Raw genomic sequence first — 55,265 nt, 5'->3', positions numbered from 1 at the left:
GCTGAAATCGAAGGCGGCATCGCCACGTTCGGCAAGAAAGCCCGTGACGGCAAACTGTCGATGGAAGAGATGACCGGCGGTACCTTCACCATCACCAACGGTGGTACCTTCGGTTCGATGATGTCGACCCCGATCGTCAACCCGCCGCAGGCAGCGATTCTGGGCATGCACAACATCATCCAGCGTCCTATGGCCATCAACGGTCAGGTCGTGATCCGTCCGATGATGTACCTGGCACTGTCCTACGATCACCGCCTGATCGATGGCAAAGAAGCTGTAACCTTCCTGGTGACCATCAAGAACCTGCTGGAAGATCCGGCTCGTCTGTTGCTGGATATCTGATAGAAGTAGCCATGCGCTGCGGGCCGTACCGTCGGCAACGGCGGTACGGCCCGCAGCGCGCGGCTTGAAGCTTTTCGCTAAAGAGGATTTTTTGAATGTCGCAGAAATTTGACGTAGTAGTGATCGGTGCCGGCCCTGGCGGCTATGTAGCTGCCATCAAGGCCGCGCAGCTGGGTCTCACCACTGCCTGCATCGAGAAGTACACCGACGCTGAAGGCAAACAGGCCCTCGGCGGTACTTGCCTGAACGTCGGCTGCATTCCGTCCAAGGCGCTGCTGGACAGCTCCTGGAAGTACAAGGAAGCCAAAGAGAGCTTCAACGTTCACGGTATCTCGACCGGCGAAGTCAAAATGGACGTCGCTGCGATGGTTGGCCGCAAGGCTGGCATCGTCAAGAACCTGACTGGCGGCGTTGCCACCCTGTTCAAGGCTAACGGCGTTACCTCGATCCAGGGCCACGGCAAGCTGCTGGCTGGCAAGAAAGTCGAAGTCACCAAGCCGGACGGTTCGGTTGAAGTCATCGAAGCCGAAAACGTCATCCTGGCACCAGGTTCGCGTCCGATCGACATTCCACCGGCTCCGGTCGATCAGAAAGTCATCGTCGATTCGACTGGTGCTCTGGAATTCCAATCCGTACCTAAGCGTCTGGGCGTGATCGGCGCTGGCGTGATCGGTCTGGAACTGGGTTCGGTGTGGTCGCGTCTGGGTTCCGAAGTGGTTGTCCTCGAAGCACTGGACACCTTCCTGATGGCAGCGGACACCGCTGTTTCCAAGGAAGCGCTGAAAACCCTGACCAAGCAAGGTCTGGACATCAAGCTGGGTGCTCGCGTAACCGGTTCGAAAGTGAACGGCGACGAAGTCGTGGTTAACTACACCGATGCCAACGGCGAACAGTCCATCACTTTCGACAAGCTGATCGTAGCCGTTGGTCGCCGTCCGGTGACCACTGATCTGCTGGCTGCCGACAGCGGCGTGACCCTGGACGAGCGCGGTTTCGTGCACGTTGACGATCACTGCGCCACCACCGTACCGGGCGTTTACGCCATCGGTGACGTGGTTCGCGGCATGATGCTGGCGCACAAGGCCTCGGAAGAGGGCATCATGGTTGTCGAGCGCATCAAGGGCCACAAAGCCCAGATGAACTATGACCTGATCCCTTCGGTTATTTATACTCACCCGGAAATCGCGTGGGTTGGCAAAACCGAGCAGGCCTTGAAAGCCGAAGGCGTTGAAGTTAACGTCGGCACCTTCCCGTTCGCCGCTTCCGGCCGTGCCATGGCCGCCAACGATACCGGTGGTTTCGTCAAGGTCATCGCTGATGCCAAGACCGACCGCGTATTGGGCGTGCACGTGATTGGCCCGAGCGCTGCAGAACTGGTTCAGCAGGGCGCGATCGGTATGGAATTCGGCACCAGCGCTGAAGACCTGGGCATGATGGTTTTCTCCCATCCGACCCTGTCTGAAGCCTTGCACGAAGCTGCTCTGGCTGTGAATGGCGGCGCCATCCACATTGCCAACCGCAAGAAGCGTTAAGACACACAATAAGAAACCACGGCGGTTGCGGCCCGTCGTGAGCCTTGCGAGCAAGTCTCACCGCGGAATGTCCGCTGGACGCAGTCTTGCGTAGCTGCACCGGGTATCCGGAAAGGCTACGCAAGCAGCAGTCACAGGTGGCGCGGCACTCATCAAGAGCGCAGCGCCGAATGCGCAGTACCTAACGAAGACGGTAAAAAGCATGAATCTTCACGAGTATCAGGGTAAGCAGCTGTTCGCTGAATACGGCCTGCCAGTTTCCACTGGTTACGCAGTAGACACCCCGGAAGCAGCAGCAGAAGCTTGCGACAAAATCGGCGGCAGCGAGTGGGTTGTCAAAGCCCAGGTCCACGCCGGTGGTCGCGGTAAAGCGGGCGGCGTCAAGCTGGTTCGCAACAAAGAAGACGCCAAGGCCTTCGCACAGCAGTGGCTGGGCAAGCGTCTGGTGACTTACCAGACTGACGCCAATGGTCAGCCAGTCACCAAGATCCTGGTTGAATCGTGCACTGATATCGCTAAAGAGCTGTACCTGGGCGCTGTCGTTGACCGTTCGAGCCGTCGCATCGTGTTCATGGCTTCCACCGAAGGTGGCGTGGACATCGAGAAAATCGCTCACGACACTCCAGAAAAAATTCTGAAGGCCACTATCGATCCACTGGTTGGCGCTCAGCCATTCCAGGGTCGCGAGCTGGCGTTCCAACTGGGTCTGGAAGGCAAGCAAGTTGCCCAGTTCGCCAAGATCTTCGTTGGTCTGGCCAAACTGTTCCAGGATCACGATCTGGCCCTGCTGGAAGTGAACCCGCTGGTGATCAAGGCTGACGGCGATCTGCACTGCCTGGACGCCAAGATCAACATCGACGCCAACGCCATGTATCGTCAGCCTAAGCTGAAGACTTTCCACGATCCGTCGCAAGACGATCCGCGCGAAGCGCACGCTGCCAAGTTCGAACTGAACTACGTAGCCCTGGAAGGCAACATCGGCTGCATGGTCAACGGTGCCGGCCTGGCCATGGGTACCATGGACATCGTCAACCTGCACGGCGGCAAGCCAGCCAACTTCCTCGACGTAGGTGGTGGTGCTACCAAAGAGCGCGTGACCGAAGCATTCAAAATCATTCTGTCCGACACCAACGTCGCTGCAGTACTGGTTAACATCTTCGGCGGCATCGTTCGTTGCGACATGATTGCCGAAGGCATCATCGGTGCAGTGAAAGAAGTCGGCGTGAAAATCCCGGTTGTTGTTCGCCTTGAAGGCAACAACGCTGAGCTGGGCGCTAAAGTACTGGCAGAAAGCGGTTTGAACATCATCGCTGCTACCAGCCTGACCGACGCTGCTCAACAAGTTGTCAAAGCTGCGGAGGGCAAATAATGAGCGTCCTGATCAATAAAGACACCAAAGTTATCTGCCAGGGTATTACCGGTTCGCAAGGTAGTTTCCACACCCAGCAAGCCATCGAATACGGCACCAAGATGGTTGGTGGCGTAACTCCGGGCAAAGGCGGCACCGAGCACCTGGGTCTGCCAGTGTTCAACACCGTTAAAGACGCAGTAGCTGCCACTGGCGCTACCGCCAGCGTGATCTACGTTCCGGCTCCTTTCTGCAAGGACTCGATCCTGGAAGCTGCTTTCGGCGGCATCAAGCTGATCGTCTGCATCACCGAAGGCATTCCTACCCTGGACATGCTGGACGCCAAAGTTAAGTGCGACGAGCTGGGTGTTACCCTGATCGGCCCTAACTGCCCAGGCGTGATCACCCCAGGCGAATGCAAGATCGGCATCATGCCAGGTCACATTCACTTGCCAGGCAAGGTCGGTATCGTTTCGCGTTCCGGCACCCTGACCTACGAAGCTGTGAAGCAGACCACTGACGCCGGTTTCGGTCAGTCGACTTGCGTCGGCATCGGTGGTGACCCGATCCCGGGTTCGAACTTCATCGACATCCTGAAGCTGTTCCAGGAAGACCCGAAGACCGAAGCGATCGTGATGATCGGCGAGATCGGCGGTTCGGCTGAAGAAGAAGCGGCTGCCTACATCAAGGCACACGTGACCAAGCCGGTTGTTTCCTACATCGCTGGTGTGACTGCTCCTCCGGGCAAGCGCATGGGCCATGCTGGCGCAATCATCTCTGGCGGCAAAGGCACTGCAGACGAGAAATTCGCTGCGCTGCAAGACGCAGGCGTAAAAACCGTGCGTTCGCTGGCGGACATCGGCAAGGCCCTGGCCGAGCTGACCGGTTGGGCTGTCAAGTAAGCCTCGTGCTTGACTGACGCTTCACCAGACAAAGGCCACCTTCGGGTGGCCTTTGTTGTTTCTGGCATCTGCGTTTTAGCGGGCATTTGTGGTGAGGGGATTTATCCCCGATGGGCTGCGAAGCAGTCCCCTAAGCAGGTGAGTGCGCTCAGTCTGAAAAAATCATACGGGCTCAATCGGGGCCGCTGCGCGCCCCATCGGGGATAAATCCCCTCGCTACATGTCCTGGGTCTTCCTGCAGAGTGCTCCGCAGGAAAAATAGATGCGTAAACGCGACACAGACACGTCGTGTATCGGATAGTTCGCCCTCAAACAGTGCGTTTGTCAGACAAATTCGTTAGGCTAGCAGCCATTTTTGCGTCTGCCGCCCACAAGGCATGCAACGCGCTAAACGGGTCAGTCTTATACGGACTGACAGCATTTCCCTAACCCCACAGGGAAATCCCCCTCTAAATTCCGATTCAGTAGTGTGGTATTTCCTTAATGAAAGTTTTGAAAGGTCAGGACATCCTGGCACTGGGCTTTATGACATTTGCCCTGTTCGTCGGGGCCGGCAACATCATTTTCCCGCCTATCGTCGGCCTGCAGTCCGGACCTAACGTCTGGATGGCGGCGTTGGGCTTCCTGATCACGGCTGTCGGTCTGCCGGTGGTCACCGTCGTCGCCCTGGCCAAGGTCGGTGGTGCGATGGATGCGCTGAGCAGCCCGATCGGCAAGATCGCCGGTGGTGTGCTCGCCGCGGCATGCTACCTGGCGGTCGGCCCGCTGTTCGCCACCCCGCGGACCGCGACCGTGTCGTTCGAAGTGGGTCTGGCGCCGCTGACCGGCGAAAGCCCGCTGGCGCTGTTCCTCTACAGCTCGGTGTACTTCCTGCTGGTGTTCTTCATCTCGCTGTATCCGGGCCGTCTGCTCGATACCGTGGGGCGTTTCCTCGCGCCGCTGAAAATCATCGCCCTGGCGGTACTCGGCATCGCCGCGTTCGCCCTGCCGGCCGGGGATATCGGTCAGGCCACGCCGGAATACGTCGCGGCACCGTTCTCCCAGGGCTTCATCAACGGTTACCTGACCATGGATACCCTCGGCGCGCTGGTGTTCGGCATCGTCATCGTCAACGCGATCCGCTCCCGTGGCGTCGAGTCGCCTGCGCTGATCACTCGTTACGCGATCATTGCCGGCCTTATCGCCGGTGTCGGTCTGGCGCTGGTGTACATCAGCTTGTTCCGCCTCGGTTCCGGCAGCCATGAAGTCGCGGTTGGTGCCACCAACGGTGCGGCGGTGCTGCATGCTTACGTGCAACACACCTTCGGTTCGCTGGGCAGCGGTTTCCTCGCGGTGCTGATCTCGCTGGCGTGCCTGGTGACGGCGGTCGGTCTGACCTGCGCCTGCGCCGAATACTTCAGCCGCGTGCTGCCACTGTCATACAAGACTCTGGTGATCATCCTCGCCGCGTTCTCGCTGCTGGTGTCCAACCTGGGCCTGACCAAGCTGATCGCGTTCTCGATCCCGGTGCTGACCGCGATCTACCCGCCGTGCATCGTTCTGGTGGCTCTGAGCTTCTGCAAGGACTTCTGGCATGAACACGGTCGGATCCTCGGCCCGGTCATGCTGGTATCTTTCCTGTTCGGCACCATCGACGCGCTCAAGGGCGCCGGTCTGGCTGACTGGATGCCGTCGCAGCTGTCGCACCTGCCGCTGAGCGAGCAGGGCCTGGCGTGGCTGGTGCCATGCGTGATGACCCTGGTGGTCGCCGTGGTCTGCGATCGCCTGCTGGGCAAGCGCAGCGAAGCCGTTGCCTGACGTTGTCTGACCCGCCACAAACGGGTCTTCAGCGCTTAAACAGAAATGCCCCGTATCAATCGATACGGGGCATTTTTTATGGGCGTCTGGCAGTGTCTTTTTCCGCGAGCTAACGTCGAAGCACTGCCGAAGTCTTAATGTGGGAGCGAGCCTGCTCGCGAAAGCGTTGTGTCAGCCGTCATCAATGTTGTGTGATACGCCGCTTTCGCGAGCAGGCTCGCTCCCACAGGTAGCATCCATACTCCACAGGGAATTGCATGTCGTTCATCCAAGCCAATCTGATCCACCTGCTGGCCGCGCTCTGGTTTGTCATCTGCTGGGGCGGCTACACCCGTTATGCGTCGTGGAAGGCCCGCGACACCGCGTGTCTGGCCAGCGTGCTGCACCTGTATCGCGAAGACTGGATGCGCCGCATGCTGCTGCGTGACAACCGTATCGCCGACGCCAGCGTGATCGGCAATCTTGAGCGCAACGCCTCGTTCTTCGCCTCCAGCACCCTGATCATCCTCGCCGGCATTCTCACCGTGCTCGGTGCGTCCGAACGCGCCGTGTCGCTGCTGGCGGATATCCCGATGGTGCAGCAGGCGTCGCAGGGCATGTCGGAGATCAAGTTGCTGTGTCTGGCGCTGGTGTTCGTCTATGCGTTCTTCACGTTCAGTTGGTGCATGCGTCAGTACAACTTTGCTGCGGTGCTGGTCGGTTCCGCGCCGATGATCGGTGAGCGTCAGGTGTCCGAGCAGGAGCGTAAAGCCTTCGCGCTGCGGGCGGCGCGGGTGATTTCGATGGCGGCGAACCAGTTCAACTTCGGTCTGCGTTCTTATTACTTCGGCATGAGCATGCTGGCGTGGTTTGTCAGCCCGTGGCTGTTCATGTTGATGAGTGCCGGGGTGGTCATCGTGTTGTACCGCCGCGAGTTTCATTCCGACGTGCTGGATGTGATGGTCTATACCCCTACAGAGGCACCATTGCCCGAAACCAATAAAGAGGCTGCTTGATGAGTATTCCGTTCTGGTGTGTGTTTATCAGTGCACTGTTGATTTACATCGCGCGCATGCCGGTGGGCAAGGCCATGAAAGAGCAGGGTGGTTACAACAACCATCTACCGCGCCAACAGCAGGCGCAACTCACTGGCTATGGCGCGCGGGCGCTGGCGGCGCACCAGAACTGCATCGAAGCGTTCATCCTGTTCGCCGTGGGTGTGCTGATGGCGCACACCACGCAAACCCAAGGCTGGTTGATCGATGCGCTGGCGATCATCTTTGTGATCGCGCGAATTCTTTACGTGTGGTTATACCTGGCGGATAAGCCATCCCTGCGCAGCCTGGTGTGGCTGGTCGGCCTGATCTGCAGTTTGTTGCTGATGATTAGTCCGACTTTTAGAACCGTATTGCTCTAAGAAAGCTTCTAAGCCAAGACTGACAAAAAATCACAGGCAAAAGAAAACCCGCACTTGGCGGGTTTTCTTTTTCTGCATCAAGTCGCAATTATTGCTTCTTGGCAGCTTCTTCCTGAGCAGCTTGATTCGATTCGGCCTGAGCTTTGGCAGCTTCGGCGTTTTCTTTTGCTGCGTCGTTCACTTTATCCTGAGCTTTGTTCATGTCTTGCTGAGCTTGCTCAGCATGTTGGTTTGCATCTTGAGCTTTGTCCTCGGATTTTTTATCGCAGGCAGCGAGACCGAGGGAAGCGGTCAACATCAAGGCAATAGCTAAAGTCTTACGCATGGGGTGTTTCTCCTTATGGAAAATAACTACTGGCCTTAAGAGCGCAGCGCCAAAGGTTAAGTTCCTCATTTCGTTCAGATATATAAGTTTGTTTTTTAGTGGAACTTTTGCAGCATTTCCTACTACTGGCAAAAGGCTCTAACGAGAGTAATTATCAAATGGCTGAAAACCCCGTTTTTGAGCGCGCGACACGATTTCTTTCGGCCCTGCGCCATTGTCAGGTGCTCGGTTTGACGGTACACAGCGCCAGCAGCGAAGGGCTGACGGTGAGGTTGCCGTACAGCGCGCAAATCGTCGGCAATCCACAGACCGGGGTCATCCACGGCGGTGCCATTACTTCGCTGATGGACACCGCGTGCGGCATGTCCACGTTGTGCGTGCTGGCGGAGTTCGAAGTCTGCCCGACCCTGGACCTGCGTATCGACTACATGCACGCCGCCGAGCCGAACAAGGACGTCTATGGCTTTGCCCAGTGTTACCGGGTCACCACCGATGTGATCTTCGCTCGCGGCTTTGCTTATCAGGATGACCCGAATCAGCCAATCGCCCATGTCGTCGGCACTTTCATGCGCATGGGCAAAAACCTGAAAGGCACCCAGGGATTTGGCGGCAAGGTCAAAGGAGAGAATCGATGAGCGATGACTGGAAGCAACAGCTGCTGCAGGCTCACGCTCAGGGCGATTACGCGCCGTTGCTGCAACTGATTCCTTATGCAGGGCTGATCGGCGTCGAATGTTCCCGGGTCGGCGATGAATTGCTGTTCAAGCTGCCGGCGAACAAGGACAACATTGGTAACCCTTTATTGCCGGCGATCCATGGCGGGGTGATTGCCGGGTTTATGGAGCTGGCGGCCGCGTTACATTTGCTGATCTTCACCGGTTCGCCCGGGGTGCCGAAGATCATCGACTTTTCTCTGGATTATCTGCGCGCCGGGCAGTTTCGCGACACTTGGGCCAAATGTCAGGTCTGTCGCCAGGGGCGGCGCGTGGCCAACGTCGCCATCACGGCCTGGCAAAGCACCGAGAGCGAACCGATTGCCACCGCTCGTGCACATTTCAAAATTGATGAGCCCTTGAAATCCTGAACGCTGCCCCCAACTCAGTGAACAACCCGCCGCCGACCCTCAAGGTCGCGGCCACTGCCATCTGATTGGAGTTTGATGACCATGAGTGTGGAAACTCAAAAGGAAACCCTGGGCTTCCAGACCGAGGTAAAGCAGCTGCTGCACCTCATGATCCATTCGCTGTATTCCAACAAGGAAATCTTCCTTCGCGAATTGATCTCGAACGCCTCTGACGCTGTCGACAAGCTGCGCTTCGAAGCCCTGGCCAAGCCTGAGTTGCTCGAAGGTGGCGCTGAACTGAAAATCCGTGTGAGCTTCGACAAGGACGCCAAGACCGTCACCCTCGAAGACAACGGTATCGGCATGAACCGTGACGATGTGATCACCCACCTGGGGACCATCGCCAAGTCGGGCACCGCCGATTTCATGAAGAATCTCTCGGGCGATCAGAAGAAAGATTCGCACCTGATCGGCCAATTCGGTGTCGGCTTCTATTCGGCGTTCATCGTTGCCGACCAGGTTGATGTGTATTCCCGTCGCGCCGGCACCCCTGCCAGCGAAGGCGTGCACTGGTCTTCGAAAGGCGAGGGCGAGTTCGAAGTCGCCACCATCGACAAGCCAGAACGCGGCACCCGCATCGTCCTGCACCTGAAATCCGCTGAAGACGAATTCGCCGACGGCTGGCGTCTGCGCAACATCATCAAGAAATACTCCGACCACATCGCGCTGCCGATCGAGCTGCCGAAAGAAGTCACTGCCGCTGAAGGCGAAGAGAAGCCTGCCGTTGAATGGGAAACCGTCAACCGCGCCAGCGCCCTGTGGACCCGTCCGCGCACTGAAGTGAAGGACGAGGAATACCAGGAGTTCTACAAGCACATCGCTCACGACTTCGAAAACCCGCTGGCCTGGAGCCACAACAAGGTCGAAGGCAAGCTCGAGTACAGCTCGCTGCTGTACGTGCCGGCCCGTGCGCCGTTCGACCTGTACCAGCGTGAAGCGCCGAAAGGCCTGAAGCTGTACGTGCAGCGCGTGTTCGTGATGGATCAGGCCGAGTCGTTCCTGCCGCTGTACCTGCGCTTCATCAAGGGCGTGGTCGATTCCAACGACCTGTCGCTGAACGTGTCGCGGGAAATCCTGCAGAAAGACCCGATCATCGACTCGATGAAGTCGGCGCTGACCAAGCGCGTGCTGGACATGCTGGAAAAACTGGCGAAGAACGAGCCTGAGCAATACAAGGGCTTCTGGAAAAACTTCGGTCAGGTCATGAAAGAAGGCCCGGCCGAAGATTTCGCCAACAAGGAAAAAATTGCCGGTCTGCTGCGTTTCGCATCGACTCAAGGCGACGACGGCGAGCAAGTTGTCGGTCTGGCTGACTACCTGGCGCGCGCCAAGGAAGGTCAGGACAAGATCTACTACCTCACCGGCGAAACCTACGCGCAGGTCAAGAACAGCCCGCACCTGGAAGTCTTCCGCAAGAAAGGCATCGAAGTGCTGCTGCTGACCGATCGCATCGACGAGTGGCTGATGAGCTACCTCAGCGAATTCGACGGCAAGACCTTTGTCGACGTGGCACGCGGTGACCTTGATCTGGGCAACCTGGACTCGGAAGAGGACAAGAAAGCTGCAGAAGAAGTCGCCAAGTCCAAAGAAGGTCTGGTCGAGCGCCTGAAAACCGCGCTGGGCGACTCCGTTGCCGAGGTTCGCGTCTCTCACCGTCTGACCGATTCGCCAGCCATTCTGGCCATCGGCGAACAGGACCTGGGCCTGCAAATGCGCCAGATCCTCGAAGCCAGCGGGCAGAAAGTGCCGGAGTCGAAGCCGATTTTCGAATTCAACCCGAGCCACCCGCTGATCGAGAAACTCGACGGCGAGCAGAACGAAGGGCGTTTTGGCGACCTGTCGCACATCCTCTTCGATCAGGCCGCTCTGGCGGCTGGCGAAAGCTTGAAAGACCCGGCCGCGTACGTGACCCGTCTGAACAAGCTGCTGGTTGAACTGTCAGCTTGATCACGTTGTAGAAAAACCCGCTTCGGCGGGTTTTTTCATTCTGGTGTTTAACTAATCAGGAGTCAGAAATGAGCCAAGTTACTGTACGTTCCGTGGTCTATCAGCTGGATGGCCAGCCCTATGAAGGTCGTCTGGCGTTCGACACCGAGCACAAGGGCGCGCGCCCGGGCCTGCTGATGGCGCCGAACTGGATGGGCGTCAGCGCCGGGGCGGAAGAAATCGCCAAATCGGTCGCGGCCAAGGGCTACGTGGTGTTGATTGCTGACGTGTATGGCCAGGCAGTACGTCCGCAGAACGCTGACGAGGCCGGCGCGGCGATGATGCCGCTGAAGAACGACCGCGCACTGCTGCGCAAGCGCATGCAGGCAGCGTTCGAGCAGTTGCAGAAGCAGGGTGAGGCGGCGGTTGATACCTCAAAACTGGCGGTGTTCGGGTTCTGCTTCGGTGGTTGCTGTGCGCTGGATCTGGCCCGTACCGGTGCGCCGGTGAAGGCTGCGGTGTCGTTCCATGGCACGCTGGATTCGCCGAACCCGGCGGATGCCAAGAACATCAAGGGTTCAGTGTTGGTATTGCACGGTGCTTCCGATCCATTGGTGCCGAAAGAGCAATTGCCGGCGTTCGAAGAAGAAATGAACGCGGCGAAGGTCGATTGGCAGTTGCTCAGCTATGGCGGTGCGGTGCATTCGTTCACCGATCCGCATGCCAATGTGCCGGGCAAGATGATGTACGACGCGAAGACTGCCAGGCGAGCGTTCAAGTCGATGCATGACTTGCTGGAAGAAGTGTTCAAGGGCTGAAGCCTGGAAAGCTAAAAGCCCCCTCACCCTAACCCTCTCCCGAAGGGAGAGGGGATCGATTGGGGCATATTTCAGAGCTACGCCGACCTGAACTTGCATTGTTGAATCCATAATCGACTCGGTGTTTCAGGTCGATGTATAATGCAAGACACCTCGGTCGGCTCCCTCTCCCCCTGGGAGAGGGCTGGGGTGAGGGCCGGCGGTTTAACGCGGTAATTCAATCCGCTCGACTTCCCCCGGCACCGTCGGCCAATCCCCGGCCGCCCACTTACGCCGCGCCTCATCGATCGCTGCCGGATCGCTCGCGACAAAATTCCAGTTGATCCGCCGTGGCCCGTCCAGCGCAGCGCCGCCAAACACCACTGCGTGCACATCGCTTTCGGCAAACAGGCTCATCTCTTCCCCGGCCGGCAATACCGCCAACGCATGGGGTTCGAGGGGTTCGCCATTCAACTGCGCATCGCCACTCAGCACATAAATCGCGCGTTCCGCGTGCTCGGTCGGGATCAGCAAAGTGGTCGCGGTCTGCATCTTCACTTCGGCGTAGAGCGTAGGAGAAAGCACCGGCACCGGTGATTCCAGGCAAAAGCCTGACCCGGCGATCATCCGAATCTGCACACCAAGGTTATCGCTGACCGGCAAGGTTGCCGCCGGGTGATGGCTGTAATGTCCCGGACCTTGCTCGTGATCCTTGGGCGAAGCCAGCCAGATCTGCAAACCGTGCATCGTGAAGCTTTGCGCCCACAACGGCTCGGGCGTGCGCTCGACATGGGCAATCGCACTGCCGGCGGTCATCCAGCTGACATCGCCGGCGCTGACCACTTGATCGGAGCCAAGGCTGTCCTTGTGCTGGATCTGCCCTTCGAAGAGGTAGGTCAGGGTCGACAGACCAATGTGCGGATGCTGTCGGATGTTCATGCCTTTGCCCGTCGGATAAACCGTTTCGAGCATGTGGTCGAAAAACACGAAAGGCCCGACGCTACGGCATTTGGCTGACGGCAGCGGGCGCAGGATCGGCTGGCCTTCGACGTCTTCGGCGCGCGGGCGGATGATCAGTGGTTGCGTATCCATGGTGCATTCCAGGCTGAGCGGGTGATGCCAGAAGCATAACCCGCCGCTGGCAAGAGGGTGATTACTGGCTGTCGAAGCCTTGTGGGGCGTGGGTTTCGATGCTGACGTCGGTGGTGGTCATCAGTTTGTGGATCGGGCAGCGATCGGCGACGCGCAGCAGTTCTTCACGCTGGGCATCGGTGAGGACGCCCTTGAGGGTAAGCGTCACGTGCAGGGCGTATTTGCCTTTTTGCTCTTCGCTGTTGTCGCGTTTGACCTCGACACCCACGCCGGTCAGCGGGATGTCTTTCTTCTTTGCGTACATCTTCAGGGTCAGTGCCTTGCAGGCACCGAGCGCGGCGTCGAAGTAGTCGTGTGGCTCGGGGGCCGAGCCCTCGCCGCCGGCAGACTTCGGCACGTCGGCAAACAATTCGTGGTCATCGATCTGTACGGTGTGACGAAAACCTTCGGCGGAGACGGTATTGACGGTAACAGTCATGGCAACCTCACTGGCAGTAGGAAAAAGTCGTGCGATCAAAAAAGGACCTTGCAGTTATAGAGCATTCCTACAGAGCCGCGTTCCACTTTCCTGCAGGATGAACCCTTGTCATCGGCTCAGGGTCTAGGCTATGCCTACCTGCCGGAGATTACTTGTGTCCTTGTTTCGTTTGAGTCTTGCCTGCCTGCTGGCATTTGCCGGTAGCGCCAGCGCCCGCGATTACACCTACAGCGATGCGCACCTGCACTACGTGGATTTTTTCCAGGAAACCGCCGGCATGGCGAAATTGCTCACGGCGATGAAGGACAATTCCATCGACCATGTGATGATTTCCGGTATTCCCGTGGCGAAGAAATGGCACGAGGACGAACCCAAGCGTCCGCGTTATTACGCCGGCGATGATGCCGATGCCTACTGGTACAGCGCCACGGACGTGATCGTTGCCGATGCCGTGCAAAAGCTGACTCCGGAGCATCGTCAGCACTTTCATCCGTTCCTGTCGGGCTTCAACCCCAATGACAAGAACTCCGCCGCGCACATCCAGCGCATGCTCGATCTGTATCCGGGGCTGTGGCAGGGCATTGGTGAAGTGTTCACCCGCCATGATGACTTGACGGCGTTGACCGCCGGCGACACGCCACGGGCCAATAACGAGGCGATGAAGCGGATTTATCACCTGGCTGCCGAAAACGATCTGCCAGTGATGCTGCATTCCAACATCACTTCCAAGCGTGAGAAAAATCCGCTGTACCTGAAGGAAGTCGAAGAACCCCTGCGTAATCACCCGCACACCCGGTTCATCTGGGCGCACGCCGGCACCAGCGCGGAAATTCATCGGCACCAGACGCAACTGGATTTTCTCCTGCCCACGGTGAGTCGGATGCTTGAGGCTTATCCGAATCTGTACATCGATCTGTCGTGGAGCATGCTGACACCGTACCTGCTGGACGAGCAGGGCAAGCCGCGTGCGGAATGGCTGGCCTTGGTCGAGAAATACCCTGATCGGTTCATGATCGGCTCGGATGTTGTAGGCCGTTTCATCAAGCTCGGTCAGGAAATGCGCAGCTTCACGCCGTTCCTTGATGCCTTGCCTGAAGAAATTGCGCGTAAGGTCGCCCGGGATAACTTCCTGGCGATATTGCCGCGAACAGCGGCAAAGTCCGGGAAACCGCGCTGAATCGTTAATGCCGAGGGTTCGAAGTATCGAGGCGTTTTGATATCACCTTTTGGTCTTACGCAAATTTTCGCCGGGCCGATACCTTCTAAAGCAACCAGCTGCAGGGTTGATGCAGCGCTTTTGGAAGGAACCAGAGTCATGAGCATCCGTAGTCTCAATATCGCGCCGCGAGCCGGCCTGGGTTTTGGTGTGTTGGCGCTGATGGTGTTTGCCCTGGGGGCGTTCGCCCTGCTGCAAATGGCGAACATGCGCGCCCAGTCTGATGAGGTCGACAACAACTGGCTGCCGAGCGTCATGGCGGTCGGCGAGATGAGTCAGGACATGTTGCGCCTGCGTGCGCTGACCATGCGCCTGCTGCTCAATCGCGACCCGCAGGCGCTGGCGCAGAATGTCGCCAAGCTCAATGACCTGCGCGGTGTGTTGAGCGAAGCGCAACAACGCTATGACGTGTTGATCGTGCTGCCCGAAGAGCGCAAGTTGTTCGACCGCTTCAAGGTCGCCGAGCACAAGTACCTGGAGTTTCAGGCGCAGGTCATGCAGTTGTCCGCACAGAATCGGGTGGAGGAGGCGGCGGCGATTCTCAACGGTGAAATGAGCCCGTTGGCCGACGACATGGCGGCCACCCTGAAGGAGTTGGTCGAGCTGAACAAGCACAACGCCAACCTTGCCACCGAAGCCGCGCGCCTGGTTTTCATCAATTCGCGGGTGTGGGTCGGGGTGATGATTGGCATCACCGCGCTGATCACCATCGGTCTGGCGCTGCTGCTGACCCGCAGCATCGTCCTGCCGCTGGCGCAATCACTGGGCGTGGCGGAAGTGGTGGCCGGCGGTGATCTGACGGGCGATATCAACATCTCCGGCAAGGACGAACCGGCGCGGCTGCTGCAGGCGCTGAAAAGCATGCAGCACAACCTGCGCGACACCATCCGGCAGATTTCCGAGTCGTCCAGCCAGTTGGCGTCAGCCTCGGAGGAACTCAGTTGCGTCACCGAGGACGCCACGCGCGGGCTGCATCAGCAAAGCCTGGAGATCGAGCAGGCCGCCACGGCGGTCAATCAGATGACCGCTGCCGTGGAAGAGGTCGCGAGCAACGCCGTGGCGACTTCCGAGGCGTCGCGCGAGTCTGACCGGATTGCCCAGCATGGGCGCGAGCAGGTCAACCAGACGGTGACTTCGATCCAGTCCCTGGCTGACGACGTCACGTCCAATGCAACGCAGGTCGAGGATCTGGCGCAGAAGGTTCACGGCATCAGCAAAGTGCTCGACGTGATCCGCTCGATTGCCGAGCAGACCAATCTGCTGGCACTGAACGCAGCGATTGAGGCGGCGCGGGCCGGGGATGCCGGGCGTGGCTTCGCGGTGGTGGCCGATGAGGTGCGGGCGCTGGCCCATCGCACCCAGCAATCGACCCAGGAAATCGAGCAGATGATCGGTGGCATCCAGCAGGGCACCGATTCGGCGGTCAGTTCGATGCAACAGAGCAGCGTCCGCGCCAATTCGACTCTGGAACTGGCCAAGGCTGCGGGTTTGGCGCTGGAGGAAATTGCCTCGGCGTTCACCTTGATCAACGAGCGCAACCTGGTGATCGCCAGCGCCTCGGAAGAGCAGGCAGCGGTGGCGCGGGAGGTGGACCGCAACCTGATGAACATCCGCGATCTGGCGATGCAGACTTCGGCGGGGGCAAATCAGACCAGTGCGGCAAGCCAGGAGTTGTCGCGGCTGGCGGTGGATTTGAACAATATGGTGGCCAAATTTTCGGTCTGATCTGACCCTCGAAGATCGAGCTGAACCCTGTGGGAGCGAGCCTGCTCGCGAAAGCTGTGTATCAGCCATAAACAAGTCGGCTGAACTGACGCCTTCGCGAGCAAGCTCGCTCCCACAGGGGATATGTGTCGTCGCGAAAACTGCAGGCATAAAAAAGCCCCGCAATTGCGGGGCTTTTCGTTGTAGCGGCGGATCAGCTGCCTTTAACGGTTTTGCCGTTGACCGTGCCGTCCTGGAGCATGATGTTGTACTCCTTGCCATCGGTTTCAACCTGTTGCAGGCGCACCAGCAGGTAATCCCAGTCCTTGGCGAACCACAGCACCGTGATGCGCTTGCTTTGTGTCGGGTCGCGCACGCGCTCGACCTTGATTGCATCGATCTTGCCGGCCTTGGTGTCGACTTTCTCGGCACCCAATACACGGAAGTCATAGGTGTCGACTTCACCGTCGTCGACCACCTGATAGCTCATGGTCTTTTTGCCGGCGGCCACGTCATGCTGCAGCGCCAACTGGTAGGTCGACTTGTCGACCATGCCACGGTTCAGCGGGATCTTCACCGCGTCGCCCCGGTCAGTGCCGGTGACCATCTTGCTGTTCCAGTCGAAGTCCAGATCAGCCTTTTTTGCTTTGCCCAGACCACCACGTTCGAAGTGGTAGGACTGTGGCAGCAGGGTGTCCTTGTCCAGGGTCAGCGTGCTTTCTTCGGTCAGGCTGGCGATCATCATCGACGCCTTGAAGCTGAGTTTCCAGACACCGTTGGCTTCCTTGGTCAGGCTGCGTTCGGCGGTGCCGCTCATGGGCAACTGTTTCCAGTCGGCGGTGTAGCTGGCGGAGAACGGTTGAAGGTCTGCCGCCTGCGCGAAAGGCAGGGCGAGCAGAGCGCAAGCGAAGAGCAGGGCGCGACGCATAAAATCTCCTAGTGTCGAATCAAGTGGCCGCTGGCCGCGAGTAACTGGCCATCCAGTAAAGCACCTTGCTCACCGAGTGCCAGTCGGCCTTCGCCAAACCAGCGTACAGCCATCGGGTAGATCAGGTGTTCCTGGACATGCACTCGCTGCGCAAGTGTCTGCGGCGTGTCGTGCAACTCTACCGGTATTACTGCCTGTACGACCAGTGGTCCACCATCGAGTTCCTCGGTGACGAAGTGCACGGAGCAGCCGTGCTCGGCATCGCCGGCCTCCAGCGCGCGCTGATGAGTGTGTAACCCTTTGTATTTGGGCAGCAGCGACGGGTGGATATTGAGCAGGCGACCCTGGTAGTGACGCACGAAATCAGCGCTGAGAATGCGCATGAAGCCGGCCAGTACCACGAGTTTCGGTTTGAATTCGTCGATCAGTTCGATCAGGGCAGCATCGAAGGCCTCGCGACCTTCGAAAGCCTTGTGATCCAGCGAGCGGGTGGCGATACCCGCGTCACTGGCGCGTTGCAGGCCGTAGGCGTCGGCGCGGTTGGAAATCACCGCAGCGATGCGGACCGGGCTGTCGCCGGTCCGCGTGCTGTCGATCAGAGCCTGCAAGTTACTGCCGGTGCCGGACAACAGCACCACGACATCACAGGTTGCGGACATTAATGAGCCTTAAGGTTCTGCAGATCAACCTGGGCAGCGCCTTCGGCAGCGGCAGCGATCTGGCCGATGACCCAAGGCTGCTCGCCGGCATCACGCAGGGTGTTCAGGGCCACTTCAACGTGCTCCTGAGCCACGCAGATCACCATGCCGACGCCGCAGTTCAGTACGCGGTGCATTTCGGTCTCGTCGACGTTGCCTTTCTCTTGCAGCCAGTCGAAGACCGCCGGGCGAGTCCAGCTGGCCACGTCAACCACGGCCTGAGCGCCTTTTGGCAGAACGCGCGGAATGTTGTCCAGCAGGCCGCCACCGGTGATGTGGGCCATGGCTTTGACCGCGCCGGTGTCTTTGATCAGCTTGAGCAGCGGCTTCACGTAGATGCGGGTCGGGGCCATCAGCAGTTCGGTCAGTGGCTTGCCGTCGAGCTGAACGGTTTCAATGTCGGCACCCGACACTTCGATGATCTTGCGGATCAGCGAGTAGCCGTTGGAGTGCGGGCCGGACGATGGCAGGGCGATCAGTGCGTCACCGGTGGCGACTTTCGAGCCGTCGATGATTTCGGCTTTTTCCACGACGCCGACGCAGAAGCCGGCCAGATCGTAGTCTTCGCCTTCGTACATGCCAGGCATTTCAGCGGTTTCGCCGCCGACCAGGGAGCAGCCAGCCAGTTCGCAGCCTGCACCGATACCGGTGACCACGGTGGCAGCTACGTCGACGTTCAGCTTGCCGGTGGCGTAGTAGTCGAGGAAGAACAGCGGTTCTGCGCCGCACACCACCAGATCGTTGACGCACATGGCGACCAGGTCCTGGCCGATGCTGTCGTGCTTGTTCAGGTTCAGCGCCAGGCGCAGCTTGGTGCCGACGCCATCAGTACCGGAAACCAGCACCGGCTGTTTGTAACCGGCCGGGATCTCGCAGAGGGCGCCGAAACCGCCCAGGCCGCCCATGACTTCCGGGCGCGCAGTGCGCTTGGCGACGCTCTTGATGCGTTCGACCAATGCTTCACCGGCGTCGATGTCTACACCGGCGTCCTTGTAGCTCAGGGAGGGTTGCTTGCTCATGATCCAGGCCTTTAGGGGAGGGGATTCAGGGGTAACGACCGAGTTCAGCGGGAACATCGAAATCGAGAGGGCGATGGCCTTACGCGAATTTCGGGGTGCCCGGCTGTTGCCGGTCTGCGAAGGCGCGCGATTTTATCAGGCTTGAGGGGCAGCGGCCATCCTCGCGCCGACGGGCAGGGGCATAATCGACTGAAATTTTTTGCAATTGTGCCGGGCGGCTGCCTGTATAAGGTGTGCCGATTAACCGTCTATCGTTATCACTGTGCAAAAACTTACCGCTAGCGTGTGAATGTTTTGCGATGGCAGATTGTCACAGCCTTGCTTAACCGGTTCACGCGGCCTGTTCCAGCCGCTCCTGTCGACGGGAATTTTCCATGCGTTTTTGTAAATTGTTGGTTGTGGGTTGTTTGTCGTTGGTCAGCTTGGCGAGTCATGCCGAAAACCTCAAAGGTCTCTATCAAGTGCGCCAGCCAGTCAGCAGCCAGGCGCCGGAAGAGCGTGATCGCGCCACGCAGGCGGCGCTCGATACGCTGGTGTTGCGCCTGACCGGTGACCCCAAGGCTCCGCAGAATCCGGGGCTGGCAGCGATTCGCAAGGATCCGCAGCAGATCATCAGTCAGTTCGGTTTCGATGCCGGGCCGCCGGAGGTGCTCAAGGTCGATTTCGATCCGGCCACCACCGAGCAGGCGCTGCGCCGGGCCGGGCTGTCATTGTGGGGGGCGAGTCGGCCGTCGATTCTGAGCTGGTGGCTGAACGATTCGACTGAAGGTTCGAGCCTGGTCGGCGACGGTCAGGCAGCGGCTGCACCATTGCGTTCTGCGGCTCAGCATCGCGGCTTGCCGCTGCGTCTGCCGCTGGCGGATCTGAGTGAGCAACTGGTGGCCACCGCGCCAGTGCTGGATGGCACCGATCCCGCGCCATTGCGCGGTGCTTCAGAGCGTTACGGCGCGGATGCCTTGCTGGCGGTGCATGCGCACGAAGAGGGCGGGCAGTGGCAGGCCAAGTGGCATCTGTGGCTGGGCGATCAGAAAGAGGCCGGCAGTGTGCAGGGCGCCGATCAGGCTGCCGTGGCCGATGCCGTGATGCTGGCGGTGGCCGAGCGTCTGGCGCCGCGCTTTGTCGCCAAGCCTGGCGCTTCGGGCCAACAGACCCTCGAAGTGCAGGGCATGAATCTTGAGCATTACGCCACGCTGCTGCGGTTACTCGAACCCTTCGGTGTGCGTCTGCAAAGTGTCGATGGTCATCGCATCGTGTATCGGGTCAACGGCAGTGCCGATCAGTTGCGCGCGCAGTTGTCGTTGGCGAAGTTGCAGGAGTTGCCGGCCGAAGCACCGACGCCAGTGGCAGCGCCGCAGCCAGCGGTGGCAGGTGCAGCGCCTGTTGCGGCTCCAGCGCCTGCACCGGTAGCACCTTCGTTGCGGTTTCGCTGGTAAGTCTTTCCTTATATAGAAGCAGTGGGAGTGGTAAATGGCCGATACGCGGCGTTGGTTCTGGCTCGGTGGGGTAGTCCTGCTTTGCGCGTTTGTGTGGTTGCTGCATCCGATCCTCACGCCGTTTCTGGTGGCGTTGCTGCTGGCGTATCTGTTCGATCCGCTGGTGGATCGGTTGGAGAAACTCGGTTTGTCGCGAACCTGGGGTGTGATCGCGGTGTTCGCCTTGTTCACTCTGATCGTCACCACGTTGCTGTTGGTGCTGGTGCCCATGCTTGCCAAGCAGTTGGTGCGTTTGTATGAGTTGGCGCCGCAAATGCTTGACTGGCTGCAGCACACGGCGCTGCCGTGGGCGCAATCGAAGCTGGGCCTGTCTGACGGCTTCTGGAAGTTCGACAAGGTCAAGGTGGCGATCAGCGAACACATGGGGCAGACCACTGACATCGTCGGTGTGGTGCTGAGTCAGGCGACGGCCTCGAGTCTGGCGCTGATCGGCTGGCTGGCGAATCTGGTGCTGATCCCAGTGGTGAGTTTTTATCTGCTGCGCGACTGGGACGTGATGATGGCCAAGATCCGCAGCCTGCTGCCGCGTGATCGTGAAGAAACCATCGTCTCGCTCGCCGGTGAGTGCCACGAAGTGCTCGGCGCGTTCGTGCGCGGACAGTTGCTGGTGATGCTGGCGCTGGGCGTGATCTACGCAGCGGGTCTGATGATTGTTGGTCTGGAATTGGGGCTGTTGATCGGCCTGATCGCAGGCCTCGCGGCCATCGTGCCGTACATGGGTTTTGTGATCGGTATTGGCGCGGCGCTGATTGCCGGGCTGTTCCAGTTCGGTGGCGACCTGTACCCGATGATCGGCATCGTTGCGGTGTTCATGGTCGGGCAGGCGCTGGAAGGCATGGTGCTGACGCCGCTGCTGGTCGGCGACCGGATCGGCCTGCATCCGGTGGCGGTGATCTTCGCGATCCTGGCCGGCGGCGAGCTGTTCGGCTTTACCGGAGTGCTGCTGGCATTGCCGGTGGCGGCGGTGATCATGGTGCTGGTGCGTCACGTGCACGATTTGTACAAGGACTCGGATATTTACAGCGGGGCAGATGAGCCCGAGTTGTAATCCGATCACGGGCGGTCCGGCATTGTGCCGGGTTGGCCCGGGTTTTGCGGCGGGTTCGTTCGATACCGCGTCAGAGAAACTGTCATAAAACCAGCGTGTTAACGCAAACCTTTGATTTTGCTTGGGGTCTGTCGCATTGTGCGCTCAGCTTCACGGGTATAAACTTCGCAAACTTTACACAGAGGCCACTAACGGTTCCTTGAGAACTGTTCAGTCAGCATGAAACCGATTCAGCTGCCCCTAGGTGTGCGTCTGCGTGACGACGCCACCTTCATCAACTACTACCCAGGCGCCAATGCCGCTGCACTCGGCTATGTCGAGCGCCTATGCGAAGCCGACGCCGGCTGGACCGAAAGCCTCATCTACCTGTGGGGCAAGCATGGGGTAGGGCGTACGCATCTGTTGCAGGCGGCGTGTCTGCGTTTCGAGCAGATGGGTGAACCGGCGGTGTATCTGCCGCTGGCCGAGCTGATGGATCGTGGTATCGAAATCCTCGACAACCTTGAGCAGTACGAACTGGTCTGCCTGGATGACTTGCAGGTGATTGCCGGCAAGCCGGACTGGGAAGAGGCGATGTTTCATCTGTTCAACCGCCTGCGTGACAGCGGTCGACGTTTGCTGATTGCCGCTTCAACCTCGCCGCGCGAGCTGCCGGTGAAACTGGCTGACCTCAAATCGCGCCTGACCCTGGCGCTGATCTTCCAGATGCGGCCGCTCTCCGATGAAGACAAATTGCGTGCCCTGCAATTGCGCGCGTCGCGTCGCGGTCTGCATCTGACCGATGAAGTCGGACACTTTATTCTGACTCGCGGCACCCGCAGCATGAGTGCATTGTTCGACCTGCTCGAACAGCTGGATCAGGCCTCGCTGCAGGCGCAACGCAAGCTGACGATTCCGTTCCTGAAAGAGACCCTTGGTTGGTAGCCAGCCCTTGAAATACGAGGCTTTCAGCACGTTTCGACATATTTCAGGCGCCAGAAAATCCGCGTTTCCGCAACGCATGCAGACCGCGTATCGAGTCAAATGGGCTTAAGCGCTTAGATGTAAACGAGAAACCGGGAAGTCACAAAAAGATCGATTGAATTTGCAAATGAGGCCGATAGCGGGCATAGTCTCGACTTCTTTACAACTTCAGCCACGGTCGTGCCCATGCTAAATCGCTTCGCACCCCTCGTGCCTCTCGCACTCGTCACCCTGTTGTTCGGTTGCGCTGCTCATTCTCCAGTTCAAGAGCAGCCTCAGCAGGTTAAAAATTCTGCCACTGCCCAGTCTTCCGTTATTTACCAGGAAGAGCTGGACACCGAAAAAGAACTCTCGGACTTCAACAAGAAGCCGTACGAGCTTCCGGTTCTGGCCGACAGTATCCTTGAACGCGGCATGTCCCTGATCGGTACCCGTTACCGTTTCGGCGGCACCTCTGAAGCCGGCTTCGACTGCAGCGGTTTCATCGGTTATCTGTTCCGCGAAGAAGCCGGCATGAATCTGCCGCGCTCCACCCGTGAAATGATCAACGTGGATGCGCCTCTGGTCTCGCGCGGCAACCTTGAGCCCGGCGATCTGCTGTTCTTCGCTACCAATGGTCGTCGCGGTCGTGTAAGCCACGCCGGGATTTACCTGGGTGACAATCAGTTCATCCACTCCAGCAGTCGTCGCAGCGGCGGTGTTCGCATCGACAGCCTGGGTGACAGCTACTGGAGCAAGACCTTCATCGAAGCCAAGCGCGCCCTCGCGATGGCTCCGACCGTGGTCACCGCTCGCAAGTAATTCCCCCGTTGTCGCCACGTCCGTGGCGACAAAAACTGTGCCCGGCAAGGGAGTAGACCTAGACTTTACAAGGTGAAGTTAAAGTCTTACTTGAAGTTTGCCGCGTAGCCGCTAGAATCCTGTATCTATATTGATGGCAAACCGCCTGCGTGCTCCGCAGGCGGTTTTGTTTCTGTCCATTCGGCAGAGAAAGCCGCAGCCAGATCAGGATGTTCTGCTTATGACGATGTCGGCCCGCCTCACAGTGATTTTCTTCGCAGCGCTGCTCAGCGCCTGCGCCAGCCGCACTCCGCCGCCTGCGCCAGTGGTACGCGCTCCGGTGGTATTCGGGCCTTCCCAAGCTTTTTCGCCTGCTGCTGAAGACGTGCTGTTTCGCGCGCTGGGTCTGGTTGGCACGCCTTATCGCTGGGGCGGCAACACACCGGATTCCGGGTTTGATTGCAGTGGTCTGATCGGTTTCGTCTACCGCGATGCCGCCGGTATCTCCTTGCCGCGCTCCACCCGCGAGATGATCGTGATGCAGGCGCCAAATGTCGGCAAAGAGGGTTTGCAGACTGGCGACCTGATCTTCTTTGCCACCAATGGCGGCTCGCAGGTCAGCCATGCGGGAATCTACGTCGGCGAAGGGCGCTTCGTGCACGCGCCAGCCACCGGCGGCACGGTGAAGCTGGACAGTCTGTCGAAGGCGTACTGGCAGAAGGCGTACCTGAGTGCCAAGCGGGTGTTGCAGCCGGAGCATCTGGCGCATAACCCGTAGTAAAAATCGCAGCCATTCCAATGTGGGAGCGAGCCTGCTCGCGAAAGCGCTGTATCAGTCAACCCAATGGAGGCTGACACTACGCATTCGCGAGCAGGTTCGCTCCCACAGTTGTTTCAGGTCAGGCAAAAGTTACTTGGCAGACGAAACCCGCCAAACCTTGTTCCCCACATCATCCGCCACCAGCAAACCACCTTGCTGGTCGATCACCACGCCTACCGGGCGACCCAAAGCGTTCTCGTCCTTGTCGAGGAAACCGGTGAGCACATCCACCGGTGCTCCATTCGGCTTGCCGGCGGCGAATGGTACGAAAATCACTTTATAGCCACTGTGCGGTTTACGGTTCCACGAGCCGTGCTGGCCGATGAACGCGCCCTCCTTGAACTGCGCCGGCAGGCTGTTGCCTTCAGCGAAGGTCAGGCCCAGCGAGGCGGTATGCGGGCCGACGGCGTAGTCCGGGGCGATAGCCTTGGCCACCAGATCCAGATTCTGCGGCTTCACCCGCACATCCACGTGCTGACCGTAGTAGCTGAATGGCCAGCCATAGAAGCCACCGTCCTTGACCGAGGTGATGTAGTCCGGCACCAGATCGCTGCCGATCTCGTCACGTTCGTTGACTGCTGTCCACAGCGCGCCTGTGGTGGGTTCCCACGCCAGGCCGTTGGGGTTGCGAATGCCCGAGGCGAAGATCCGGTGGTTGCCGGTGGCGCGATCCACTTCCCAGATCGCCGCACGTCCTTCTTCTTTATCCAGACCATTCTCGCCGACGTTGCTGTTCGAGCCGACGGTGACGTACAGCTTGTTGCCGTCCTTGCTGGCGATGACGTTCTTGGTCCAGTGATGGTTCAGGGTGCCGCCCGGCAGGTCGGTGACTTTGATCGGCTGGGTCTTGATCTCGGTCGCGCCGGATTCGTAGTGGAAGCGCAGCAGGCGATCGGTGTCAGCGACGTACAAATCGTTACCGACCAGGGTCATGCCAAACGGCGAATTGAGATTTTGCAGAAACACCGTGCGGGTCTCGGCCACGCCGTCGTGGTCGGCGTCGCGCAACAGGGTGATGCGGTTCGGGCTCGGCACACCAGCGCCGGCCTTGCCCATGACTTTCTTCATCACCCAGCCACGAATGCCGCTGCTGTCGTCAGGCTTGGGCGGAGCGTTGGTTTCCGCCACCAGCACGTCACCGTTGGGCAGCACGTAGAGCCAGCGCGGGTGATCGAGGCCTTCGGCGAATGCCGCGACTTGCGTGCCGGCCGCAGCGGTCGGTTTGCCGCCTGCAGGCCAGCCGACCGCCGGGGCGATGTTCACCGTCGGGATCAGGGTTTTGTTCGGTTCAGGCAGTTTCGGTGACGGGCCGGTGCCGTCAGAAACTTGCAGGCTGGAGGATTCACCGCAGGCGGCGAGCCCTCCGGCGAGGGCGATGACGAGAGCGAGTTGGGTTTTGCGCATTACTGATCTTCCCTATGAATGCTTGCCTAATCATAGAGGAGCTTGCGCACCCGATGGTTCAACCGCTCAACCGCGGGCCTCTTTGAACAGCACGGCGACGCCCGGGTGATAGTTGCCCGCTTCGCTGCGCAACTTGCGGTAGGCGTAGGGGAAATACCAGGCCACCGCGCAGCAGTGTTCCTTTTGCAGGTCGTCGACCATGTCCTGCAGTTCTTCGGGGCTGGCGCTGTGCTGGGCCTTTTGCGGGGCGACGAACAGGCAGCCGAGCTTGAGATCGCTGGCGAAGCTGATGCGTTTGGCGTCGCTGGTGATGTCCAGCAGGGCCTGGGTCAGATTAAGGTTGTTGACCCGTGGCCAGCGCTGGGTGGCCTGAAGGTAGGCGCGGTCTTCAGCGCCGGCGATGAACAGATCGGCGCGGGCATTGCGTTCGCCATCCTCGTTCTGCTTTCGGGTCGAGGTATCGCAAAGGGTCACCAGTTCGGCCATCCAGGCTGCCGCGGAGAGCAAGCCGAGATTGGCTTTCTCGTCATGCCAGTAAGGGGTGTCGTTGTCGCCGCGTACAGCGTTGTAGCGGTCGATACAGTCAAACCAGCGTTCAAGCATCGGGCGCAGGAATTCCAGGCGCGGGTTGCTGATGATCATGCCTTGCATCGTCATCATCCTTATTGTTGTGGTGTGCTTTTTCAAACAAAAGCATGGCTCTTTGATATCACTTGTCTCAGTGTGGCACAAGATTGGCGTCAGATAATTGATCGACGGCAGTTATTCGCCCGACGGCCCCCTCTTTAATTGACGCTCCACCCCCAACCCTCTAACCTTCGCGGCTTGTTTCAGGTGCTCTGTGACGCGTGTCGACAGAGTGAAACAGGGAAGCCGGTGAGGGTTGTCTTCAGGCGAAGCACGATCACGATCCCGGCGCTGCCCCCGCAACGGTAAATGAGTGAAAACTGTGCATTGAGCCACTGTGTCGACGACGCGGGAAGGCGCGCAGTCAGGCGATTCGCCGCTCATGAGCCCGGAGACCGGCCTGATCCATCCAGCGGCATCACGGTGGGCGATGCCAGGCTTTTTGCCGTCTATTCTTGTGCCTGCCCGCCGTTATCCAGCCTCAACGGAGAGCTCCCCCATGACCGATTCCCCCGAGCGCGACGAACGCCATCTGGCGCGTATGCAGCGCAAAAAAGCCGTGATCGACGAACGCATCGCCAATTCCCCTGACGAGTGCGGCCTGGTGCTGGTGCTGACCGGCAATGGCAAAGGCAAAAGCAGCTCGGCGTTCGGCATGCTCGCCCGCGCCATGGGCCATGGCATGCAGTGCGGCGTGGTGCAGTTCATCAAGGGTCGCAACAGCACGGGCGAAGAACTGTTCTTCCGCCGCTTCCCCGAGCAAGTGCGTTTTCACGTGATGGGCGAGGGCTTCACCTGGGAAACCCAGGATCGCCAGCGTGACATCGCCGCCGCCGAAGCCGCGTGGGAAGTGTCCCGCGAGCTGCTGCGTGATCCGTCGATCGGCCTGGTGGTGCTGGACGAACTGAACATCGCCCTCAAGCACGGCTACCTCGATCTGGATCGAGTGCTCAGCGACTTGCAGGCGCGTCCGCCGATGCAACACGTGATCGTCACCGGTCGCGCGGCCAAGCCGGAAATGATCGAGATGGGCGATACCGTCACCGAAATGGGCATGCTCAAACACGCCTTCCAGGCCGGTATCAAAGCGCAGAAAGGCGTCGAACTTTGAATCAACCACGTCACTGCCCGGCGGTACTGATTGCCGCGCCGGCCTCCGGTCAGGGCAAGACCACCGTCACCGCCGCGCTCGCTCGCTTGCATCGCAACCAGGGGCGCAAGGTGCGCGTGTTCAAGTGCGGCCCGGACTTCCTCGACCCGATGATTCTCGAGCGCGCCAGCGGTGCGCCGGTGTATCAACTGGACATGTGGATGGTCGGCGAGCAGGAAAGCCGCCGCCTGTTGTGGGAAGCCGCCGCCGAAGCCGATCTGATCCTGATCGAAGGCGTGATGGGCCTGTTCGACGGCACGCCGTCCAGCGCCGATCTGGCGCGGCATTTCGGCGTGCCGGTACTCGGCGTGATCGACGGCACCGCCATGGCCCAGACCTTCGGCGCATTGGCGTTGGGGCTGGCGCGTTACCAGCCGGACCTGCCGTTTGCCGGCGTGCTGGCCAACCGTGTCGGCACCTTGCGTCATGCGCAATTGCTCGAAGGCAGCCTCACCGAAGGTTTGCGCTGGTACGGCGCATTGTCCCGCGAGACCGGGATCGAGTTGCCGAGCCGCCATCTCGGTCTGGTGCAGGCCAGTGAACTGAATGATCTGGATCTGCGTCTCGACGCGGCGGCTGAAGCACTGGCCAGCAGTTGCGAGGTAGCGCTGCCACCGGCCGTGGAATTCGCCGCGCCTGAAATGATCAGCGCTGAACCGCTGCTCGACGGCGTGCGCATTGCTGTCGCTCGCGATGAGGCCTTTGCCTTCACCTACGGCGCCAGTCTCGACCTGCTACGGGCGATGGGCGCCGAGTTGAGTTTCTTCTCGCCGATCCGCGATACGCAATTGCCCGAGGCCGACAGTCTGTATCTGCCCGGTGGTTATCCGGAATTGCACCATGTCGCGCTGGCAGAAAACACTGCGATGCTCGATGCGATCCGTGCGCACCACGCCGCCGGCAAACCGTTGCTCGCCGAGTGCGGCGGCATGCTCTACCTGCTCGATGCGTTGACCGATGTCGACGGCATCCGCGCCGAATTGGTCGGGCTGCTGCGCGGTGAGGCGGTGATGCAAAAACGTCTGGCGGCACTGGCACTGCAAGCGGTGGATCTGCCGGAGGGCTCGCTGCGTGGGCACACCTATCACCATTCCCTGACCAGCACCGAACTGACGCCGATTGCCCGGGGCCTGAGTCCGAATGGCGGGCGTGGGGCGGAGGCGGTTTATCGGGAAGGGCGGATGACGGCGTCGTACGTGCATTTCTACTTTCCGTCGAATCCGAAGGCGATTGCCGCATTGTTTGCGCCAGAATGTCAGGCCGCTTTCGCGAGCAGGCCATGACCGACAACGCATTCACTGAGGCCGAGCGCACAGCGGTCTATAAAGCCATCGCCGAACGCCGCGACATGCGCCACTTCACCGGCGGCACGGTCGAACCGGAGCTGCTGCGCCGTCTGCTCGAAGCCGCGCATCAGGCGCCCAGCGTCGGCCTGATGCAGCCATGGCGTTTCATCCGCATCAGCGATCGCGCCTTGCGCGGGCAGATCCAGAACCTCGTCGAAGAAGAACGCATCCGCACCGCCGAAGCCCTCGGCGAGCGCAGTGACGAGTTCATGAAGCTCAAGGTCGAAGGCATCAACGACTGCGCCGAAGTCCTGGTCGCGGCGCTGATGGACGATCGCGAAAAACATATTTTCGGCCGTCGTACGCTGCCGGAAATGGACATGGCCTCGCTGTCCTGCGCGATTCAGAATCTGTGGCTGGCGTCCCGAGCCGAGGGGCTGGGCATGGGCTGGGTGTCGCTGTTCGAACCGCAGGCACTGGCCGATCTGCTGCAGTTGCCGGCCGGGGCCAAGCCGTTGGCGGTGTTGTGTCTGGGGCCGGTCAAGGAATTCTATCCGGCGCCGATGCTGGTACTCGAAGGGTGGGCGCAGGCGCGGCCGCTCAATGAGTTGCTGTACGAAAATTATTGGGGAGTGAGTCAATGAGTGTGGCGTTGTTGAGTGTCGCCGCGGTCGCGCTGGATGCGCTGCTGGGTGAACCGAAACGCTGGCATCCGCTGGTGGCGTTCGGCAATTTTGCCGGACGCATCGAGCGCCGTTTCAATGCGGGCGGGCGCGGCTGGCGCAGTCACGGGGTCACCGCGTGGGTGATCGCCGTGCTGCCGCTGACCTTGCTCGCCACCGCGTTTTCCTGGGCACCGTACGTGGGCTGGATCGTCGAGATTCTGGCGCTGTATTGCGCCCTCGGCATGCGCAGCCTCGGTGAGCATGTCGCGCCGGTAGCCGCCGCCTTGCGCGCCGATGATCTGGAAGAGGCGCGCAAACGCGTCGGCTATCTGGTCAGCCGCCAGACCAGCGAACTGGACAGCACCGCCGTTGCGCGCGCGGCCACTGAGTCGGTACTGGAGAACGGCAGTGACGCGGTGTTCGCCGCGCTGTTCTGGTTTGTCGTGGCCGGCGCGCCGGGCGTGGTGCTCTATCGCCTGAGCAATACGCTCGACGCTATGTGGGGCTATCGCAACGAACGCTTCGAACGCTTCGGCTGGTGCGCGGCAAAAATCGACGACGTGCTCAACTACATTCCGGCCCGGCTGGTGGCGCTGACCTACGCGCTGCTGGGCAACACTCGGCTCGCCTGGAAATGCTGGCGCAGCCAGGGCCCGCAATGGGACAGCCCGAATGCCGGTCCGGTGATGGCGGCCGGTGCCGGTGCATTGAATGTCGAACTGGGCGGCCCGGCGATCTATCACGGCGAACTGCATGAGCGTCCGCAACTGGGCGAAGGTTCGCCGGCCGATGCCGATTCGATTGATCGCGGCTGGCAATTGGTCCAGCGCGGGGTATGGTTATGGCTGCTGATTCTCTGCGTGGGGGCTGAATTCTATGCTTGAGCACGGTGGCCGGCTGCGCAAGGCTGCACTCGATTACGGGATTGCCGAGGCTGACTGGCTCGACCTCTCCAGCGGCCTCGCGCCGTGGCCGTTTGCGGTGCCGGAAATTCCGCTGCGCGCCTGGGCACGCTTGCCGGAAACCGATGACGGGCTGGAACAGGCCGCGTGTGATTACTACGGCGCTTCGCAGGTGCTGCCGGTGGCCGGTTCGCAGATGGCGATTCAGTTGCTGCCGCGTTTGCGCCGCGCCGGCAAGGTCGGTGTGTTGTCGCCGTGTTATGCCGAGCACGCCGAAGCCTGGCGCCGCAGCGGTTACATCGTGCGCGAAGTGCTGGAGCAGGAAGTCGAATTCTTCCTCGACAGCCTCGACGTGCTGGTGGTGGTCAATCCGAACAACCCCACCGGCCTGAGCCTGACCCCGGCGCGACTGCTCGACTGGCACGCGCGGCTGGCCCAGCGTGGCGGCTGGCTGGTGGTCGATGAAGCGTTCATGGATAACACACCGCAGCTGAGTCTGGCGCCGCATACCCACCAGATCGGTTTGATTGTGCTGCGTTCCTTCGGCAAGTTTTTCGGTCTGGCCGGTGTGCGTCTGGGCTTTGTGCTGGCCGAGCGCAAGTTGCTCAGATTGCTCGCGGAACAGGTCGGACCCTGGGCGGTCAGCGGGCCGACGCGGGTGCTCGGTCAGGCTTGCCTGCAAGACACCGAAGCGCACACCCGGCAACGCATTCGCAGCGATGAAGCCAGTGAACGCCTCGCGTTGTTGCTGGAGCGCTATGGCTTCAAACCTCAGGGCGGTTGCGCGTTGTTTCAGTGGCTGATCACCGAGCACGCGCCTGCGCTGCACGAGTTCATGGCCCGACGCGGCATCCTCCTGCGCATCTTCACCCACAACAGCAGCCTGCGTTTCGGCCTGCCTGCCAACGCCGCTGAAGAAGCGCGTCTCGAACAGGCGCTGCAAGCTTTCGCCAAGGAAACCCAATGACAACCTTGATGGTTCAGGGCACCACGTCCGATGCCGGTAAAAGTACGCTGGTGACGGCGCTGTGCCGCTGGGCCACCCGTCAGGGTGTGGCGGTGGTGCCGTTCAAACCGCAGAACATGGCGCTCAACAGCGCGGTGACCGCCGACGGCGGCGAGATCGGCCGGGCGCAAGCGGTGCAGGCACAAGCCGCGCATCTCGAACCGCACACCGACATGAACCCGGTGCTGCTCAAGCCCAACAGCGATACCGGCGCGCAGGTGATCATCCATGGCCGCGCGGTCACCAGCATGAACGCGGTGGCGTATCACGACTACAAAGCCATCGCCATGCAGGCGGTGCTCGCGTCGCATCAACGGCTCAGCGCGGCGTATCCGCTGGTGATGGTCGAAGGCGCTGGCTCGCCGGCCGAGATCAATCTGCGTGCCGGGGACATCGCCAACATGGGCTTTGCCGAAGCGGTGGATTGCCCGGTGCTGCTGATCGCCGACATCAATCGCGGCGGCGTTTTTGCGCATCTGGTCGGCACGCTGGAGCTGCTGTCGCCGAGCGAGCAGGCGCGGGTCAAGGGCTTCATCATCAACCGTTTTCGCGGTGACATCGCCTTGCTCCAACCGGGCCTCGACTGGCTGGAACAGCGCACCGGCAAACCGGTTATCGGTGTGCTGCCGTACGTGATGGACCTGCATCTGGAGGCCGAGGACGGCATCGACCAGCGCCAGACCGACAAGGCCGAGCAAGTGCTGAAAGTGGTGGTGCCGGTGCTGCCGCGCATCAGCAACCACACCGATTTCGATCCACTGCGTTTGCATCCGCAAGTGGATCTGCAATTCATCGGCCCGGGGCAGGCGATTCCTGCTGCCGACCTGATCATCCTGCCGGGCTCGAAAAGCGTGCGCAGCGATCTGGCGTATCTGCGCGCCAACGGCTGGGACGCGGCGATTAATCGGCACTTGCGCTATGGCGGCAAGTTGCTGGGGATCTGCGGCGGTCTGCAAATGCTCGGAGAGCAGGTGCACGATCCGCTGGGCCTGGAAGGCGCGCGGGGTTCCAGTGCAGGTCTGGGCTTGCTGGCGTTCGAAACCACGCTTGAAGCCGAGAAGCAGTTGCGCAATGTACGCGGGTGTCTGGCGCTGGAAAACGCCAAGGTCAGTGGCTATGAAATCCATGCCGGCGTGACGGTGGGGCCGGCGCTGGAGAATGCGGCGGTGCATCTGGATGACGGTCGTTGCGATGGCGCGCAGAGTCTCGACGGTCAGGTGTTCGGCACCTATCTGCATGGCTTGTTCGAATCACCGCAAGCCAGTGCCGCGTTGCTGCGCTGGGCCGGGTTGAGCGATGTGCAGGAGGTGGATTACCACGGCTTGCGCGAGCGCGATATCGAGCGGTTGGCGGATCTGGTGGAGCAGCATCTGGATACTGAATTGTTGCGTCAGCTCTGCGGGATTTGAGGTGGATTCATCGCGAGCAGGCTCACTCCTACAGGGGAATGCGATCTCCTGTAGGAGTGAGCCTGCTCGCGATGACTGAAGTCGGTACACCGCTAATTTGAAGGAATGAACCATGCTCCAACTGATCCTCGGCGGCGCCCGCTCCGGCAAAAGTCGCCTGGCGGAAAAACTCGCCAGCGACAGCCGTCTGGCCGTCACTTACATCGCCACCAGCCAGCCGCTGGACGGCGAAATGAACGAGCGGGTCGCCCATCACCGCGCCCGGCGTCCGGCCGAATGGGCGCTGATCGAAGAACCGCTGGAGCTGGCCCGCGTCCTGCGCGAGAACGCCAGTGCCGAGCGTTGCTTGCTGGTCGACTGCCTGACCCTGTGGCTGACCAATCTACTGATGCTTGATGACGCCGCGCGTCTCGCCGCCGAGCGCGACGCCCTGCTGGACTGCCTGGCGTCATTGCCGGGGGAAATCATTTTTGTCAGCAACGAGACCGGAATGGGTGTCGTGCCGCTGGGCGAATTGACTCGCCGCTACGTCGATGAAGCCGGTTGGCTGCATCAAGCTCTGGCCGAGCGTTGTCAGCGAGTCGTCCTGACCGTCGCCGGCCTGCCCCTGACCCTGAAAGGACCTGCGTTATGACTCAAGCGTGGTGGTTGAACCCGTGCCAATCCGTGAATGCCGAGATCGTTGAACAGGCGGCGGCGCGCCAGCAGCAACTGACCAAACCGGCCGGCTCCCTCGGTCGCCTCGAAAGCGTGGCGGTGCAACTGGCCGGATTGCAGGGGCAGATCAAACCGACGCTGGAGCAGGTCTGGATCGCGATTTTCGCCGGTGATCACGGGGTGGTCGCGGAAGGCGTTTCGGCATTCCCGCAGGAAGTCACCGGGCAGATGTTGCTCAACTTTGTCAGCGGCGGTGCGGCGATCAGCGTGTTGGCGCGGCAGCTCGATGCGCAGCTGGAAGTGGTCGATCTGGGCACCGTGACGCCGTCGTTGAATCTGCCGGGCGTGCGTCATCTGAACATCGGCCCGGGCACGGCGAATTTCGCCAAGGGCGCGGCGATGACCCAGGCACAGGGCGAACTCGCCTTGCAGGCCGGTCGCGACAGCGTGCTGCGCGCCAAAGCGGCCGGCACACAGTTGTTCATCGGCGGCGAAATGGGCATCGGCAACACCACTGCCGCCAGTGCGCTGGCGTGTGCCTTGCTCGACTGTCCGGTGGAGCACTTGACCGGTCCCGGCACGGGGTTGAATGCCGAGGGCGTCAGCCATAAAGCACAAGTGATCGAGCGCGCACTGGCGCTGCACGCGGCGCAACGTGGCGATGCGCTGCAAACCCTGTTCAACCTCGGCGGTTTTGAAATCGCCGCACTGGTCGGCGCGTACCTGGCGTGTGCGCAGGAAGGCGTCGCGGTGCTGGTCGACGGCTTTATCTGTACGGTCGCCGCGTTGGTCGCGGTGCGGCTGAACCCGGCCTGCCGCGAGTGGCTGCTGTTCGGTCATCGTGGGGCCGAGCCGGGCCATCGCCATGTGCTGGAAACCCTTAACGCCGAACCGTTGCTGGAGCTCGGCCTGCGTTTGGGCGAGGGCAGCGGGGCGGCGTTGGCCGTGCCGCTGTTGCGTCTGGCCTGTGACCTTCACGGGCAGATGGCGACGTTCGCCGAAGCTGCGGTGGCGGATCGTCCGGCATGACGTTGCGACTGGACCTGTTGCGCCACGGTGAAACTGAACTGGGCGGCGGTTTGCGCGGCAGTCTCGATGATGCGCTCACCGAAAAGGGGTGGGCACAGATGCGTGCCGCGGTGCTGGCGGGCGGGCCGTGGGATCGGTTGATCAGTTCGCCGTTGCAGCGTTGTGCGCGGTTCGCTGCAGAGCTGGGCGAGCAACTGAATCTGCCGGTGCAGCTGGAAAAGGATCTGCAGGAGCTGCATTTTGGTGCCTGGGAGGGCCAGAGCGCAGCGGCGTTGATGGAGACTGATGCCGAAGCGCTGGGGTTGTTCTGGGCCGATCCGTATTCGTTCACGCCGCCGCAGGGTGAGCCGGTCAGCAATTTTGCTGAACGTGTGCTGGGCGCGGTTGCGCGGTTGCATCAGGCCTATGCCGGTGAACGTGTTTTGTTGATCAGTCATGGCGGCGTGATGCGTCTGTTGCTGGCGCAAGCGCGAGGTTTGCCGCGTGAACAGTTGCTCAATGTCGAAGTCGCGCATGCTTCGCTGTTTGCGCTCAGCGTCGAAGCAGATGGCGTGCTCAAGGAAGGTCACTGAGATGCTGCCACTGTGGATCGCCCTGCAATTTCTCAGCAGTTTGCCGATTCGTCTGCCGGGTATGCCGGAGCCGCAACAGCTCGGGCGTTCGCTGGTGTTTTATCCGCTGGTGGGGTTGCTGTTCGGAGGGATCCTCTGGGCATTCAACCTGGCGTTGGCCGGCGCGCCGTTGTTGCTGCATGCGGCGCTGTTGCTGACGGTGTGGGTGCTGCTCAGTGGCGCGCTGCACCTCGATGGTCTGGCTGACAGTGCCGATGCCTGGCTTGGCGGTTTCGGTGATCGCGAGCGCACGCTGACGATCATGAAGGATCCGCGCAGCGGGCCGAGTGCCGTGGTGACGCTGGTGTTGGTGTTGCTGCTGAAGTTCTGCGCGTTGCTGGCGCTGATCGAGCAAGGGTACGCAGTGATGTTGATCATCGTTCCGTTGTTGGGGCGGGCGGCGCTGCTAGGGCTGTTTCTGACCACGCCGTATGTGCGCGCGGGTGGGTTGGGGCAGGCGTTGGCTGATCATTTGCCGCGTAGAGCTGGTTGGTGGGTGCTTGGGGCGAGTGCGCTGGGTTGTTTGTTGATCGGCGGGGTGAAAGCGATTGTTGCGCTGGTTTTCGCGTTGGTCGGGTTTGTCTGGCTGCGGCGGGTGATGATGCGGCGGTTGGGCGGGACTACGGGCGATACGGCGGGGGCGTTGCTGGAATTGCTGGAGATGGTGGTGTTGGTTGGGGTGGTGTTGGTCTGACATATTGCCAAGACACCGCCGGCCTCTTCGCGAGCAGGCTCGCTCCCACATTTGGAATGCATTCCCCTGTGGGAGCGAGCCTGCTCGCGAAAGCGGCCTGTCAGGCGCTACAAATGTAGTGGTAAAACTCATGTGTAACTTGATTTAACACAGTCGCGGGTATATACACGCATCATGCTTCCTTCTCAGTGTTTGTGCACCAACCTGCGTCGCGCCGCTCGTGGCGTCAGCAGGCATTACGACGGCGCTCTCGACGGCTTCGGGATCAACGTTGCCCAGTATTCTTTGCTGTGCAATCTGCAGCGTCTGGATCAACCGAGCATCTCGGAACTGGCCGAAGCCATGGGCCTGGATCGCAGCACCCTGGGGCGTAACCTGCGGGTGCTCGAAGGCGAGGGCCTGGTGGCGCTGGCCGAGGGTGAGGACATGCGTAACCGCATCGTCCGTCTCACCGAAACCGGTGCACAGCGCCTCGCGGCGGCGCTGCCGGCCTGGGAAGCGGCGCAACAGCGATTGATCGATCGTCTGGGCGCCGAGAAGCGTGAAACCTTGCTGCGACTTTTGGACGAACTGGCCTGAAGGCCGGTTTTTCCGGTTTTAAGCGGGTATATACCCGCGAACGGAGAATAACAATGACATCGATGTGGCGTACGTGCGGTTGGGTGTTGCTGGGAAGTGCGCTGATTCTGGCGTTGTCATTGGGCGTGCGGCACGGCTTCGGTCTGTTCCTGTCGCCGATGAGCGCGCAATTCGGCTGGGGGCGCGAAGTGTTTGCCTTCGCGATCGCTTTGCAGAACCTGATCTGGGGCCTGGCGCAGCCGTTCACTGGCGCGCTGGCTGACCGTTTCGGGGCGGCGAAAGTGGTGCTGGTCGGCGGCGTGCTGTATGCCGCGGGCCTGGTGTGCATGGGGCTGTCCGATTCGGCGCTGACCCTGTCGCTGAGTGCCGGTCTGTTGATCGGCATCGGTCTCTCCGGCACTTCGTTCTCGGTGATTCTCGGTGTGGTTGGCCGCGCCGTACCGCCGGAAAAACGCAGCATGGGCATGGGCATCGCCAGTGCCGCCGGCTCATTTGGCCAGTTTGCGATGTTGCCGGGCACTTTGGGCTTGATCGGCTGGCTCGGCTGGTCGGCGGCGCTGCTGGTGCTTGGCCTGCTGGTGGCGCTGATCGTGCCGCTGGTGAGCATGCTCAAGGACAAGCCGCTGCCGGTGCTCGGCCATGAGCAGAGCTTGTCCGAAGCATTGCGCGAAGCCTGCTCCCACTCGGGGTTCTGGCTGTTGGCGTTCGGCTTTTTCGTTTGCGGCTTCCAGGTGGTGTTCATCGGTGTGCACCTGCCGGCCTATCTGGTCGATCAGCATCTGCCGGCGACGGTCGGTACCACGGTGCTGGCGCTGATCGGGCTGTTCAATATCTTCGGCACTTATACTGCCGGCTGGCTCGGTGGGCGCATGTCCAAGCCGCGTCTGCTGACGGCGTTGTACCTGCTGCGTGCGGTGGTGATCGTGCTGTTCCTGTGGCTGCCGGTGACGACGACCTCGGCGTACCTGTTCGGCATGGCCATGGGCTTCCTCTGGCTGTCGACGGTGCCATTGACCAACGGCACGGTGGCGACCTTGTTTGGCGTGCGCAATCTGTCCATGCTCGGCGGTATCGTGTTCCTGTTCCATCAGCTCGGCTCGTTCCTCGGCGGCTGGCTGGGTGGGGTGGTGTATGACCGTACCGGGAGTTATGACTTGATCTGGCAAGTGGCGATTCTCTTGAGTCTGCTGGCAGCCGCGCTGAACTGGCCGGTACGCGAGCGTCCTGTGGCACGTCTGCAGCCGGCTGTCGGCGCCGTATGAAACGCTCCTGGCCTCAAATCGCCTTCACCGCACTCGGCGCGCTGTTGCTGGCGCTGGTGTGGTGGGGCTGGCATCAGGGCGGCCTGGCGTTAATGCAGTTGGGCCTGGGCGCTTGCTTGTAGGCTTGGATGGCGAGTAACGTCGGGAGTCTGATGACTGCTCAAAGGATGCCCCGACATGCTCATGCGCTGGTGTGCTGTACCCGCGTTGCTGATGGCGTTGACCGGACTGGCCCAGGCCGCTGACTGTCCGGAGGCGCTGCAAGGTTCGTTGCCCAAGTTGCGCGCCAAGGAATCCGTCGATCTGTGCCAGCGCTACGCCGGCAAGCCGCTGGTGGTGGTCAATACCGCCAGTTTCTGCGGCTTCGCCCCGCAGTTCGAGGGCCTCGAAGCGCTCAATCAGCATTACAAGGCGCAAGGCCTGGAAATGCTCGGCGTGCCGTCCAATGACTTCAAGCAGGAGTCCAAGGACAGCGCCGAAACCGCCAAGGTCTGCTACGCCAACTACGGTGTGACGTTCACCATGACCGAACCGCAGAAAGTCCGTGGCGACGACGCCACTCACCTGTTCAAGGTGCTGGCCAAGCAGAGCAGCGCACCGAAGTGGAATTTCTACAAATACGTGATCGACCGTCAGGGCAAGGTGGTCGCGAACTTCTCCAGCCTGACCAAGCCGGATGATCCAGAGTTCATTGCGGCAGTTGAAAAGGCCATCGCCTCAAAACCGCTCAACTGATAACACACGCTTTTTGTGGGAGCGGGCTTGCTCGCGAAGGCTGCGGATCTTTCAGCACTTGTTTTGAAGGTCAGACCGCATTCGCGAGCAAGCCCGCTCCCACATTTGATCTGTGGTGTTTGAACAGGCACAAAAAAGCCCCGCTTTCTGCAAAGAGAGCGGGGCTTTTTTGTGGGCGAGGGTTTAGCCTCGCCGTGCAGCATCAGAAGCGATAGGTCGCGCCAACACCGAAACCGTTTGCCGAGTTTTCATACTTGGCGTCGTAGCTCTGGCCACGATTGTTTTCGTTGCGAATCTTGACCGACTCTTCCTTCAGGTACGAGTAAGCGACGTCGATGGTCAGGTCTTCGGTCGGGCTCCAGCCGGCACCGATGCTGAAGATCGTGCGGTCGCCGGTCGGGATGCGTGGCGAACGGTCGACGTTGTTGGTCGGCGACTGGTCGAAGGTCAGACCGGTACGCAGTACCCATTCCTTGTTCAACTGATACGAAGTACCCACGGCGTAAGCCCAGGAGTCGTGCCAGTTCTGCTCTTCGGTAATCTCGCCGAACTGACCGGCCAGCAGCGGCTGTACGCCCGAGTTTTCAACGGTGATCTTCTTCAACTGGCTCCAGCGGGTCCAGGTCGAACCGGCGTAAACGTTCCAGCGATCGTTGATCGCCTGAGTAACCGAGAAGTCCACGGATTCAGGGGTGGTGATCTTCAGCGAAGCGTCGTACTTCTGCTGGGCGCTTAGGCCGACGGCGCCCAATACGCCGTAGTTGACCTTGGTGTTGCCTTCGAGCTTGTAATCGACTTTCGAGTGGTAGGTCAGACCCAGACGAGTGGTGTCGGTGGCCTGTACCAGCACGCCGATGTTGTAGCCCAGCGCGGTGTCGTCACCCTTGATCTTGACCTTGCCGTCCGGCGCAGCCTGAGTGATCGACAGGTTGGATTCCAGCGTGCCGTCGATGCGGTTGATGGTCGGACCGAAACCGATCGACACCACGTCGTTGAACTTGTAGCTGACAGTTGGCTGGAAAGTGATGACTTGTACTTCGGACTTGCTGCCGAAGTAACGGCCGCCAAAGCCTTTTTCGTAGTCGGTAATCAGACCGAACGGCACGTACACGCCGAGGCCGAATGCCCAATGCTCGTCGATCGGTTTGACGTAGAAGCCCATAGGTACGGAGGTGAAGGGCACCATGTCGCCTTTGTTGCTGCCGCCGTTAGGGCTGGAGCTGGCGTCGCTGATATCGGTCTTGGCATCGAGAAATGCAACACCGCCAGTGACTTGTTCGCGCGTGAGGCGCGACATGCCGGCAGGGTTGCCATAAACAGTGCTTGCGTCGTCGGCAGAAGAGGATCGCCCAGCGTAACCAGTGCCCATCCCGCTGATGCTGTGTTCGTTGATGGCAAAGCCAGCTGCGAAGATCTGGGTGGATGCCATGGTAACGGCGAGGCTAAGGGTGGTTTTGAGCATGACTTTTTTCATTATTAGAACTCCTGGTGATCACCGGGGCGAAAATTACCAACATTTTCGTCCCAGCGCTATAGTCCGTATGGCTTGAGTTAGAGCGGTTTTGTAGGACAATCCGACCAGATTCGCGACCTGTTGAGCGATCTTCTAAAACTCGCCAGTCAACACGCGACCTGATTCATCGGTGAAACACAGGTTTGCCAGGCGCAGGTGAAGTCGCGCAGACGTCCCTGAGGCTGGAAGGTCTGACGCCAGATTCGCGCCATACCCAGCAGATCGTCCGGAGCGGGGAGGGTGGGGTGTTGTTCTTCTACCAGCAGCCAGGCGATGGCAGTGGCGTAACGCAGGTTGACGGTCAATTCCAGGTGCGGGCCACTGAGAAAGGCATGCTGGCTGGCGAGGCCGCGGACGAGGCTGGCACGCTCCGGATCGAGCGCCAGATAGTGATCCCAAAGGGCCTGGTGACGGTGCTCGGCAATCCGGTAAAGGCCGTGGCCCCGGCGGTCATGCAGGGCGGAACCGAGGGCGGACTGGCTGGCCGCTATCCCCAGCAGCAGGGATTCGGCGGTTACGCAGTGGCGTCCCAGATAGATCAGTGTGGGACGGATCACATAGCGGCACAGTTCGCTGGCAGCGATACCCATAAAACCCTCGGATCTTGTAATGGGGCGGCGATACCTGAAGGGGCCTTGGCAGCGGTGGATCGACTCAGGCTCGCCGGAAGCGGATCAAGCCGCTTGAGTTGAAGTGTAGTGTCATATTTGCGACGTAAAGGCCTGTTTTTAAAATATTTCCGGCAGCGAGCCGCAAGCGTTATATCCGAAGGTGCTTAGGCATGAAGGGTTAAAAGCGAAACATCAGGCAATAAAAAGCCCCGCATTGTGTGCGGGGCTTTTGCTTTTGCAGCCTTTTCGGCTCTCAGGCAATCAAGGCCTGACGCGTACGATCAATAATGGCCTGCAGCGGTTCGGCGCTGGAGTATTGATCGGGGTACAGACGCTCGCTGTGGCGGGCGATCCCGTGTTCATTGACCACGGTGAAGCTGAAGCAGCCTTTGCGAGCGGCCATGATCAGGCAGTTCATTGGGGCAAAAGCGTTGGTTAGGGTGCGAATGGCATCCTGAGTCTGGATTTGAGTAGACATAGTTATTAGGTGTTCCTACAAATGACACGGATAAGAACCGTGCAACGTTAAAACGTTCCAGTAATGTCGACCACCATTGGTCGAACAAAGAACCCGACTGGAACAAAGCAGCCAGTTTGAAGCGCTATTAAGTTGGCGCGCTTGGGCTGGCAGGTAGGTACTTAGGAGGACAGGCAACACATCGAGGGCAAAGGTTCTGGGCCCGGGGTGAAGATCCTGATCAATTTGCAGGTTGGTTCGGTCAGAGTAAGTGGTCTTCGCAACACCCTTTGCATTCATTCAAAGGCAGTGTCGGCGCAAGATTTACCTGGAAACCATCGAGGGGTCGTTCCCGCTTTTTTCGGTGAAGGGCTTCTGGGAAGAAGGTTGACCGTGGGGATGTGTTCGACCGGAATTGACTTTCAGCTTGGTACTAACGCCGCGGATAGTAACGGAACGTCCTGGGCAATGCAAACCCGGCGGCAAAAAAAGATTTCGGTCGGTGGCGCGGATCACGGGGGACAGGGCTGGCCCCTTCGCGAGCAGGCTCGCTCCCACAGGAGAACGGGGCCGATTGCAGGAGCAAGCCTGCTCGCGAAGAAACCATCCGTCGCCACAAAAGCGTGCAGCCATGCCCAGCGCCAACCCGCTTATCCCCAGTCCGAGGCGCCAAAAGGGCCAAAAAAGCGCATCGATATAACCGGGTAACAGGTACTTGTGCACATTAGTTGCGCAGACGGTAACCTTGCTGTCATATCAATCCTGACCCCGATGGCTGCCTGTATCAAAAGTTTAAGTCAATGAAAAATATCGTCTTTTTTTGTTGGTGAAAAAATCGTCAGTTTGACTGCGAGCCCCATTCCACAAGGCTTTGCGGAGGTTCGGGAGCGGTTGTCCACTGAGTTATCCACAGCTTCTGTGGATTGTCCCTAGCGCTTGCTCTAGGACGGGCGTGCCGGGTTTTTTTCGACTTTACCTGTACGAAAAAGAGAGTAGAGTGGCGCGCCTTCCGATCTGTCCCACAGTGTTTTATGAAGTTTCGCTCAGTATCAGACTCTGTTACCTCCGAACACCCTCGTGTTACCCCTCCCAAGCGATTTTCCGTGCGTGTGGCCGAATGGCTGCTCGACAGCCCGCGCCTGGGCGATAGCCGTAATGCCAAGCATCTGGCGGGGCGTCTGCTCAAGCAACCGGCGCGCGAAGGCGTGGTCGCCGCGCAAAGTCGTCTCGGCCAATTGATGTGCCGCGAGTGCGGCAATGCCCGTGATCGGCGCATCGGGCAGGATCTGCTGCGCCAGGCCGCCCGCGCCGGCGACCGGCGTGCACAACGGGAACTCGGACTGCTCGAAGACTGAGCTGTCCAACGCCCCACGGCTTGGTTAACCTTCAGGCTTTATCGAATCGGCAGGAGTGGCTATGGCTATGGACTTGACCAGCGTGTTGCTGGGTCTGGCGGGCGCGGGATTGCCGCTGCTGGCGCTGGCCTGGCAACTGCAACGGCGGGCCAGTGATCGGCAAGCCGAGGTCGCCTTGCTCGAAGAGCGTCTGGCCATGGCGCAACTGGCGCAGGACGGGCTCAACGCCCAACTTGAAGCCAGCCGCGATGAAATCGTCGACCTCGGCCAGGCCAATGCCGCCAAACAGGCGGAGCTGGCGGCCCTGCGCCGCGAAGTCGAGCTGCTGCAGATCGAGCGCGATGATGCCCGTGACGCTTCCCACGCGTGGAACATCGAGCGCGCCAACAAAGAAGCTGAATTGCGGCGTCTCGACGCACAGGCCGCGTCGCTTAACGCCGAACTGCGCGAGCAACAGGAAAGCCATCAACAACGCCTCAACGACCTGCAAGGCTCGCGCGATGAGCTGCGCGCGCAGTTCGCCGAGCTGGCGGGGAAGATCTTCGATGAGCGTGAACAGCGCTTTGCCGAGACCAGTCAACAGCGCCTCGGGCAGTTGCTCGATCCGTTGAAAGAACGCATCCAGTCCTTCGAAAAGCGCGTGGAAGAAAGTTATCAGGCCGAAGCCCGCGAACGCTTCTCGCTGGCCAAGGAGCTGGAGCGTCTGCAAGCGCTTAACCTGCGCCTGAGCGACGAAGCGACCAACCTGACCCGCGCCCTCAAAGGCCAGAAGACCCAAGGCAACTGGGGTGAATTGATCCTTGAACGGGTGCTGGAACACGCGGGGCTGGAGAAGGGCCGCGAGTACCAGACCCAAGTCAATCTCAAGGGGCCGGACGGCGAGCGCTTCCAGCCGGATGTGATCATTTACCTGCCGGGCGACAAGCAGGTGGTGGTCGACTCCAAGGTCAGCCTCACTGCCTATCAGCAGTACGTTGCCGCCGAAGATGACACCCTCGGCCAGGTCGCGATCAAGCAGCACGTGCTGTCTCTGCGCAGCCACGTCAAGGGCCTCGCCGGCAAGGATTACAAGCGTCTGGAAGGCCTGCACAGCCTCGATTTCGTCTTGCTGTTCGTGCCGATCGAAGCGGCATTTTCCGCCGCCCTGCAAGCCGAGCCGGCGTTGTTCCAGGAAGCGTTCGACCGCAACATCGTGATCGTCAGTCCGACCACGTTGCTGGCGACGTTACGGGTGATCGACAGCCTGTGGAAGCAGGAGCGGCAGAGCCAGAACGCCCGGGAAATCGCTGAGCGTGCCGGCTGGCTGTACGACAAGTTCGTACTGTTCATTCAGGATCTGGACGAAGTCGGCAATCGCCTGCAACAGCTGGACAAGGCCTACAGCTCGGCGCGCAACAAACTCACGGAAGGGCGCGGCAACCTGGTCAGCCGCAGTGAGCAGCTCAAATTGCTGGGCGCGCGGGCCAGCAAGAGTTTGCCGGCGGATCTGCTGGAGCGGGCGATGACCGATGTCGATGGGCTGGTCGAGCTCCCGGAATAACCCGAAGAGCTTCGCGAGCAGGCTCGCTCCCACAGTGAAATGCATTCCAAAGGTGGGAGCGGGCTTGCTCGCGAAGGCGTCAGTGGTAGCGCTGCAACACTCAAGTCAAACGGTTACAGCGGCACATACCGACTCAGCAACGCCCGCAACGCCGCCGGTTTCACCGGTTTGGCCAGATAATCCAGCCCTGCCGCATGCACCTGCGCCACCGTCTCCGGGCGACCATCGGCGCTGATCACCACACCCGGTACCGGCTCACCCAGCGTGGTGCGCAACCACGCCATCAGCTCGGTTCCGGTATCGCCGTGATCGAGGTGATAGTCGACCAGTGCCAGTTGCGGCCGCACACCCTCGTTAAGCAGCGCCGCGCATTCCTCGCGATTGCGTGCCGTCCATACCTGACAGCCCCAACGGCTCAGCAGGCTGTTCATGCCAATCAAAATGCTGTCTTCGTTGTCGATGCACAGCACCTGCGCACCGCTGTGCAACTTGCCATTCAACTCGACCGCAGTGTGCACCGGCAGCGGCACCGACTGCGCCCGGGCCAGCGGTACGCTGACGCTGAACACGCTGCCGCGCCCCGGCCACGAACGTACGCGCAGGGTGTGGCCGAGCACGCGACATAAACCGTCGGCAATCGCCAGGCCCAGCCCAAGACCTTTTTCGGCGCGGGTCTGATGGCTGTCGAGGCGCTTGAACTCCTCGAAAATCACTTGTTGTTTGTCTTCCGGAATTCCCGGCCCGCGATCCCACACTTCCAGGCTCAACTCGCCATCGCGCCGACGTACGCCCAGCAGCACCGGGCCCTTGGCATAGCGGAAAGCGTTGGTCAGGAAGTTCTGCAGAATCCGCCGCAGCAATTTGATGTCGCTGTCGATGCGCAACTGGCTTCCGCGCACACGGAACTTCAGGCCTTGTTCCTGGGCCAGCGCCTTGAATTCGGCGCCGAGCGTATCGAACAGCTCATTGAGCGCGAACGGTTTGCGATCGGGGTTGATCTTGCCGTTTTCCAGGCGGGAAATATCCAGCAGGTCGCTGATCAGGTCTTCTGCCGAGCGCAGCGAACTGTCGAGGTGTTGCACCAGTTTCTGCGCCTCGCTGCTCAAGCCGTCGTCCTGATGGGACAGGGCGGCAGAGAACAAGCGAGCGGCGTTCAACGGCTGCATCAGGTCATGACTGACGGCGGCGAGGAAGCGGGTTTTCGACTGGTTCGCCGCCTCGGCATGGCCCTTGGCTTCGGTCAGTGCGACGTTGAGCTGCGATAGCTCCTGCGTGCGCTCGCTGACCCGTTGCTCCAGGCCTTCGTTGGCCTCGGTCAGTGCCTGCTCCGCTTCGCGGAACGCGGTGATGTCGGTGAAACTCATGACGAAACCGCCGCCGGGCATCGGGTTGCCGATCAGCTCGATCACCCGGCCGTTGGGGAACAAGCGTTCGGAGGTGTGCGCACGGCCCTGACGCATCCAGTGCAGGCGCCGGGCGACGTGGACTTCCGCCTCGCCGGGGCCGCACAGGCCACGTTCGGCGTTGTAGCGAATGATGTCGGCAATCGGCCGGCCGACGCTGATCAAACCGTCGGGGTAGTTGAACAACTCCAGATAACGCCGGTTCCATGCCACCAGTTTCAGCGACTGGTCGACCACGCTGATGCCCTGGGTAATGTTCTCGATCGCGCCCTGCAGCAACGCGCGGTTGAACTGCAGGACTTCCGAGGCTTCGTCAGCGATACGGACCACGTCCTCCAGCTGCATTTCCCGACCTTCGATCGCGGCTTTTACCACCGCGCGCGTCGACGAAGCACCGAGCACACCGGCCAACAAGCGTTCGGTGTGGGCGATCCATTCGCCATCGGCGTTCTGGTTCGGGTTGAAGCCCTTGCCCTGCCGGTAGGCGAAACGAATGAAGCTCTGTCGCGCGCGCTCTTCACCGACAAAGCGTGCCGCCAGTTGCAGCAAATCATCAATCTGCACCGCCAGCATCGAGCGCGCACTCGGCCGCGCGCTGATTTCCTGACCGATGAAGCGCCCGGCCTGCCAGTGTTCCGAAACCCGCGTACGCGACAGCACCGAAACCCAGGCGAACAACGTGAAGTTGCCCGCCAGTGACAGCACGACGCCTTGGGTCAGCGGGGTGATCGGCAGGTTCAGCGGGTTGCTGTGCAGCCACGCCAGACCGGGAAACGTGCTCAATGACCAGCCGAGACTATGGGCCGCAATCGGCAGGATCAGCGTGTAAAACCAGAGGAACGTACCGGCGGCCAGACCGGCGAACACCCCACGGCGGTTGGCCTGTTTCCAGTACAGCGCGCCGAGCATCGCCGGGGCCAGTTGGGTGACAGCGGCGAAGGCGATCTGGCCGATGGTCGCCAGGCTCGCGGTGGAGCCGAGCAAGCGGTAGCTGACGTAGGCCAGCAACAGAATCAGCACGATGCTCACGCGGCGCACCGAGAGCATCCACTGGCGGAACACTTCGAACGGGCGCTCGGCGTTGTTACGTCGCAGTAACCACGGCAAGAGCATGTCGTTGGAAACCATGGTCGACAGTGCCACGCTGGCCACAATCACCATCCCGGTGGCCGCCGACGCACCGCCGATGAACGCCAGCAACGCCAATGCCGGATGGGCCTGGGCCAACGGCAGGCTGATCACGAACGAGTCGGGCAACACGTGACTCGGCAGCATCATCTGCCCGGCGAGGGCGATCGGCACCACGAACAGCGCGGCCAGCGCCAGATACGCCGGGAACACCCACTTGGCCAGACGCAGGTCCTGCGGGTCGATGTTCTCCACCACGGTGACGTGAAACTGCCGCGGCAGGCAAATGATCGCCATCATCGCCACCCCGGTCTGCACCACCATCGATGGCCAGTTAATCGTTTCCTTCCAGTATTCCTCGAGGCGCGGCGCGAGCATCGCCTGATTGAACAGGTCGTCAAACCCGTCGTACAGCCCATAGGTCACGAACGCGCCAACGGCGAGAAAGGCGAACAACTTGACCAGCGATTCAAAGGCAATCGCCAGCACCATGCCGCGGTGGTGTTCAGTGGCGTCGAGGTTGCGCGTGCCGAAGACGATGGTGAACAGCGCCAGCACCAGCGAGACGATCAGCGCGGTGTCCTGGGCGCGGGTGCCCATGGCGTCGGCCCCGGCGCCGATCAGCAGATTCACGCCAAGGACGATGCCTTTGAGTTGCAGAGCGATATAGGGCAGGACGCCAACCAGACAGATCAGCGCCACCACCACCGCCAGCGATTGAGATTTGCCGTAGCGCGCGGCGATGAAGTCGGCAATCGAGGTGATGTTCTCCTGCTTGCTGATCATCACCATTTTCTGCAGGACCCACGGCGCGCCCAGCAGCAACAGGATCGGTCCGAGGTAGATCGGCAGGAATGACCACAGCTGTTCGGCGGCTTGGCCGACGGCGCCGAAGAACGTCCAACTGGTGCAATAAACCGCCAGTGACAGGCTGTACACCCACGCGCGCATCCGCGGCGGCAACGGTGTGCTGCGACGGTCGCCGTAGAAGGCGATGGCGAACATGATGGCCATATAGGCCAGGGCGACGGCGGCGATCAGCCCGGTGGACAGCGACATGCAACACTCCCGACAAAAGACTCCCCGGCAGTCCTGCCCGGGCGGACAGTCTCGCATGAGTATGGCGGTTAGTCAGTGTCGACCAAGGTCGTGGCGTGGCGTGGTGTCGCAGGTTTGAAACCGGGTGGTTTTTGGGGTGACCGGTCGGGCCTCTTCGCGAGCAGGCTCGCTCCCACATTTGGAATGCAATCCCCTGTGGGAGCGAGCCTGCTCGCGGAAGCGTCAGTCCTGTTGCAGTGCGATATCGATCAACCGATGCAGCTCATCCACCTCCAGCGCCGCCGCCGAAAACAGAATCCGGAACACCACCGGCGCCACCACCAGATTGATCAACCGATCAACGCTCGGCGCTGCTTCATCGGGGTGGCGGTCAATGATGGTCTGCAACTGCCCACCAAGAATCGTCACGCAGTACCCCGGCGTGGCGCTGGCCTGCACATCGCGCATCATGTTGCGCCCCGGCTCTGAGCTCATCTCGTCGAGATACTGTTCAGCCCAGGCGCGAATGTCACCACGCAGGTCACCGGTCACCGCCGGTTCGCTGTCCGGGCGCATGCGAGCGAGGGCGACGTCGGCGAGCAACGCCGCCAGATCACCCCAGCGCCGATAGATCGTCGACGGCGTGACCCCGGCGCGCGCCGCGATTTGCGGGACGGTCACGCTGCTGCGCTCCTGTTCTTGCAGAAGCGCGCGAACTGCCGAATGAATCGACTCTTGCACCCGGGCACTGCGGCCACCGGGGCGTAAACCTTCTTTAATAGCCATGCGTCAGACCTTAACACAAAGAATTTGCTTTAAGCCAAAGCCGGGAGCACACTCCGCAAAAGCAAAAAATTAGCTTTTGCGGAGTGTGCCCATGACCAGCCTTGCTTCCAACCGTGGCAGCCTGATTTTTCTGGCGATCACCTTACTCAGTTTTCTCGCCGCTTCCACGGCGCCGACGCCGTTGTATCACCTGTATCAGGATCAACTGCACTTCTCGGCAGCGGTGCTGACCCTGATTTTCGGCGTGTATGCGCTGAGTCTGCTGGCGGCGCTGCTGACGGTCGGATCGCTGTCCGATCACCTGGGACGTAGACCGGTGATTTTCACTGCCGTGCTGCTCAATGCGCTAGCGATGTTGCTGTTTATCAGCGCCGACAGTGTTGCCTGGCTGATCAGTGCCCGCGTATTGCAGGGTTTTGCCACCGGCATGGCCACCGCTGTTTTGAGCGCGACGCTGCTCGACACCGACCGTCAGCAAGGGCCGTTGATCAACAGCGTCGCACCGTTGCTCGGCATGGCGCTGGGCAGCATGGGCTGCGGCTTGCTGGCCGAGTTCGCCCCGGCGCCGTTGCAACTGACTTACTGGCTGCTGCTGGCGCTGTTTGTGTTGCAGGCGGTGTATGTCTGGCGTCTGCCGGAAAGCGTCACCCCGCAATCCGGGGCTTGGGCTTCACTGCGGCCGACCCTGCATGTGCCGGTTCAGGCGCGTTCGACCTTATGGCGTGTGCTGCCGCTGAACACCGCAACCTGGGCCCTCGGCGGCTTTTTTGCCTCACTGGCACCGTCGCTGGTGCGCACTGCTACCGGTTCGACTTCGAACCTGATCGGCGGCGCTACCGTTTCGGCGTTGACCGTGACCGGGGCGCTGATGATCTTCACTTTGCGCAATCGTCCCGCCGGCAAAGCCCTGCAAATCGGCGCCAGTCTGCTGCCTATCGGCGTGCTGCTGATTTTGCTCGGCGTGCACAGCGCCAGTCTGGCGCTGTTTTTCCTCGGCACACTGGTTGCCGGTTGCGGCTTTGGCTCGGGTTTCCTCGGCGCGGTGCGCAGCCTGGTGCCGTTGGCCCTGCCGCATGAACGGGCCGGTTTGATGTCGGCGTACTACGCGCTGAGTTATCTGGCGTTCTGCTTGCCGGCGTTGCTGGCTGGGCATTTGACCCGCACCTACGGCTTGCTTTCGACCACCGACGGCTACGGTGCCGGATTGATCTTCCTGGCCGTCGCCGCGCTGTTGCTCAGCCTGCGCCCGCAAGCAGTCAAGGCTTGCAGCGCTCCATAAACGTTGTGCTTTCAGTTACCTTTGGCCGGCCTTCTTTTCACGGATCGACCGATGAAGATTATCCGCAGCAAGTCGTTCACCGCCGAGCGTGCCTGGGGTGCGCTGGACATCGCCAACATGAACGGCATCACCACGCGCCTGCACTGGACTGATCAGCCGTACAAATGGCATGTCAACGATGGCGAGGAAGTGTTCGTAGTGCTCGATGGTCAGGTGCGGATGCACTATCGCGAACAGGGCGAAGAAAAGCAGGTGCTGCTGGAGATCGGGGACATTTTCTACGCCTCGGTCGGCACTGAGCACGTTGCGCATCCGCAGGGGGTGGCGCGGATTCTGGTAATTGAAAGCGAAGGCAGTGTTTGACTGCTTATCTGCAAAGTAGATAACAGATAGAGAAATTACCCGTTATATAGATATTCGATTCGGTTCTACCATGGGCTCAACCTCACCTGAGGACAGGAGCTCATGATGATTTGCCCCAACACTGCCAAACCCGGTATCAAGCCGTTCAGCCAGCTTCAGCATCCGCGTGAAGTGATCCGTCAATTCACCCCGAACTGGTTCGCCGCGACCATGGGTACCGGCGTGCTGGCCCTGGCGCTGGCGCAACTGCCGGTGGCGATTCCCGGGTTGCACGCGGTGGCCGAAGGGTTGTGGCTGTTCAACATTCTGTTGTTCACCCTGTTTACCTTCGCTTATGCCGCGCGCTGGATTTTATTCTTCGATGAAGCGCGGCGGATCTTCGGCCACTCCACCGTATCGATGTTCTTCGGCACCATTCCCATGGGCCTGGCGACCATCATCAACGGCTTTCTGCTGTTCGGCCTGCCACGCTGGGGCGAGGGGGTGATTCATCTTGCCGAAGTACTGTGGTGGCTCGACGTGGCGATGTCGCTGGCCTGCGGCGTGTTGATCCCCTACATGATGTTTACCCGTCAGGAACACAGCATCGACCAGATGACTGCCGTCTGGCTGCTTCCGGTGGTCGCTGCAGAAGTGGCGGCGGCCAGCGGCGGTCTGCTCGCGCCGCATCTGGCTGATGCCCATGCACAACTGGTGGTGCTGACCACCAGCTACGTGCTCTGGGCATTTTCCCTGCCAGTGGCGTTCAGCATTCTGACCATCCTCTTGCTGCGCATGGCCCTGCATAAATTGCCCCACGAAAACATGGCCGCCTCAAGCTGGCTGGCCCTCGGCCCGATCGGCACTGGTGCGTTGGGCATGTTGCTGCTGGGCGCTGATGCACCGGCGATCTTCGCCGCCAACGGTCTGCCGGGCATCGGTGAAATCGCTGCAGGCGTGGGGCTGATCGCCGGTATCACCCTGTGGGGCTTCGGCTTGTGGTGGATGTTGATGGCGCTGCTGATCACCGCGCGTTACCTGCGTGACGGCATCCCGTTCAACCTCGGCTGGTGGGGTTTTACCTTCCCGCTGGGCGTGTATTCGCTGGCGACCCTCAAGCTCGCCAGCACGCTGAACCTCGGTTTTTTCAGCGTGGTCGGCTGCATGCTGGTGAGCTTGCTGGCGGTGATGTGGCTGATCGTCGGTAAACGCACCGTGCAAGGCGCGTGGCGCGGTGGGCTGTTTGTCTCACCTTGTATTGCAGGGTTGAAGAAATAACCTGAAAAGTTTAGGTAAGGTGTGGCCTGGAACGCCGATCGAGATTCCAATAAGCAGATCCAGGCCATTCTCTACCGACCTCAGGGAAACACGGAAGATGAGTCACCCCTCACAGTTCAACCTGCTTCGCACTCGGCGCTTCCTGCCGTTTTTCATCACGCAGTCGCTGGGCGCGTTCAACGACAACGTGTTCAAGCAGTCGCTGATCCTCGCCATTCTGTATCGGCTGACCATCGAAGGTGACCGTTCGATCTGGGTCAACCTGTGTGCGCTGCTGTTTATCCTGCCGTTCTTTCTGTTTTCGGCGCTGGCCGGGCAGTTCGGGGAAAAATTCGCCAAGGACGCGCTGATCCGTCTGATCAAACTCGCGGAAATCGCGATCATGGCCGTCGGATCGGTCGGTTTCCTCTTCGATCACCTGTCGCTGATGCTGGTGGCGCTGTTTGCCATGGGCACGCATTCGGCGCTGTTCGGGCCGGTGAAGTATTCGATCCTGCCGCAGGCGTTGCGTGAGGATGAACTGGTTGGCGGCAACGGGCTGGTGGAGATGGGCACGTTCCTGGCGATTCTTGCCGGGACCATCGGCGCCGGGATCATCATGTCCTCGACGCACTACGCGCCGCTGGTTTCGACCGCGATTGTCGGCATTGCGGTGCTCGGTTATCTCGCCAGTCGCAGCATTCCGCGCGCGGCGGCGGCCTCGCCGGAAATGCGCCTGAACTGGAACATCTTCAGCCAGTCCTGGGCCACGCTGAAACTCGGTCTGGGCCAGACGCCTGCGGTGTCGCGTTCGATTGTCGGCAACTCGTGGTTCTGGTTTGTCGGGGCGATTTACTTGACGCAGATCCCGGCCTACGCCAAGGAATGGATGCACGGCGACGAAACCGTAGTCACGCTGATCCTCACGGTGTTCTCGGTAGGGATTGCGCTGGGTTCGATGCTCTGCGAGAAGCTTTCCGGGCGCAAGGTCGAGATCGGACTGGTGCCGTTCGGCTCGTTCGGTCTGACTGTGTTTGGCCTGTTGCTGTGGTGGCATTCCGGCGGAATCCCGGAAAGCGTCAACGGCCACAGCTGGACCGAAGTGCTGGGCTTTGCGCATACCTGGGCGGTGCTGGTCGACATTCTCGGCCTCGGTATTTTTGGCGGCTTCTATATTGTGCCGCTGTACGCCTTGATCCAGTCGCGCACCGCCGAGAACGAGCGGGCGCGGGTGATTGCCGCCAACAATATTCTCAACGCCCTGTTTATGGTGGTGTCGGCGATCGTTTCGATCGTGTTGCTGAGTGTGGTCAAACTGTCGATTCCGCAATTGTTCCTGGTGGTGTCGCTGCTGAACATCGGCGTCAACGCCTACATCTTCAAGATCGTCCCCGAGTTCAGCATGCGTTTCATGATCTGGCTGCTCAGCCATTCCATGTACCGCGTCGAGCACCGCAACCTCGAGGCGATCCCGGACGAGGGCGCGGCATTGCTGGTGTGCAACCACGTGTCGTTCGTCGATGCGCTACTGATTGGCGGTGCGGTGCGTCGGCCGATTCGCTTTGTCATGTACTACAAAATCTACAACCTGCCGGTGCTGAACTTTATCTTCCGCACGGCGGGGACGATTCCGATTGCCGGACGCAACGAAGACATCCAGATCTACGAAAAAGCCTTCACCCGGATTGCCCAGTATCTGAAGGACGGTGAGCTGGTGTGCATCTTCCCCGAAGGCAAGTTGACCACCGATGGCGAGATCAACGAGTTCAAGGGCGGACTGACGCGGATTCTCGAAGAGACGCCGGTGCCGGTGATTCCGCTGGCGTTGCAAGGGTTGTGGGGGAGTTTCTTCAGCCGCGATCCGAACAAGGGGCTGTTCAAGCGGTTGTGGTCGCGGGTGACGTTGGTGGCGGGCTCGGCGGTCGAGGTTGAGGCGGCGCAGCCGGCGAAATTGCAGGGGATGGTGGGGGCGTTGCGCGGGGCAGTCAGATAGTCGTCGCCTGATCGGCCCTCATCGCTGGCAAGCCAGCTCCCACAGGTTTTCTGGATTTACACAAGATTTGTGTTCACCGCAGATCCCTGTGGGAGCTGGCTTGCCAGCGATGGGGCCAGTGGCCTAAGCGCTGACCTTGAGGCCAATCAATCCGGTAATGATCAACGCCACACTGGCCAGCCGAATCAACGCCATCGACTCGCCAAACAGAATGATCCCCGCAATCACCGTGCCCACAGCGCCGACCCCGGTCCAGATTGCATAAGCCGTACCCAGCGGCAATTCCTTCATTGCCAGACCCAGCAGGCCAAGGCTGATGGCCATGGCCGCAACCGTCAGGACGGTGGGGAGCGGGCGGGTGAAGCCGTCGGTGTATTTCAGGCCGACGGCCCAGCCGACTTCGAACAGGCCGGCGAAAAACAGAATGATCCAGGACATGAGAGACCTCCATCGATTGACGGGGCCGTCCCCAGATTGATAACTCGATCGAGCCGCAGGGTCGTCCCCGCGTAGCGCAACAGTCTGCCGAGCATTAATCCGGGGATCAAGTTTCCCGGTCAGTCGGCTGGCTGCTGTGCCAGCGCCTCTCGGTCTTCTTTCTCGCTCATGCGCCGGAAGTACGTCGAGAGCAACGCCCCGGAAATGTTGTGCCAGACGCTGAACAACGCGCTCGGCACCGCCGCCAGCGGCGAAAAGTGCGCGCTGGCCAAGGCCGCGCCCAACCCCGAGTTCTGCATGCCGACTTCCAGCGCCAGCGACTTGCGCTGCGCCAGTGGCAACTTGAACAGGCGCCCGGTGAAGTAACCCAGCAAGTAGCCGAAGCTGTTGTGCAGCATCACCACGGCCATGATCAGCAGCCCGGATTCGGCAATCTTCGCCTGACTGGCGGCCACCACGGCGGTGACGATGATCACGATGCTGACCACCGACACCAGTGGCAACACGTCCACCGCGTGGCGCACCTTGTCGCCGAGCACGCGTTGCGCGACCACGCCGAGCACGATCGGCAGCAGCACCACTTGCAGAATCGACCAGAACAATTCCATGAACGAAACCGGCAACCACGCCGAAGCCAGCAGCCAGATCAGCGCCGGGGTCAGCAGCGGAGCGAGGAGGGTGGTGACGGCAGCAATCGCCACCGACAGCGCCAGATCGCCGCGGGCCAGCCAGGTCATGACGTTGGAAGAGGTGCCGCTTGGGCAGCAGCCGACCAGAATCACCCCGACCGCGATTTCCGGTGGCAGATGGAAGATCTGGCAGAGCAACCACGCCACGCCGGGCATGATCACGAAATGTGCGACCACGCCCAAAGCCACGCGCCACGGATGGCGGGCGACGGCGGCGAAGTCATCGAGTTTGAGGGTCAGACCCATGCCGAACATCACCAGCCCCAGCAGCGGCACGATTGCGCCTTTGAGGCCGAGGAACCACGCCGGTTGCAGGAACGCGATCACGGCGAAAATCAGAACCCAGTAAGCGAAGGTATTGCCGACAAAGCGGCTGAGTGCAGCCAGTGCGCGCATGGCCTGTTCCTTATTATTGAATGAACACCACAAAAACAATTGTGGGAGCGAGCCTGCTCGCGAAAGCGGCGTGCCAGACATCATTAATGTTAACTGTCACTCCGCATTCGCGAGCAGGCTCGCTCCCACAGTTTTGAAACTCGTCAGGATTAGATCCCCTGCGGAGTCTCTTCACCGCCCAACGCTTCCACCAGTGCCGGCAGGAAGTCGCCGAAGGTCAGCATCATCAGGGTGAAGCTGGCGTCCAGTTGGCCCAGAGCCTCGTCGCCGCCGTCCTGTTCCGCCTGATCCTGCAGCAGGTCTTCGAACTTCAGGCGTTTGACGGTCATCTTGTCGTCGAGCATGAACGACAGTTTGTCCTGCCAGGCCAGCGACAATTGGGTGACTACTTTGCCGGTGCTCAGGTGCAGCTGGATTTCTTCGCTGGTCAGATCCTGACGCTTGCAACGCACGATGCCACCGTCTTCATGGGTGTCGCGCAGCTCGCATTCGTCCAGAACGAAGAAGTCCGGGGCGGCTTGCTGGGTGGTCACCCACTCGGTCATCACGGCGGTCGGTGCGGTTTTCACGGTCAGCGGACGCACGGGCAGGGTGCCGAGCACTTCACGCATTGTGGAAAGCAGGTCTTCGGCACGTTTCGGGCTGGCGGAGTTGACCAGGATCAGGCCCTGTTTCGGCGCGATGGCGGCGAAGGTCGACGAGCGACGGATAAAGGCGCGCGGCAGGAACGCCTGGATGATTTCATCCTTGATCTGATCGCGTTCCTTCTTATAGACCTTGCGCATCTGCTCAGCTTCGATCTCTTCGACCTTCTCCTTGACCGCATCGCGCACGACGCTGCCCGGCAGAATGCGTTCTTCTTTACGCGCAGCGATCAGCAGGAAGTCACCGCTGACGTGCACCAGTGGCGCATCTTCGCCTTTGCCGAACGGCGCGACGAAACCGTAGGTGGTCAACTCCTGGCTTGCACATGGACGCGCCAGTTTGGTGGCCAGTGCAGTTTCCAGCGCCTCGGCATCGACAGGCAGGTCTTGGGTCAGGCGATAGATAAGCAGGTTTTTGAACCACATGGGGTGAGTCTCTCCTTTATACAAAGGGGGGCATTATTGTCTTCGCCGGGTCATAGGCCAACCCTTCTCTAAGCCTTTGGAAGGCCTGAGAAAATTAATTAAAAAAGTGCTTGCCAGAGGTTGGGTCGCTCCGTAGAATGCGCGCCACACCGAAGCGAAGGGTGATTAGCTCAGCTGGGAGAGCGTCTGCCTTACAAGCAGAATGTCGGCGGTTCGATCCCGTCATC

At 60.5% G+C, this 55,265-nt stretch carries 54 protein-coding genes and 1 riboswitch (1 of these 55 running past the window's edge); of the genes, 38 read left to right on the top strand and 16 right to left on the bottom strand.

Going from position 1 to position 55,265, the window contains the following annotated elements; all coding sequences use genetic code 11:
* The 7 genes from odhB to AC3WMV_RS26670 all read left to right on the top strand — a co-directional run.
* A protein-coding gene (gene odhB, locus AC3WMV_RS26700; protein ID WP_103369298.1) for a 2-oxoglutarate dehydrogenase complex dihydrolipoyllysine-residue succinyltransferase crosses the window boundary here: on the top strand, window positions 1-342 show its 3' end. It extends 882 nt beyond the left edge of the window; the window shows 342 of its 1,224 coding nt (coding positions 883-1,224); the start codon falls outside the window, past its left edge; it ends in the stop codon at window positions 340-342.
* Window positions 343-437: 95 nt separating this feature from the next.
* A complete protein-coding gene (gene lpdA, locus AC3WMV_RS26695; protein ID WP_007962860.1) occupies window positions 438-1,874 on the top strand; it encodes a dihydrolipoyl dehydrogenase in 1,437 nt (478 codons plus the stop codon).
* A gap of 202 nt (window positions 1,875-2,076) precedes the next feature.
* The gene (gene sucC / locus AC3WMV_RS26690; RefSeq protein WP_003223015.1) at window positions 2,077-3,243 is read left to right on the top strand and encodes an ADP-forming succinate--CoA ligase subunit beta; all 1,167 of its coding nucleotides are present in this window, start codon (window positions 2,077-2,079) and stop codon (window positions 3,241-3,243) included.
* Window positions 3,243-4,124: a succinate--CoA ligase subunit alpha gene (gene sucD / locus AC3WMV_RS26685; RefSeq protein WP_003223019.1), complete on the top strand. Its 882-nt coding sequence runs from the start codon at window positions 3,243-3,245 to the stop codon at window positions 4,122-4,124. Before sucC ends, sucD begins: the two co-directional genes overlap by 1 nt.
* A gap of 483 nt (window positions 4,125-4,607) precedes the next feature.
* Window positions 4,608-5,921 (top strand): branched-chain amino acid transport system II carrier protein, encoded by a 1,314-nt coding sequence (gene brnQ, locus AC3WMV_RS26680; protein ID WP_027614038.1) that lies wholly within the window; start codon window positions 4,608-4,610, stop codon window positions 5,919-5,921.
* A 257-nt stretch (window positions 5,922-6,178) separates the two neighbouring features.
* Entirely contained in the window at window positions 6,179-6,916 is a 738-nt protein-coding gene (locus AC3WMV_RS26675) for a DUF599 domain-containing protein (RefSeq protein WP_027614039.1), read from the top strand.
* Entirely contained in the window at window positions 6,916-7,317 is a 402-nt protein-coding gene (locus tag AC3WMV_RS26670) for an MAPEG family protein (RefSeq protein WP_007962864.1), read from the top strand. The genes AC3WMV_RS26675 and AC3WMV_RS26670 overlap by 1 nt, the downstream gene beginning before the upstream one ends.
* An 88-nt stretch (window positions 7,318-7,405) precedes the next feature.
* Here AC3WMV_RS26670 and AC3WMV_RS26665 read toward each other — a convergent pair whose 3' ends face one another.
* A complete protein-coding gene (locus tag AC3WMV_RS26665; protein WP_007962865.1) occupies window positions 7,406-7,642 on the bottom strand; it encodes a hypothetical protein in 237 nt (78 codons plus the stop codon).
* 158 nt (window positions 7,643-7,800) lie between these two features.
* On the opposite strand from AC3WMV_RS26665, the gene AC3WMV_RS26660 reads away from it, so the two are divergent.
* The 4 genes from AC3WMV_RS26660 (at window position 7,801) to AC3WMV_RS26645 (ending at window position 11,509) form a co-directional block, all read left to right on the top strand.
* A complete protein-coding gene (locus tag AC3WMV_RS26660; RefSeq protein WP_103369299.1) occupies window positions 7,801-8,277 on the top strand; it encodes a PaaI family thioesterase in 477 nt (158 codons plus the stop codon).
* The gene (locus AC3WMV_RS26655; RefSeq protein WP_103369300.1) at window positions 8,274-8,726 is read left to right on the top strand and encodes a PaaI family thioesterase; all 453 of its coding nucleotides are present in this window, start codon (window positions 8,274-8,276) and stop codon (window positions 8,724-8,726) included. Before AC3WMV_RS26660 ends, AC3WMV_RS26655 begins: the two co-directional genes overlap by 4 nt.
* Window positions 8,727-8,807: 81 nt before the next feature.
* Complete coding sequence (gene htpG / locus AC3WMV_RS26650; protein ID WP_007962872.1) at window positions 8,808-10,712, top strand: molecular chaperone HtpG; 1,905 nt, start codon at window positions 8,808-8,810, stop codon at window positions 10,710-10,712.
* Window positions 10,713-10,780: 68 nt separating this feature from the next.
* On the top strand, window positions 10,781-11,509 hold the full coding sequence (locus AC3WMV_RS26645) for a dienelactone hydrolase family protein (protein WP_103369301.1): 729 nt from the start codon (window positions 10,781-10,783) through the stop codon (window positions 11,507-11,509).
* Window positions 11,510-11,713: 204 nt separating this feature from the next.
* Here AC3WMV_RS26645 and AC3WMV_RS26640 read toward each other — a convergent pair whose 3' ends face one another.
* Together AC3WMV_RS26640 and AC3WMV_RS26635 are read right to left on the bottom strand one after the other, a co-directional pair.
* Window positions 11,714-12,580 carry a pirin family protein gene (locus tag AC3WMV_RS26640; RefSeq protein ID WP_103369302.1) on the bottom strand — a complete coding sequence of 289 codons (867 nt, stop codon included), beginning with the start codon at window positions 12,578-12,580 and terminating at the stop codon, window positions 11,714-11,716.
* 61 nt (window positions 12,581-12,641) lie between these two features.
* Window positions 12,642-13,058: an OsmC family protein gene (locus AC3WMV_RS26635; RefSeq protein ID WP_027614046.1), complete on the bottom strand. Its 417-nt coding sequence runs from the start codon at window positions 13,056-13,058 to the stop codon at window positions 12,642-12,644.
* Between the two features lie 130 nt (window positions 13,059-13,188).
* Here AC3WMV_RS26635 and AC3WMV_RS26630 point away from each other — a divergent pair, with 130 nt between their 5' ends.
* Together AC3WMV_RS26630 and AC3WMV_RS26625 are read left to right on the top strand one after the other, a co-directional pair.
* Window positions 13,189-14,235, top strand: coding sequence for an amidohydrolase family protein (locus AC3WMV_RS26630; protein ID WP_103369303.1), 1,047 nt, complete (start codon window positions 13,189-13,191; stop codon window positions 14,233-14,235).
* A 138-nt stretch (window positions 14,236-14,373) separates the two neighbouring features.
* The gene (locus AC3WMV_RS26625; RefSeq protein ID WP_103369304.1) at window positions 14,374-15,999 is read left to right on the top strand and encodes a methyl-accepting chemotaxis protein; all 1,626 of its coding nucleotides are present in this window, start codon (window positions 14,374-14,376) and stop codon (window positions 15,997-15,999) included.
* Between the two features lie 193 nt (window positions 16,000-16,192).
* Here AC3WMV_RS26625 and AC3WMV_RS26620 read toward each other — a convergent pair whose 3' ends face one another.
* From AC3WMV_RS26620 to purM, 3 genes are read right to left on the bottom strand one after another with little or no spacing between them, the layout of a single operon-like run.
* A complete protein-coding gene (locus AC3WMV_RS26620) occupies window positions 16,193-16,906 on the bottom strand; it encodes a DUF3108 domain-containing protein (protein WP_007962880.1) in 714 nt (237 codons plus the stop codon).
* Between the two features lie 8 nt (window positions 16,907-16,914).
* A complete protein-coding gene (gene purN, locus AC3WMV_RS26615) occupies window positions 16,915-17,565 on the bottom strand; it encodes a phosphoribosylglycinamide formyltransferase (protein ID WP_103369305.1) in 651 nt (216 codons plus the stop codon).
* Window positions 17,565-18,623, bottom strand: a complete 1,059-nt coding sequence (purM, locus tag AC3WMV_RS26610; RefSeq protein ID WP_027614051.1) for a phosphoribosylformylglycinamidine cyclo-ligase — start codon at window positions 18,621-18,623, stop codon at window positions 17,565-17,567. The genes purN and purM overlap by 1 nt, the downstream gene beginning before the upstream one ends.
* 374 nt (window positions 18,624-18,997) lie before the next feature.
* Here purM and AC3WMV_RS26605 point away from each other — a divergent pair, with 374 nt between their 5' ends.
* From AC3WMV_RS26605 to AC3WMV_RS26585, 5 genes are all read left to right on the top strand, one after another.
* Window positions 18,998-20,056: a DUF2066 domain-containing protein gene (locus AC3WMV_RS26605; RefSeq protein WP_103369306.1), complete on the top strand. Its 1,059-nt coding sequence runs from the start codon at window positions 18,998-19,000 to the stop codon at window positions 20,054-20,056.
* Between the two features lie 34 nt (window positions 20,057-20,090).
* The gene (locus tag AC3WMV_RS26600; RefSeq protein ID WP_103369307.1) at window positions 20,091-21,164 is read left to right on the top strand and encodes an AI-2E family transporter; all 1,074 of its coding nucleotides are present in this window, start codon (window positions 20,091-20,093) and stop codon (window positions 21,162-21,164) included.
* A gap of 219 nt (window positions 21,165-21,383) precedes the next feature.
* The gene (gene hda, locus AC3WMV_RS26595) at window positions 21,384-22,088 is read left to right on the top strand and encodes a DnaA regulatory inactivator Hda (RefSeq protein WP_025111852.1); all 705 of its coding nucleotides are present in this window, start codon (window positions 21,384-21,386) and stop codon (window positions 22,086-22,088) included.
* A gap of 225 nt (window positions 22,089-22,313) precedes the next feature.
* Entirely contained in the window at window positions 22,314-22,928 is a 615-nt protein-coding gene (locus AC3WMV_RS26590) for a C40 family peptidase (RefSeq protein WP_007962885.1), read from the top strand.
* Between the two features lie 220 nt (window positions 22,929-23,148).
* Complete coding sequence (locus AC3WMV_RS26585; protein WP_027614054.1) at window positions 23,149-23,685, top strand: C40 family peptidase; 537 nt, start codon at window positions 23,149-23,151, stop codon at window positions 23,683-23,685.
* A gap of 132 nt (window positions 23,686-23,817) precedes the next feature.
* On the opposite strand, the gene AC3WMV_RS26580 is transcribed toward AC3WMV_RS26585, so the two are convergent.
* Window positions 23,818-25,131, bottom strand: coding sequence for a PQQ-dependent sugar dehydrogenase (locus tag AC3WMV_RS26580; protein ID WP_103369308.1), 1,314 nt, complete (start codon window positions 25,129-25,131; stop codon window positions 23,818-23,820).
* A gap of 66 nt (window positions 25,132-25,197) precedes the next feature.
* Complete coding sequence (locus AC3WMV_RS26575) at window positions 25,198-25,782, bottom strand: hypothetical protein (protein ID WP_103369309.1); 585 nt, start codon at window positions 25,780-25,782, stop codon at window positions 25,198-25,200.
* A 164-nt stretch (window positions 25,783-25,946) separates the two neighbouring features.
* Window positions 25,947-26,176: riboswitch (cobalamin riboswitch) on the top strand.
* An 81-nt stretch (window positions 26,177-26,257) separates the two neighbouring features.
* Here AC3WMV_RS26575 and cobO point away from each other — a divergent pair.
* The 14 genes from cobO (at window position 26,258) to AC3WMV_RS26505 (ending at window position 37,743) form a co-directional block, all read left to right on the top strand.
* Window positions 26,258-26,869 (top strand): cob(I)yrinic acid a,c-diamide adenosyltransferase, encoded by a 612-nt coding sequence (cobO, locus tag AC3WMV_RS26570; protein ID WP_027614057.1) that lies wholly within the window; start codon window positions 26,258-26,260, stop codon window positions 26,867-26,869.
* On the top strand, window positions 26,866-28,191 hold the full coding sequence (locus tag AC3WMV_RS26565; RefSeq protein WP_103369310.1) for a cobyrinic acid a,c-diamide synthase CobB: 1,326 nt from the start codon (window positions 26,866-26,868) through the stop codon (window positions 28,189-28,191). Before cobO ends, AC3WMV_RS26565 begins: the two co-directional genes overlap by 4 nt.
* On the top strand, window positions 28,188-28,838 hold the full coding sequence (gene bluB, locus AC3WMV_RS26560) for a 5,6-dimethylbenzimidazole synthase (protein ID WP_103369311.1): 651 nt from the start codon (window positions 28,188-28,190) through the stop codon (window positions 28,836-28,838). Before AC3WMV_RS26565 ends, bluB begins: the two co-directional genes overlap by 4 nt.
* Entirely contained in the window at window positions 28,835-29,743 is a 909-nt protein-coding gene (gene cbiB, locus AC3WMV_RS26555; protein ID WP_097087506.1) for an adenosylcobinamide-phosphate synthase CbiB, read from the top strand. The genes bluB and cbiB overlap by 4 nt, the downstream gene beginning before the upstream one ends.
* A complete protein-coding gene (gene cobD / locus AC3WMV_RS26550; RefSeq protein WP_027614061.1) occupies window positions 29,736-30,728 on the top strand; it encodes a threonine-phosphate decarboxylase CobD in 993 nt (330 codons plus the stop codon). The genes cbiB and cobD overlap by 8 nt, the downstream gene beginning before the upstream one ends.
* Window positions 30,725-32,176 carry a cobyric acid synthase gene (locus AC3WMV_RS26545; RefSeq protein ID WP_103369312.1) on the top strand — a complete coding sequence of 484 codons (1,452 nt, stop codon included), beginning with the start codon at window positions 30,725-30,727 and terminating at the stop codon, window positions 32,174-32,176. The genes cobD and AC3WMV_RS26545 overlap by 4 nt, the downstream gene beginning before the upstream one ends.
* 112 nt (window positions 32,177-32,288) lie before the next feature.
* Window positions 32,289-32,810: a bifunctional adenosylcobinamide kinase/adenosylcobinamide-phosphate guanylyltransferase gene (gene cobU, locus AC3WMV_RS26540; protein ID WP_103369313.1), complete on the top strand. Its 522-nt coding sequence runs from the start codon at window positions 32,289-32,291 to the stop codon at window positions 32,808-32,810.
* Entirely contained in the window at window positions 32,807-33,862 is a 1,056-nt protein-coding gene (gene cobT, locus AC3WMV_RS26535; protein WP_103369314.1) for a nicotinate-nucleotide--dimethylbenzimidazole phosphoribosyltransferase, read from the top strand. The genes cobU and cobT overlap by 4 nt, the downstream gene beginning before the upstream one ends.
* Window positions 33,859-34,434: an alpha-ribazole phosphatase family protein gene (gene cobC / locus AC3WMV_RS26530; protein WP_027614065.1), complete on the top strand. Its 576-nt coding sequence runs from the start codon at window positions 33,859-33,861 to the stop codon at window positions 34,432-34,434. The genes cobT and cobC overlap by 4 nt, the downstream gene beginning before the upstream one ends.
* Window position 34,435: 1 nt before the next feature.
* Window positions 34,436-35,167, top strand: a complete 732-nt coding sequence (locus AC3WMV_RS26525; protein WP_027614066.1) for an adenosylcobinamide-GDP ribazoletransferase — start codon at window positions 34,436-34,438, stop codon at window positions 35,165-35,167.
* Between the two features lie 174 nt (window positions 35,168-35,341).
* Complete coding sequence (locus AC3WMV_RS26520; protein ID WP_007950413.1) at window positions 35,342-35,746, top strand: MarR family winged helix-turn-helix transcriptional regulator; 405 nt, start codon at window positions 35,342-35,344, stop codon at window positions 35,744-35,746.
* Window positions 35,747-35,799: 53 nt separating this feature from the next.
* Window positions 35,800-37,008 carry an MFS transporter gene (locus tag AC3WMV_RS26515; protein WP_097087521.1) on the top strand — a complete coding sequence of 403 codons (1,209 nt, stop codon included), beginning with the start codon at window positions 35,800-35,802 and terminating at the stop codon, window positions 37,006-37,008.
* Window positions 37,005-37,130 carry a hypothetical protein gene (locus tag AC3WMV_RS26510; protein ID WP_256214479.1) on the top strand — a complete coding sequence of 42 codons (126 nt, stop codon included), beginning with the start codon at window positions 37,005-37,007 and terminating at the stop codon, window positions 37,128-37,130. The genes AC3WMV_RS26515 and AC3WMV_RS26510 overlap by 4 nt, the downstream gene beginning before the upstream one ends.
* A 55-nt stretch (window positions 37,131-37,185) precedes the next feature.
* Window positions 37,186-37,743 (top strand): glutathione peroxidase, encoded by a 558-nt coding sequence (locus tag AC3WMV_RS26505; protein WP_103369754.1) that lies wholly within the window; start codon window positions 37,186-37,188, stop codon window positions 37,741-37,743.
* A 202-nt stretch (window positions 37,744-37,945) separates the two neighbouring features.
* On the opposite strand, the gene AC3WMV_RS26500 is transcribed toward AC3WMV_RS26505, so the two are convergent.
* The 3 genes from AC3WMV_RS26500 to AC3WMV_RS26490 all read right to left on the bottom strand — a co-directional run bounded on the left by AC3WMV_RS26500 (window position 37,946) and on the right by AC3WMV_RS26490 (window position 40,345).
* On the bottom strand, window positions 37,946-39,217 hold the full coding sequence (locus tag AC3WMV_RS26500; protein WP_103370576.1) for an OmpP1/FadL family transporter: 1,272 nt from the start codon (window positions 39,215-39,217) through the stop codon (window positions 37,946-37,948).
* A 146-nt stretch (window positions 39,218-39,363) separates the two neighbouring features.
* Window positions 39,364-39,846 carry a hypothetical protein gene (locus AC3WMV_RS26495; protein WP_103369752.1) on the bottom strand — a complete coding sequence of 161 codons (483 nt, stop codon included), beginning with the start codon at window positions 39,844-39,846 and terminating at the stop codon, window positions 39,364-39,366.
* Between the two features lie 274 nt (window positions 39,847-40,120).
* Window positions 40,121-40,345: a hypothetical protein gene (locus tag AC3WMV_RS26490; RefSeq protein WP_007962908.1), complete on the bottom strand. Its 225-nt coding sequence runs from the start codon at window positions 40,343-40,345 to the stop codon at window positions 40,121-40,123.
* Window positions 40,346-41,355: 1,010 nt separating this feature from the next.
* Between AC3WMV_RS26490 and AC3WMV_RS26485 the strand changes: the two genes are divergently transcribed.
* Together AC3WMV_RS26485 and AC3WMV_RS26480 are read left to right on the top strand one after the other, a co-directional pair.
* Entirely contained in the window at window positions 41,356-41,679 is a 324-nt protein-coding gene (locus AC3WMV_RS26485; RefSeq protein ID WP_081730279.1) for an SEL1-like repeat protein, read from the top strand.
* A gap of 175 nt (window positions 41,680-41,854) precedes the next feature.
* The gene (locus tag AC3WMV_RS26480; protein WP_177325662.1) at window positions 41,855-43,219 is read left to right on the top strand and encodes a DNA recombination protein RmuC; all 1,365 of its coding nucleotides are present in this window, start codon (window positions 41,855-41,857) and stop codon (window positions 43,217-43,219) included.
* A 113-nt stretch (window positions 43,220-43,332) separates the two neighbouring features.
* Here AC3WMV_RS26480 and AC3WMV_RS26475 read toward each other — a convergent pair whose 3' ends face one another.
* Complete coding sequence (locus AC3WMV_RS26475; RefSeq protein WP_103369751.1) at window positions 43,333-46,809, bottom strand: hybrid sensor histidine kinase/response regulator; 3,477 nt, start codon at window positions 46,807-46,809, stop codon at window positions 43,333-43,335.
* Window positions 46,810-47,031: 222 nt separating this feature from the next.
* Window positions 47,032-47,574, bottom strand: a complete 543-nt coding sequence (locus tag AC3WMV_RS26470) for a TetR/AcrR family transcriptional regulator (protein ID WP_103369764.1) — start codon at window positions 47,572-47,574, stop codon at window positions 47,032-47,034.
* A gap of 91 nt (window positions 47,575-47,665) precedes the next feature.
* Here AC3WMV_RS26470 and AC3WMV_RS26465 point away from each other — a divergent pair, with 91 nt between their 5' ends.
* The 4 genes from AC3WMV_RS26465 to AC3WMV_RS26450 all read left to right on the top strand — a co-directional run bounded on the left by AC3WMV_RS26465 (window position 47,666) and on the right by AC3WMV_RS26450 (window position 52,445).
* Window positions 47,666-48,853 (top strand): MFS transporter, encoded by a 1,188-nt coding sequence (locus AC3WMV_RS26465; protein WP_103369765.1) that lies wholly within the window; start codon window positions 47,666-47,668, stop codon window positions 48,851-48,853.
* A gap of 51 nt (window positions 48,854-48,904) precedes the next feature.
* Complete coding sequence (locus AC3WMV_RS26460; protein ID WP_103369766.1) at window positions 48,905-49,216, top strand: cupin domain-containing protein; 312 nt, start codon at window positions 48,905-48,907, stop codon at window positions 49,214-49,216.
* 105 nt (window positions 49,217-49,321) lie between these two features.
* Window positions 49,322-50,473: a TDT family transporter gene (locus tag AC3WMV_RS26455; RefSeq protein ID WP_103369767.1), complete on the top strand. Its 1,152-nt coding sequence runs from the start codon at window positions 49,322-49,324 to the stop codon at window positions 50,471-50,473.
* 97 nt (window positions 50,474-50,570) lie between these two features.
* Window positions 50,571-52,445: an MFS transporter gene (locus tag AC3WMV_RS26450; protein ID WP_103369768.1), complete on the top strand. Its 1,875-nt coding sequence runs from the start codon at window positions 50,571-50,573 to the stop codon at window positions 52,443-52,445.
* A 123-nt stretch (window positions 52,446-52,568) separates the two neighbouring features.
* Here AC3WMV_RS26450 and sugE read toward each other — a convergent pair whose 3' ends face one another.
* From sugE to rdgC, 3 genes are all read right to left on the bottom strand, one after another.
* A complete protein-coding gene (gene sugE / locus AC3WMV_RS26445; protein ID WP_003223093.1) occupies window positions 52,569-52,883 on the bottom strand; it encodes a quaternary ammonium compound efflux SMR transporter SugE in 315 nt (104 codons plus the stop codon).
* 119 nt (window positions 52,884-53,002) lie between these two features.
* Window positions 53,003-53,968: a bile acid:sodium symporter family protein gene (locus AC3WMV_RS26440; protein ID WP_096797726.1), complete on the bottom strand. Its 966-nt coding sequence runs from the start codon at window positions 53,966-53,968 to the stop codon at window positions 53,003-53,005.
* Window positions 53,969-54,117: 149 nt separating this feature from the next.
* On the bottom strand, window positions 54,118-55,038 hold the full coding sequence (rdgC, locus tag AC3WMV_RS26435; RefSeq protein WP_003223096.1) for a recombination-associated protein RdgC: 921 nt from the start codon (window positions 55,036-55,038) through the stop codon (window positions 54,118-54,120).
* Window positions 55,039-55,265 lie beyond the last annotated feature (227 nt).

It is taken from the genome of Pseudomonas sp. FW305-3-2-15-E-TSA4 (assembly GCF_058787295.1).
The sequence above is the reverse complement of the archived record's forward strand: the minus strand, read 5'-3'. Positions and strand labels throughout refer to the sequence as shown.

Excerpts from the sequence above, each read along its gene's own strand:
- lpdA (WP_007962860.1), top strand. The coding sequence starts at position 438 with ATGTCGCAGAAATTTGACGTAGTAGTGATCGGTGCCGGCCCTGGCGGC.
- sucC (WP_003223015.1), top strand. The coding sequence starts at position 2,077 with ATGAATCTTCACGAGTATCAGGGTAAGCAGCTGTTCGCTGAATACGGC.
- sucD (WP_003223019.1), top strand. The coding sequence starts at position 3,243 with ATGAGCGTCCTGATCAATAAAGACACCAAAGTTATCTGCCAGGGTATT.
- brnQ (WP_027614038.1), top strand. The coding sequence starts at position 4,608 with ATGAAAGTTTTGAAAGGTCAGGACATCCTGGCACTGGGCTTTATGACA.
- AC3WMV_RS26675 (WP_027614039.1), top strand. The coding sequence starts at position 6,179 with ATGTCGTTCATCCAAGCCAATCTGATCCACCTGCTGGCCGCGCTCTGG.
- AC3WMV_RS26670 (WP_007962864.1), top strand. The coding sequence starts at position 6,916 with ATGAGTATTCCGTTCTGGTGTGTGTTTATCAGTGCACTGTTGATTTAC.
- AC3WMV_RS26665 (WP_007962865.1), bottom strand. The coding sequence starts at position 7,642 with ATGCGTAAGACTTTAGCTATTGCCTTGATGTTGACCGCTTCCCTCGGT.
- AC3WMV_RS26660 (WP_103369299.1), top strand. The coding sequence starts at position 7,801 with ATGGCTGAAAACCCCGTTTTTGAGCGCGCGACACGATTTCTTTCGGCC.
- AC3WMV_RS26655 (WP_103369300.1), top strand. The coding sequence starts at position 8,274 with ATGAGCGATGACTGGAAGCAACAGCTGCTGCAGGCTCACGCTCAGGGC.
- htpG (WP_007962872.1), top strand. The coding sequence starts at position 8,808 with ATGAGTGTGGAAACTCAAAAGGAAACCCTGGGCTTCCAGACCGAGGTA.
- AC3WMV_RS26645 (WP_103369301.1), top strand. The coding sequence starts at position 10,781 with ATGAGCCAAGTTACTGTACGTTCCGTGGTCTATCAGCTGGATGGCCAG.
- AC3WMV_RS26640 (WP_103369302.1), bottom strand. The coding sequence starts at position 12,580 with ATGGATACGCAACCACTGATCATCCGCCCGCGCGCCGAAGACGTCGAA.
- AC3WMV_RS26635 (WP_027614046.1), bottom strand. The coding sequence starts at position 13,058 with ATGACTGTTACCGTCAATACCGTCTCCGCCGAAGGTTTTCGTCACACC.
- AC3WMV_RS26630 (WP_103369303.1), top strand. The coding sequence starts at position 13,189 with ATGCCTACCTGCCGGAGATTACTTGTGTCCTTGTTTCGTTTGAGTCTT.
- AC3WMV_RS26625 (WP_103369304.1), top strand. The coding sequence starts at position 14,374 with ATGAGCATCCGTAGTCTCAATATCGCGCCGCGAGCCGGCCTGGGTTTT.
- AC3WMV_RS26620 (WP_007962880.1), bottom strand. The coding sequence starts at position 16,906 with ATGCGTCGCGCCCTGCTCTTCGCTTGCGCTCTGCTCGCCCTGCCTTTC.
- purN (WP_103369305.1), bottom strand. The coding sequence starts at position 17,565 with ATGTCCGCAACCTGTGATGTCGTGGTGCTGTTGTCCGGCACCGGCAGT.
- purM (WP_027614051.1), bottom strand. The coding sequence starts at position 18,623 with ATGAGCAAGCAACCCTCCCTGAGCTACAAGGACGCCGGTGTAGACATC.
- AC3WMV_RS26605 (WP_103369306.1), top strand. The coding sequence starts at position 18,998 with ATGCGTTTTTGTAAATTGTTGGTTGTGGGTTGTTTGTCGTTGGTCAGC.
- AC3WMV_RS26600 (WP_103369307.1), top strand. The coding sequence starts at position 20,091 with ATGGCCGATACGCGGCGTTGGTTCTGGCTCGGTGGGGTAGTCCTGCTT.
- hda (WP_025111852.1), top strand. The coding sequence starts at position 21,384 with ATGAAACCGATTCAGCTGCCCCTAGGTGTGCGTCTGCGTGACGACGCC.
- AC3WMV_RS26590 (WP_007962885.1), top strand. The coding sequence starts at position 22,314 with ATGCTAAATCGCTTCGCACCCCTCGTGCCTCTCGCACTCGTCACCCTG.
- AC3WMV_RS26585 (WP_027614054.1), top strand. The coding sequence starts at position 23,149 with ATGACGATGTCGGCCCGCCTCACAGTGATTTTCTTCGCAGCGCTGCTC.
- AC3WMV_RS26580 (WP_103369308.1), bottom strand. The coding sequence starts at position 25,131 with ATGCGCAAAACCCAACTCGCTCTCGTCATCGCCCTCGCCGGAGGGCTC.
- AC3WMV_RS26575 (WP_103369309.1), bottom strand. The coding sequence starts at position 25,782 with ATGCAAGGCATGATCATCAGCAACCCGCGCCTGGAATTCCTGCGCCCG.
- cobO (WP_027614057.1), top strand. The coding sequence starts at position 26,258 with ATGACCGATTCCCCCGAGCGCGACGAACGCCATCTGGCGCGTATGCAG.
- bluB (WP_103369311.1), top strand. The coding sequence starts at position 28,188 with ATGACCGACAACGCATTCACTGAGGCCGAGCGCACAGCGGTCTATAAA.
- cbiB (WP_097087506.1), top strand. The coding sequence starts at position 28,835 with ATGAGTGTGGCGTTGTTGAGTGTCGCCGCGGTCGCGCTGGATGCGCTG.
- cobD (WP_027614061.1), top strand. The coding sequence starts at position 29,736 with ATGCTTGAGCACGGTGGCCGGCTGCGCAAGGCTGCACTCGATTACGGG.
- AC3WMV_RS26545 (WP_103369312.1), top strand. The coding sequence starts at position 30,725 with ATGACAACCTTGATGGTTCAGGGCACCACGTCCGATGCCGGTAAAAGT.
- cobU (WP_103369313.1), top strand. The coding sequence starts at position 32,289 with ATGCTCCAACTGATCCTCGGCGGCGCCCGCTCCGGCAAAAGTCGCCTG.
- cobT (WP_103369314.1), top strand. The coding sequence starts at position 32,807 with ATGACTCAAGCGTGGTGGTTGAACCCGTGCCAATCCGTGAATGCCGAG.
- cobC (WP_027614065.1), top strand. The coding sequence starts at position 33,859 with ATGACGTTGCGACTGGACCTGTTGCGCCACGGTGAAACTGAACTGGGC.
- AC3WMV_RS26525 (WP_027614066.1), top strand. The coding sequence starts at position 34,436 with ATGCTGCCACTGTGGATCGCCCTGCAATTTCTCAGCAGTTTGCCGATT.
- AC3WMV_RS26520 (WP_007950413.1), top strand. The coding sequence starts at position 35,342 with ATGCTTCCTTCTCAGTGTTTGTGCACCAACCTGCGTCGCGCCGCTCGT.
- AC3WMV_RS26515 (WP_097087521.1), top strand. The coding sequence starts at position 35,800 with ATGACATCGATGTGGCGTACGTGCGGTTGGGTGTTGCTGGGAAGTGCG.
- AC3WMV_RS26510 (WP_256214479.1), top strand. The coding sequence starts at position 37,005 with ATGAAACGCTCCTGGCCTCAAATCGCCTTCACCGCACTCGGCGCGCTG.
- AC3WMV_RS26505 (WP_103369754.1), top strand. The coding sequence starts at position 37,186 with ATGCTCATGCGCTGGTGTGCTGTACCCGCGTTGCTGATGGCGTTGACC.
- AC3WMV_RS26500 (WP_103370576.1), bottom strand. The coding sequence starts at position 39,217 with ATGAAAAAAGTCATGCTCAAAACCACCCTTAGCCTCGCCGTTACCATG.
- AC3WMV_RS26495 (WP_103369752.1), bottom strand. The coding sequence starts at position 39,846 with ATGGGTATCGCTGCCAGCGAACTGTGCCGCTATGTGATCCGTCCCACA.
- AC3WMV_RS26490 (WP_007962908.1), bottom strand. The coding sequence starts at position 40,345 with ATGTCTACTCAAATCCAGACTCAGGATGCCATTCGCACCCTAACCAAC.
- AC3WMV_RS26485 (WP_081730279.1), top strand. The coding sequence starts at position 41,356 with ATGAAGTTTCGCTCAGTATCAGACTCTGTTACCTCCGAACACCCTCGT.
- AC3WMV_RS26475 (WP_103369751.1), bottom strand. The coding sequence starts at position 46,809 with ATGTCGCTGTCCACCGGGCTGATCGCCGCCGTCGCCCTGGCCTATATG.
- AC3WMV_RS26470 (WP_103369764.1), bottom strand. The coding sequence starts at position 47,574 with ATGGCTATTAAAGAAGGTTTACGCCCCGGTGGCCGCAGTGCCCGGGTG.
- AC3WMV_RS26465 (WP_103369765.1), top strand. The coding sequence starts at position 47,666 with ATGACCAGCCTTGCTTCCAACCGTGGCAGCCTGATTTTTCTGGCGATC.
- AC3WMV_RS26460 (WP_103369766.1), top strand. The coding sequence starts at position 48,905 with ATGAAGATTATCCGCAGCAAGTCGTTCACCGCCGAGCGTGCCTGGGGT.
- AC3WMV_RS26455 (WP_103369767.1), top strand. The coding sequence starts at position 49,322 with ATGATTTGCCCCAACACTGCCAAACCCGGTATCAAGCCGTTCAGCCAG.
- AC3WMV_RS26450 (WP_103369768.1), top strand. The coding sequence starts at position 50,571 with ATGAGTCACCCCTCACAGTTCAACCTGCTTCGCACTCGGCGCTTCCTG.
- sugE (WP_003223093.1), bottom strand. The coding sequence starts at position 52,883 with ATGTCCTGGATCATTCTGTTTTTCGCCGGCCTGTTCGAAGTCGGCTGG.
- AC3WMV_RS26440 (WP_096797726.1), bottom strand. The coding sequence starts at position 53,968 with ATGCGCGCACTGGCTGCACTCAGCCGCTTTGTCGGCAATACCTTCGCT.
- rdgC (WP_003223096.1), bottom strand. The coding sequence starts at position 55,038 with ATGTGGTTCAAAAACCTGCTTATCTATCGCCTGACCCAAGACCTGCCT.